This is a genomic window from Paenibacillus sp. 10L310 (assembly GCF_056395745.1).
Genome location: NZ_JBFTKC010000030.1, coordinates 1 through 52,360 on the forward strand (window position 1 = coordinate 1; position 52,360 = coordinate 52,360).

General features: G+C 46.3%; 43 protein-coding genes, 9 tRNA genes, 1 rRNA gene and 1 other RNA gene. 3 read left to right on the top strand and 51 right to left on the bottom strand.

Features of this window, described 5'->3' with window-relative positions:
* From ssrA to AC1DE7_RS30205, 10 genes are all read right to left on the bottom strand, one after another.
* Positions 1-335, bottom strand: a transfer-messenger RNA (tmRNA) gene (gene ssrA / locus AC1DE7_RS30160); the annotation flags it as partial.
* Between the two features lie 584 nt (positions 336-919).
* Positions 920-1,402, bottom strand: coding sequence for an SsrA-binding protein SmpB (smpB, locus tag AC1DE7_RS30165; protein ID WP_036674736.1), 483 nt, complete (start codon positions 1,400-1,402; stop codon positions 920-922).
* A 260-nt stretch (positions 1,403-1,662) separates the two neighbouring features.
* The gene (gene rnr / locus AC1DE7_RS30170) at positions 1,663-4,458 is read right to left on the bottom strand and encodes a ribonuclease R (protein WP_477535790.1); all 2,796 of its coding nucleotides are present in this window, start codon (positions 4,456-4,458) and stop codon (positions 1,663-1,665) included.
* Positions 4,459-5,018: 560 nt separating this feature from the next.
* Positions 5,019-5,252: a preprotein translocase subunit SecG gene (secG, locus tag AC1DE7_RS30175; RefSeq protein WP_036616231.1), complete on the bottom strand. Its 234-nt coding sequence runs from the start codon at positions 5,250-5,252 to the stop codon at positions 5,019-5,021.
* Between the two features lie 211 nt (positions 5,253-5,463).
* Positions 5,464-6,750, bottom strand: coding sequence for a phosphopyruvate hydratase (gene eno / locus AC1DE7_RS30180; RefSeq protein ID WP_036616228.1), 1,287 nt, complete (start codon positions 6,748-6,750; stop codon positions 5,464-5,466).
* 239 nt (positions 6,751-6,989) lie between these two features.
* Complete coding sequence (gene gpmI, locus AC1DE7_RS30185; protein WP_100526438.1) at positions 6,990-8,534, bottom strand: 2,3-bisphosphoglycerate-independent phosphoglycerate mutase; 1,545 nt, start codon at positions 8,532-8,534, stop codon at positions 6,990-6,992.
* Between the two features lies 1 nt (position 8,535).
* Positions 8,536-9,288 carry a triose-phosphate isomerase gene (tpiA, locus tag AC1DE7_RS30190; protein WP_036616221.1) on the bottom strand — a complete coding sequence of 251 codons (753 nt, stop codon included), beginning with the start codon at positions 9,286-9,288 and terminating at the stop codon, positions 8,536-8,538.
* Between the two features lie 36 nt (positions 9,289-9,324).
* Positions 9,325-10,506, bottom strand: coding sequence for a phosphoglycerate kinase (locus tag AC1DE7_RS30195; RefSeq protein WP_036674741.1), 1,182 nt, complete (start codon positions 10,504-10,506; stop codon positions 9,325-9,327).
* A 151-nt stretch (positions 10,507-10,657) separates the two neighbouring features.
* A complete protein-coding gene (gene gap, locus AC1DE7_RS30200) occupies positions 10,658-11,665 on the bottom strand; it encodes a type I glyceraldehyde-3-phosphate dehydrogenase (protein WP_017691243.1) in 1,008 nt (335 codons plus the stop codon).
* 106 nt (positions 11,666-11,771) lie between these two features.
* On the bottom strand, positions 11,772-12,797 hold the full coding sequence (locus AC1DE7_RS30205) for a sugar-binding transcriptional regulator (RefSeq protein WP_036616216.1): 1,026 nt from the start codon (positions 12,795-12,797) through the stop codon (positions 11,772-11,774).
* Between the two features lie 426 nt (positions 12,798-13,223).
* Here AC1DE7_RS30205 and AC1DE7_RS30210 point away from each other — a divergent pair.
* A tRNA-Arg gene (locus AC1DE7_RS30210) sits at positions 13,224-13,298 on the top strand.
* 176 nt (positions 13,299-13,474) lie between these two features.
* Complete coding sequence (gene clpP / locus AC1DE7_RS30215; protein ID WP_017691245.1) at positions 13,475-14,071, top strand: ATP-dependent Clp endopeptidase proteolytic subunit ClpP; 597 nt, start codon at positions 13,475-13,477, stop codon at positions 14,069-14,071.
* A 167-nt stretch (positions 14,072-14,238) separates the two neighbouring features.
* Here the strand turns inward: clpP and AC1DE7_RS30220 are convergent, their stop codons facing one another.
* The 10 genes from AC1DE7_RS30220 to AC1DE7_RS30265 all read right to left on the bottom strand — a co-directional run bounded on the left by AC1DE7_RS30220 (position 14,239) and on the right by AC1DE7_RS30265 (position 25,510).
* Positions 14,239-15,336: a stalk domain-containing protein gene (locus AC1DE7_RS30220; protein WP_477535791.1), complete on the bottom strand. Its 1,098-nt coding sequence runs from the start codon at positions 15,334-15,336 to the stop codon at positions 14,239-14,241.
* Positions 15,337-15,723: 387 nt separating this feature from the next.
* A complete protein-coding gene (locus AC1DE7_RS30225) occupies positions 15,724-16,476 on the bottom strand; it encodes an SIMPL domain-containing protein (protein ID WP_340027924.1) in 753 nt (250 codons plus the stop codon).
* A 156-nt stretch (positions 16,477-16,632) separates the two neighbouring features.
* Complete coding sequence (locus AC1DE7_RS30230; protein ID WP_017691248.1) at positions 16,633-16,902, bottom strand: HPr family phosphocarrier protein; 270 nt, start codon at positions 16,900-16,902, stop codon at positions 16,633-16,635.
* A gap of 255 nt (positions 16,903-17,157) precedes the next feature.
* Positions 17,158-18,096: a DNA-binding protein WhiA gene (gene whiA, locus AC1DE7_RS30235; RefSeq protein WP_036616210.1), complete on the bottom strand. Its 939-nt coding sequence runs from the start codon at positions 18,094-18,096 to the stop codon at positions 17,158-17,160.
* A gap of 6 nt (positions 18,097-18,102) precedes the next feature.
* Positions 18,103-19,089, bottom strand: coding sequence for a gluconeogenesis factor YvcK family protein (locus AC1DE7_RS30240; protein WP_017691250.1), 987 nt, complete (start codon positions 19,087-19,089; stop codon positions 18,103-18,105).
* Between the two features lie 13 nt (positions 19,090-19,102).
* Complete coding sequence (rapZ, locus tag AC1DE7_RS30245) at positions 19,103-20,002, bottom strand: RNase adapter RapZ (protein ID WP_017691251.1); 900 nt, start codon at positions 20,000-20,002, stop codon at positions 19,103-19,105.
* 51 nt (positions 20,003-20,053) lie between these two features.
* The gene (locus tag AC1DE7_RS30250) at positions 20,054-21,004 is read right to left on the bottom strand and encodes an ROK family glucokinase (protein WP_017691252.1); all 951 of its coding nucleotides are present in this window, start codon (positions 21,002-21,004) and stop codon (positions 20,054-20,056) included.
* A gap of 447 nt (positions 21,005-21,451) precedes the next feature.
* Positions 21,452-22,483 carry an AI-2E family transporter gene (locus tag AC1DE7_RS30255; RefSeq protein ID WP_036616412.1) on the bottom strand — a complete coding sequence of 344 codons (1,032 nt, stop codon included), beginning with the start codon at positions 22,481-22,483 and terminating at the stop codon, positions 21,452-21,454.
* Positions 22,484-22,645: 162 nt separating this feature from the next.
* On the bottom strand, positions 22,646-23,605 hold the full coding sequence (trxB, locus tag AC1DE7_RS30260) for a thioredoxin-disulfide reductase (RefSeq protein ID WP_036674745.1): 960 nt from the start codon (positions 23,603-23,605) through the stop codon (positions 22,646-22,648).
* A gap of 171 nt (positions 23,606-23,776) precedes the next feature.
* Complete coding sequence (locus AC1DE7_RS30265; RefSeq protein WP_477535792.1) at positions 23,777-25,510, bottom strand: tetratricopeptide repeat protein; 1,734 nt, start codon at positions 25,508-25,510, stop codon at positions 23,777-23,779.
* Between the two features lie 434 nt (positions 25,511-25,944).
* On the opposite strand from AC1DE7_RS30265, the gene AC1DE7_RS30270 reads away from it, so the two are divergent.
* Complete coding sequence (locus tag AC1DE7_RS30270) at positions 25,945-26,397, top strand: hypothetical protein (RefSeq protein ID WP_127546322.1); 453 nt, start codon at positions 25,945-25,947, stop codon at positions 26,395-26,397.
* A gap of 142 nt (positions 26,398-26,539) precedes the next feature.
* Here the strand turns inward: AC1DE7_RS30270 and AC1DE7_RS30275 are convergent, their stop codons facing one another.
* From AC1DE7_RS30275 to AC1DE7_RS30425, 31 genes are all read right to left on the bottom strand, one after another.
* Complete coding sequence (locus AC1DE7_RS30275; protein WP_477535793.1) at positions 26,540-28,291, bottom strand: hypothetical protein; 1,752 nt, start codon at positions 28,289-28,291, stop codon at positions 26,540-26,542.
* A gap of 255 nt (positions 28,292-28,546) precedes the next feature.
* Entirely contained in the window at positions 28,547-29,497 is a 951-nt protein-coding gene (locus AC1DE7_RS30280; protein WP_477535797.1) for a sugar phosphate isomerase/epimerase family protein, read from the bottom strand.
* Between the two features lie 59 nt (positions 29,498-29,556).
* Entirely contained in the window at positions 29,557-30,429 is an 873-nt protein-coding gene (locus tag AC1DE7_RS30285) for a carbohydrate ABC transporter permease (RefSeq protein WP_074092962.1), read from the bottom strand.
* Positions 30,430-30,504: 75 nt separating this feature from the next.
* Entirely contained in the window at positions 30,505-31,401 is an 897-nt protein-coding gene (locus AC1DE7_RS30290; protein WP_074092961.1) for an ABC transporter permease, read from the bottom strand.
* Positions 31,402-31,503: 102 nt separating this feature from the next.
* Positions 31,504-33,090, bottom strand: coding sequence for an extracellular solute-binding protein (locus tag AC1DE7_RS30295; RefSeq protein ID WP_074092960.1), 1,587 nt, complete (start codon positions 33,088-33,090; stop codon positions 31,504-31,506).
* A gap of 425 nt (positions 33,091-33,515) precedes the next feature.
* Positions 33,516-35,774 (bottom strand): AraC family transcriptional regulator, encoded by a 2,259-nt coding sequence (locus tag AC1DE7_RS30300; protein WP_282319735.1) that lies wholly within the window; start codon positions 35,772-35,774, stop codon positions 33,516-33,518.
* Positions 35,775-36,028: 254 nt separating this feature from the next.
* A complete protein-coding gene (locus AC1DE7_RS30305) occupies positions 36,029-36,976 on the bottom strand; it encodes a ribose-phosphate diphosphokinase (protein ID WP_036616184.1) in 948 nt (315 codons plus the stop codon).
* An 80-nt stretch (positions 36,977-37,056) separates the two neighbouring features.
* Complete coding sequence (gene hisJ / locus AC1DE7_RS30310; RefSeq protein ID WP_282319736.1) at positions 37,057-37,881, bottom strand: histidinol-phosphatase HisJ; 825 nt, start codon at positions 37,879-37,881, stop codon at positions 37,057-37,059.
* Between the two features lie 12 nt (positions 37,882-37,893).
* Positions 37,894-38,628 (bottom strand): bifunctional phosphoribosyl-AMP cyclohydrolase/phosphoribosyl-ATP diphosphatase HisIE, encoded by a 735-nt coding sequence (gene hisIE / locus AC1DE7_RS30315; protein ID WP_127546306.1) that lies wholly within the window; start codon positions 38,626-38,628, stop codon positions 37,894-37,896.
* On the bottom strand, positions 38,621-39,382 hold the full coding sequence (gene hisF, locus AC1DE7_RS30320) for an imidazole glycerol phosphate synthase subunit HisF (protein ID WP_338589869.1): 762 nt from the start codon (positions 39,380-39,382) through the stop codon (positions 38,621-38,623). The genes hisIE and hisF overlap by 8 nt, the downstream gene beginning before the upstream one ends.
* Positions 39,383-39,412: 30 nt before the next feature.
* Positions 39,413-40,147, bottom strand: coding sequence for a 1-(5-phosphoribosyl)-5-[(5-phosphoribosylamino)methylideneamino]imidazole-4-carboxamide isomerase (gene hisA, locus AC1DE7_RS30325; RefSeq protein ID WP_047841450.1), 735 nt, complete (start codon positions 40,145-40,147; stop codon positions 39,413-39,415).
* 62 nt (positions 40,148-40,209) lie between these two features.
* Positions 40,210-40,836, bottom strand: coding sequence for an imidazole glycerol phosphate synthase subunit HisH (hisH, locus tag AC1DE7_RS30330; protein ID WP_282319738.1), 627 nt, complete (start codon positions 40,834-40,836; stop codon positions 40,210-40,212).
* Between the two features lie 3 nt (positions 40,837-40,839).
* Positions 40,840-41,469: an imidazoleglycerol-phosphate dehydratase HisB gene (gene hisB, locus AC1DE7_RS30335; RefSeq protein WP_477535794.1), complete on the bottom strand. Its 630-nt coding sequence runs from the start codon at positions 41,467-41,469 to the stop codon at positions 40,840-40,842.
* The gene (gene hisD, locus AC1DE7_RS30340) at positions 41,462-42,766 is read right to left on the bottom strand and encodes a histidinol dehydrogenase (RefSeq protein ID WP_477535795.1); all 1,305 of its coding nucleotides are present in this window, start codon (positions 42,764-42,766) and stop codon (positions 41,462-41,464) included. Before hisD ends, hisB begins: the two co-directional genes overlap by 8 nt.
* Before the next feature lie 133 nt (positions 42,767-42,899).
* Positions 42,900-43,559 carry an ATP phosphoribosyltransferase gene (hisG, locus tag AC1DE7_RS30345; RefSeq protein ID WP_315371828.1) on the bottom strand — a complete coding sequence of 220 codons (660 nt, stop codon included), beginning with the start codon at positions 43,557-43,559 and terminating at the stop codon, positions 42,900-42,902.
* 1 nt (position 43,560) lies between these two features.
* Positions 43,561-44,760, bottom strand: a complete 1,200-nt coding sequence (locus tag AC1DE7_RS30350; RefSeq protein ID WP_405158262.1) for an ATP phosphoribosyltransferase regulatory subunit — start codon at positions 44,758-44,760, stop codon at positions 43,561-43,563.
* A 403-nt stretch (positions 44,761-45,163) separates the two neighbouring features.
* Positions 45,164-45,706, bottom strand: coding sequence for an acyltransferase (locus AC1DE7_RS30355; protein WP_127546293.1), 543 nt, complete (start codon positions 45,704-45,706; stop codon positions 45,164-45,166).
* Positions 45,703-46,359, bottom strand: coding sequence for a pyrophosphatase PpaX (gene ppaX / locus AC1DE7_RS30360; protein WP_127546290.1), 657 nt, complete (start codon positions 46,357-46,359; stop codon positions 45,703-45,705). The genes AC1DE7_RS30355 and ppaX overlap by 4 nt, the downstream gene beginning before the upstream one ends.
* A gap of 6 nt (positions 46,360-46,365) precedes the next feature.
* Positions 46,366-47,391 (bottom strand): prolipoprotein diacylglyceryl transferase, encoded by a 1,026-nt coding sequence (gene lgt, locus AC1DE7_RS30365; RefSeq protein WP_405158261.1) that lies wholly within the window; start codon positions 47,389-47,391, stop codon positions 46,366-46,368.
* Between the two features lie 121 nt (positions 47,392-47,512).
* Positions 47,513-48,451 carry an HPr(Ser) kinase/phosphatase gene (gene hprK, locus AC1DE7_RS30370; protein WP_017691278.1) on the bottom strand — a complete coding sequence of 313 codons (939 nt, stop codon included), beginning with the start codon at positions 48,449-48,451 and terminating at the stop codon, positions 47,513-47,515.
* A 418-nt stretch (positions 48,452-48,869) separates the two neighbouring features.
* Positions 48,870-49,997 carry an ABC transporter ATP-binding protein gene (locus tag AC1DE7_RS30375; RefSeq protein ID WP_017691279.1) on the bottom strand — a complete coding sequence of 376 codons (1,128 nt, stop codon included), beginning with the start codon at positions 49,995-49,997 and terminating at the stop codon, positions 48,870-48,872.
* Positions 49,998-50,100: 103 nt separating this feature from the next.
* Positions 50,101-51,294 (bottom strand): PucR family transcriptional regulator, encoded by a 1,194-nt coding sequence (locus tag AC1DE7_RS30380; RefSeq protein ID WP_477535796.1) that lies wholly within the window; start codon positions 51,292-51,294, stop codon positions 50,101-50,103.
* Between the two features lie 144 nt (positions 51,295-51,438).
* A tRNA-Lys gene (locus AC1DE7_RS30385) sits at positions 51,439-51,511 on the bottom strand.
* A gap of 7 nt (positions 51,512-51,518) precedes the next feature.
* Positions 51,519-51,604, bottom strand: a tRNA-Tyr gene (locus AC1DE7_RS30390).
* Positions 51,605-51,616: 12 nt separating this feature from the next.
* Positions 51,617-51,689, bottom strand: a tRNA-Phe gene (locus AC1DE7_RS30395).
* A gap of 21 nt (positions 51,690-51,710) precedes the next feature.
* Positions 51,711-51,788, bottom strand: a tRNA-Asp gene (locus AC1DE7_RS30400).
* Between the two features lie 9 nt (positions 51,789-51,797).
* Positions 51,798-51,873: transfer RNA gene (locus AC1DE7_RS30405), tRNA-Thr, on the bottom strand.
* A gap of 5 nt (positions 51,874-51,878) precedes the next feature.
* Positions 51,879-51,954 (bottom strand) — tRNA-Val (locus AC1DE7_RS30410).
* A gap of 9 nt (positions 51,955-51,963) precedes the next feature.
* Positions 51,964-52,040, bottom strand: a tRNA-Met gene (locus tag AC1DE7_RS30415).
* 43 nt (positions 52,041-52,083) lie between these two features.
* Positions 52,084-52,175, bottom strand: a tRNA-Ser gene (locus AC1DE7_RS30420).
* 81 nt (positions 52,176-52,256) lie between these two features.
* Positions 52,257-52,360: ribosomal RNA gene (locus AC1DE7_RS30425) — 23S ribosomal RNA — on the bottom strand; the annotation flags it as partial.

The window sequence follows — 52,360 nt, forward strand, 5'->3', positions numbered from 1 at the left end:
CCGAAGATAACGGCACATAAGCTTCTACGGGTGTAGTCACAGTTTTGATGTCACCCGAGTATCGCCCCGTAACCGGCTATACGTTGGGTCAGCCTGATTGTCTTCTTCAGCACACCCCAGGCGGAGATGTGACAGCGTATCCCACTACTAGTTAGCCCCTATCCCTGTCACATGGGCGATGCAGGGTAGAAGCACGCACACAGTTTCTTAGGCTGCGAAAGCGTAGTTTGTTTGTTGTTTGCCGTTTAATAGGCTTTAGCGTTGATAAAGCGGACGCGTCCCCACTACCCGCTACCCATGCTCGAACTATCCCCGTCGAATCCATAAACGCCCCCTCAATGAAGAAGGGCTCCAGGATTAATCCGTGAATACGGAGCAAAGGTGCTACACATCTTTTTCCTCCAAGGTAAAAAGATGCTTCTTTCAAACTCGGCATTCCTGTCTGCTACATGAGTAATCATAACACAGGACACATCACCGAAATAGTGCAGATTGCTGGAAGACATTCCAGCAGGCTGAGCATGTGTACAAGGTTATCCAATGCAACAGGCTCAATCGTCTACATATTATACCGCGTCACCAATCGGAAGTAAAGTTTACCCAGATTGGATCACGAACAACGGCACCTAAGTATCTTACCCACGTTTCAGGCAAACTACGCAAAGGCTAAAAATTTAGATTCATCAACGCGCCAAGCGCCAAGCTCCATGCTCCTACCAATTTCCCTTCAACACATATCAAAGGAAATCACCAAATAGTACACTTGAGCTATTCGCATCACATCCCCTCTCCACTAAAAATAAAAAAGCCCCAAGCTTGCCCATTGCAGGACAAACCTTGAGACTCCTTAACTCATACATCAAAGCTTCATCACAAAAACTAACTTATACACCTAAAGTAAAGCCGCCCAGCGCTCCACTTAACGCGCAACCTTCTGCTTCTCGCGCAGTACCCGTTGGATATCACGTTGTGCATCGCGCTTCGCGGCAGTTTCACGTTTATCATACTGCTTCTTACCTTTACCCAGTCCGAGCAAAAGCTTTGCATAACCATTGCGGATATAGATTTTCAGCGGAACAATGCTGTACCCATCCTGTTTCGACAGCCCGAGCAGCTTGTGAATCTGCACTTTATGCATCAACAACTTGCGCGTACGTGTTGGATCAAGCGGATTATTTCGGTTCCCTTGTTCAAAAGGACTAATATGCATATTGTGAATATGAATCTCACCGTTTCGAATGGTGGCAAATGCATCACCAATATTCGCACGGCCGTTACGAAGAGATTTGATCTCCGTTCCGGTAAGCACCATGCCCGCTTCATACGTATCTTCAATGAAGTAGTCATGGGAAGCCTTTTTATTCTGTGCGAGCACTTTACTCTGTCCATCATTCTTGCCCATGTCCTCACTCCTTCTCCGTAAAATAAGCCGGTACCATGCTCTATAGCAGCGCACCCAATGTTGCACCAAGGTACCACGTGCCAGACCCTAATTGTAGCAAGTACGGCTGTTAAAATCAAGAAAGAGGCGACCTCTGCCGCCCCTCCTCATTACACCACTTTCAGACAGTGCGAAACAACACACCGGCTGAAGTGACTATTTTCTCCAACGCTTAACCTGGAGGAACGACTTGTAATCCATTTCTCCAAGTTACGTTAGCTTTATTTTTTCTTTTTCCGTACAAAAGCTGCCGTGCCGTTACCAGCTGCACCTTTGCTCTTCTTCCGCTTGCGTCGTGGTGCTCCGCCTTCCTGAGCGCCACCAGGAGTTGCATTCTCTCCAATAAATACGCCGCTTGGCGAAGTGTTTTTGCGTCCACTTCCGCCTTTGCCACCTTTATTGCCGCCCTTGCCGGATTTAAAGCTTCCTTCACCGCGACCGCTGCCGCTGTTCAGGCCACTTCCTTGTCCATCGGTTGAACTACTATCCGATCCACCCGATGTAGAGCTATATCCGCCTTTACCTGAGCCAAAACCAAAGCTCACCGCACCTTTGCCCCGGCCAGTTGATCCTCCAACATCACCAGCACGACGCTCACCTTTTGGTTTGCCGCCGCCTTTACCTGCGTAGCCACCAGATGAGCCTGCGCCCGCGCCTGCACTCGCTGCTCCACCGCGACCGCCACGTCCACCTTTGCTGCTTTCTTCCGTTGATCTGCCACCACGGCTGGCTCCAGCAGCGGATGAGCCTCCTTTTCCGCCACGTGAACCGCTGAAACCACCCGGTCCACCCTTGGCTCCGCCGCGACCGCCACCACTTGCTGGGCGTCCACCTTTACCGCCACGTCCGCCACCGAAGCCGCCAGGACGTTCACCGCGAGGTTTCATATCTACCATTTCAAAATCAATCGTATACTCTTCCATGCTTACACGTGCCACACGGATCTTCACTTCATCACCGATGCGGAAGACTTTCGAGGTACGTTCACCAATCAGAGCCATATGCTGATCGTCAAAATGGTAATAGTCGTCCGTGAGTGCGCTCAGGCGAATCAAGCCTTCAACCGTGTTTTCCAACTCAATGAACATACCAAAGCTGGTCACACTGCTGATCATGCCTTCGAACTCTTCGCCTACTTTGTCGAGCATGTACTCGGCTTTTTTCATTTTTTCCGTATCCCGCTCAGCTTCTACCGCCACACGTTCACGTTCAGAAGACTGCTGCGCAATATCGGACATACGTGCTCCCAAATACTCCTGACGGTTCTCCGGCAATGCACCCTTATTTTCAATGACTTCGCGAATCACCCGGTGAATGACAAGATCGGGATAACGACGAATTGGAGACGTAAAGTGACTATAGAATTCTGCCGCGAGGCCAAAGTGACCTGACATTTCAGAATCATACTTCGCCTGTTTCATGGAACGGAGCATCATCGTACTAATCACGGTTTGTTCTTTCGTTTCTTTGATATCCTCAAGCAACGATTGAAGCGCCCGTGGATGAATTGCATTGCCACGTCCTTTGACCTGGTGTCCAAAATTCGCCGCAAAGGCGAGGAAATTTTGCAGTTTTTCCTGATCCGGGTCTTCGTGCACACGATAAATGAAAGGAACCTTCAACCAGTGGAAATGCTCTGCCACTGTTTCGTTCGCTGCCAACATGAATTCCTCAATGATTTGCTCTGCGATCGAACGCTCCCGTTTCACGATATCTATCGGTTTGCATTCTGCGTCCACAATGATTTTGGATTCTTCAAAATCAAAGTCAACCGCACCACGGCGCATACGCATAGCACGCAGCTTCAAAGCGATCTCTTTCATCAGATGGAAATCATCTACCAGATCCTTATAACGCTCGAGCAATTCCGGCTCTTCACCTTCAAGGATTTTACGGACGTTGGAATACGTCATCCGCTCTTTGGTTTTGATTACACTTGTGAAAATGTCATGTTTTACAACCTTCATCTGGTCGTTAAACTCCATCTCACAAGACAGTGTCAAGCGGTCTACCTGCGGGTTCAAACTACAGATGCCGTTGGACAGACGCTGTGGCAGCATCGGAATAACCCGGTCCACCAGATACACACTGCATCCACGGTTGTAGGCTTCCTGATCAAGCTTGGAATTCTCCTGCACATAATAGCCAACGTCGGCAATATGAACACCCAGACGGTAGTTCCCGTTAGGCAGTTTCTCTACATTTACAGCATCATCCAGATCCTTGGCATCTTCGCCATCAATCGTGACAATGTTAAGTCCGCGCAGATCACGGCGACCCTGTTGTACGATCTCTTCATCCGTGATGGAGTCGGGTGCTTTTTCCGCCTCTTCTACCACTTCATCAGGGAAAGCTTCAGGCAACTGATGCTTGCGAATGACGGACAAAATATCAATACCCGGCTCATCCTTATGACCGAGAATCTCGATCACTTCACCTTCGGCCGCCGCACGGCCCTCCGGATAGCTGACGATCTTGGCTACGACCTTCTGTCCATCAACCGCCCCAGCAAAGTTGGTACGTGGGATGAAAATATCGCGATTAATCCGTTTATCATCCGGAATGACAAATCCGTACACCTCATGGCTCTGGAACACACCAACGACTTGTGTCACAGCACGAGTAACAATACGGACGATCTCACCCTCCAAACGACCACCTGAAGGTCCTTGAGATGTGACTTTAACCAATACCGTATCACCATTCATCGCACTTTTCATATCATTGGCGTGAATGTACACATCCGGGTGCTCCCGATCCTCAGGGATAAGGAAAGCGAAACCTTTGGCGTGAGCCTGTAAACGTCCACGTACCAAATCCATGCGCTCTGGCATGCCATAGCGATTGTTACGGGTCAGCAAAACTTTACCGGATTCCTCCAGCGTATTAAGCATAATCAAAAAGGCTTTGAAATCAGCTGCATCTTCAATAGCGAAGTGCTGTTCCAACTCCTGATAAGTCATAGGTTTATAAGCGGTTTCCCGCATGAAGTCGAGCAATTGTTGTTCTGTTATCATTAATATATTCACCTCGGGAAACATAAAAGTGTAAGCAAGTCTCATCTCTTTATGTATCGGAATTCTTACCTTTTTCATGCAATACAATATCATTGCTGTGAAGAGTGTAGTAGTACAACCATACTATCTCATACCCTAGTATACACGAATTCAATCCGGCCCATCCGTACCTCGCAAAAAAACCACAGTTGCCGGGCGCTCCTCTAAAATCACGCTTTCACGTATCTCTACAGCATTTTATGCGATACACGTGCTGTGCGCATCTGGAAAAGGACTACATCCGAAAATTTTCTGTACACATGACATTCATTATAGGGAGTGAGTTCGCGTAACGAATAAGCGAGGGACATACCATACATGATAGGGGTGTGTTGCATGTTAAGGAAGGAAAACCAAACAGAAGTGAGAAGAAGACCGAAAATCATGGAGTCTATAGATTAAATTGTTGGAAAAGTTTGGACGCGTAAGAATTTATTAAAAAACCCCCGTTTCTTCACGAAACGAAGGTTCATCAATTAAGCCATTAGCTTAAGCTATTCATTGAACAGCAGTTCCGAATCTTACTTGGAAACCACCGTAACAACAATAGACAAAATCATAAATCCTGCACCCAGTACCACCGTTGCACGTTGCAGGAAGAGATCCAATCCGCGCGCTTTCGTTTTACCGAAAAGATGTTCCGCACCACCGGAGATGGCACCCGCCAAACCAGCGCTTTTCCCGTGCTGCAGCAATACTACAGTGATTAGACCGATCGAGAAAACAACGAGCAGCAATTTCAAAGCAATATCCATTCTTTCCACCTCCTACCCATGTGGGCATACATCTCACCATAAAAACAGTTACTTTAATTGTAACATAGCTATGGTTGTACTACAAGTAGTACAGTTTATACAATGCCCTAAATTTCACCATCTGCGTGATCCTTACGTTATACCATTACTTCTTTGCAATAAAAAAGACAAGCCGGTTACCCGGCTTGCCTGTAAAAGCTGGATATCCAGCTTATTTTTTAAGGTTGTAGAATCCTTTAAGACCATTGTATTGAGCCAGTTCACCCAGTTGATCCTCAATGCGGAGCAATTGGTTGTACTTCGCGATACGGTCTGTACGGGAAGGAGCACCCGTTTTGATTTGACCAGCGTTAGTTGCAACAGCGATATCAGCGATTGTGCTGTCTTCGGACTCACCGGAACGGTGGGAGATTACAGCTGTGTATCCTGCGCGTTTAGCCATTTCGATTGCATCAAATGTTTCAGTCAATGTACCGATTTGGTTAACTTTGATCAGGATGGAGTTACCGATACCTTCGTTGATACCTCTGCCCAGACGCTCAGTGTTTGTTACGAACAGGTCATCCCCAACGAGTTGTACTTTGTCTCCCAATTTCTCAGTGAGCAATTTCCAACCATCCCAGTCATCTTCGGACATACCGTCTTCGATTGTGATGATTGGGTATTTCTCAACCCATGAAGCCAGAAGGTCAACATACTCAGCGGAAGTGTAAGATTTACCTTCGCCAGCAAGTGTGTACTTACCATCTTTGTAGAACTCAGTGGAAGCAACGTCCATACCCAAGAATACGTCAACGCCTGGTTTGTAACCAGCTTTTTCAATTGCTTCGATGATTGTAGTGATTGCTTCTTCGTTCGAACCAAGGTTCGGTGCGAAACCACCTTCGTCACCTACAGCTGTGTTCAAGCCTTTGGAGCTCAATACGGATTTCAAGTTGTGGAAGATCTCTGCACCTACGCGAAGAGCTTCTTTGAAGCTTGGTGCTCCAACTGGAAGAACCATGAACTCTTGAACGTCGATGTTGTTGTCAGCATGCTCACCACCGTTGATGATGTTCATCATTGGTACTGGCAATGCTTTAGCGTTGAATCCGCCCAGGTAAACATACAATGGCAGGTCCAGAGCGTCAGCAGCTGCGCGAGCTACTGCCATGGATACAGCTAGGATTGCGTTAGCGCCCAGTTTACCTTTGTTTGGCGTACCATCCAAAGTGATCATCAATTTGTCGATACCCAGTTGATCCAATGCATCCATACCGATAACTTCTGGAGCGATTGTTTCGTTTACGTTTTTAACAGCTTGCAGAACGCCTTTACCGAGGTAACGGGATTTGTCACCATCGCGAAGCTCAACTGCTTCGTGGGCACCAGTGGATGCACCAGATGGAACGATTGCGCGTCCGATTGCGCCGGACTCCAGGTATACTTCAACTTCTACTGTAGGGTTACCGCGGGAGTCGAGGACTTCGCGAGCGTACACGTCAGAAATAATAGTCATTTGTGATAATCTCCTTTATAGTTGGGATTTAATTTTTGGACCAACTTGTGTTTGCCCTTATTTCACTATGTCAGCAGAATCGTCTTCCGATCGCTGTTATCCCCTGATTTCTTTGAACTTACTTTCATAAGTTGAAATCATGTGATAAAGGCGAGCGCTTCGCTTCTTCAGACTATTTCTGCTGCCTTCGTTCAATGTGCAAACGCCAAACCGTCCAATTATATATGTTGTTGCGTAACTTATTTACGGGTAGAGATAACGGATGTACCTGTCATCTCAGCCGGTTTAGGCAATTGCATCAGGTCAAGGATCGTTGGCGCGATATCTGCCAGGATTCCGCCTTCACGCAAAGTTACATTGGCATCCGTAACGATGAATGGAACCGGGTTCGTTGTATGAGCTGTGAACGGACGTCCTTTCTCATCGAACACCATATCCGCGTTACCATGATCCGCCGTGATCAGTACAACGCCGCCTTTGGCAAGTACTGCATCCACAACACGGCCCATGCACTCATCTGTTACTTCAACCGCTTTGATGGTAGGCTCCAGCATGCCGGAGTGTCCAACCATGTCAGGGTTAGCAAAGTTCAGAATGATGGCATCATGTTTGTCTGCTTCGATCTCGCGAACACATGCATCAGCTACTTCATACGCACTCATCTCTGGTTGCAGGTCATACGTTGCAACTTTTGGTGAGTTGATCAGTACACGAGTTTCGCCCGGAAGCTCCACATCACGACCACCGCTGAAGAAGAAGGTAACGTGCGGGTATTTCTCAGTTTCTGCAATACGCAGTTGTTTTTTATTGTTCTGTACAAGGACTTCACCCAGGGTGTTGTCGAGGTTCTTCGGCGAATAAGCCACATAACCTTCAACCGTCTCGCTGAACAAAGTCAAGCATACAAAGTGCAAGCCCACAGGGAACTTCGGACCACGATCAAAACCGCGGAAATCCTGGTTCGTGAATACTTGCGACAACTGGATCGCACGGTCAGGACGGAAGTTGAGGAAGATAACGGAATCGCCGCTCTCAACCAAACCTACCGGCTCACCATCCGCTTTAACGATAACCGTTGGTTCAACGAATTCATCAAATACGGATTTCTCATACGATTCTTCAACCGCTTTGAGTGGGTCAGTGTATTTTGGTCCATCTCCATAAACGATGGCACGGTATGATTTCTCAACCCGTTCCCAACGTTTGTCACGGTCCATCGCGTAATAGCGACCTTGAACCGTAGCGATTTTACCTACACCGACTTCTTCAATCTTAGCGATCAGTTTCTGCATGAAGTCTTTACCACTGTCTGGCATAACATCACGGCCATCCATGAAAGCATGAATATATACATCATTCATTCCTTCTTTTTTGGCCAGATCTAGCATAGCAAACAGGTGGTCGATGTGACTATGTACGCCGCCATCAGACAACAAGCCGTAGAGATGAAGTTTTTTGCCGCTTTGTTTCGCTTCACGAACGGCTTTGACAAGTGTTTCATTGTCGTAGAACTCGCCGTCACGAATGGATTTGGAGATACGGGTCAAATCCTGGTATACGATCCGGCCGGCACCAATGTTCAGGTGACCTACCTCGGAATTTCCCATTTGCCCTTCTGGCAAACCTACAGCTTCACCGCAAGCAGTGAGCGTTGTATGTGGGAATTGGCTCATGAAACGGTCATAGTTCGGTTTCTTGGCTTGCGCTACCGCATTGCCTTCCACCGTGTTACGCAGACCAAAGCCATCCATGATGATCAGTGCTACAGGTTTTGGAGCTGTCATCTTACTTCGCCCCCTCAACAAGCGCGATGAACGAAGCCGGCTGCAAGCTGGCACCGCCAACAAGTGCGCCGTCGATGTCGCTTTGTCCGAGGTATTCTGTTACGTTCTCTGGTTTAACACTGCCGCCGTATTGAATACGAACTGCATTCGCAACCGTCTCGTTGTACAGATCCTTCACCAGCGTACGAATGTAAGCAATAACTTCATTCGCATCTTGGGAAGTGGAGGATTTGCCTGTACCAATCGCCCAGATTGGCTCATAAGCGATAACAACTTGGGCCGCTTGCTCTGCAGACAGACCTGCAAAAGCAGCTACTGTTTGCACTTTGCATACGTCTTTTGTTTGGTTCGCTTCACGCTCTTCAAGCGTCTCACCAAGGCAGAAGATTGGAGTCAAACCGTGACGGAATGCTGCATGCAACTTTTTATTGACAGTCTCATCGGTTTCCGCAAAATATTGACGGCGCTCCGAGTGACCAATAATGACATAATCCACACCCAGGTCTTTCAGCATCACGCCGCTGATTTCACCTGTGAATGCACCGTTATCTTCAAAATGAAGATTTTGTGCACCAATTTTGATGTTTGTGCCTTTAACGGCTTCTACCAGGGATGGCAGATTTGTAAACGGTGCGCAGATTACAGTCTCTACGCCTTCAACTTCCGCTTTTCCTTTAACTTCCTGAATGAAGTCATTGGATTCGGAAACCGTTTTGAACATTTTCCAGTTACCTGCGATAATCGGTGTTCTCATGGGTTTCAACTCCTTCATGCTATAGGCTACTAAAACTTACTTGTCGTTCAATGCCACTACGCCTGGAAGTACTTTACCTTCCATGAACTCGAGCGATGCACCGCCACCTGTAGAGATGTGGTTCATCTTGTCAGCCAATTTGAACTTCTCAGCTGCTGCTGCGGAGTCACCGCCACCAATTACAGTGTAAGCTTCTGTCTCAGCGCAAGCTTCCGCTACTGCACGAGTACCGTGGGAGAATGGCTCGATTTCAAATACGCCCATTGGTCCGTTCCACACAACCAATTTGGAGTTTTTGATTACATCAGCATAGATCTCACGTGTTTTAGGACCGATGTCGATACCTTCCCAATCTGCTGGGATACCATCGATGTCAACGATTTGTGTGTTTGCTTTCGCACTGAAATCGTCAGATACTACGATATCTACCGGCAGGTAGAAGTTTTTGCCCAATTTTTTCGCTTTTTCGATAAAACCGAGAGCAACATCAAGTTTGGAATCATCCAGCAAGGATTGTCCAATTTCATGTCCTTGTGCTTTGAAGAACGTGTAAGTCAGACCGCCACCGATGATTACGTTGTCTGCAATGTTCAGCAGGTTGTCGATTACATCGATTTTGTCCTTAACTTTGGATCCACCAATGATAGCTGTGAAAGGACGCTCAGGGTTGGAAATTGCTTTACCCAACACTTCAAGTTCTTTCTCCATCAACAAACCGGACACTGCTGGAAGCAAGTGAGCGATTCCTTCAGTCGAAGCGTGTGCTCTGTGAGCCGCGCCAAACGCATCGTTAACGAAAACATCAGCCAGTTCAGCAAATTGTTTTGCCAGTTCCGGATCGTTTTTCTCTTCGCCTGCGTGGAAACGAACGTTTTCAAGCAACAATACGTCGCCGTTGTTCAGTTCAGCGATTTGAGCTTTAACAGCGTCACCAACGGAATCGTCAGCTTTAACAACTGTTTTACCAAGCAATTCAGACAAACGCTCAGCTGCTGGAGTCAAACGCAAGGATTCAACCACTTCGCCGTTAGGACGACCCATGTGGCTTGCCAAAATGACTTTAGCGCCTTTTTCAATCAAGAAGTTGATTGTAGGAAGCGTTGCACGAATACGTTTGTCATCTGTAATTTTACCATCTTCGAGCGGCACATTGAAATCTACACGGACAAAAGCCCGTTTTCCTGTCAATTCGATATCGCGTACACTTTTTTTGTTCATCTGTATTTCCTCCGCACCCATGTATTTGGTGGACCAATCAAGAGCTAAAATCCCTCGTCAATCCTGGTGTTTTTGAGAAATTTGCAAAATGTAGATATATAAAGAGCGGAAACAATATAGCATCTGTTTCCGCTCTATGTTATTACAGATATTACTTAATCATTTTTGCAAAGTGCTCCAAAGTGCGAACCAATTGTGCAGTGTAGGACATTTCATTGTCATACCAAGCTACAGTTTTAACCAATTGTTGGTCGCCAACAGTCAGAACTTTAGTTTGAGTTGCATCAAACAGGGAACCGAAAGTGATTCCTTGGATATCGGAAGATACGATTTCGTCTTCTGTGTATCCGAAAGTTTCTGGATCGGAAGCTTCTTGCATAGCTGCGTTAACTTCTTCAGCAGTTACTTTTTTGTTCAGAACAGTTACGAGCTCAGTCAGGGAACCAGTAGCTACTGGTACACGTTGAGCTGCACCATCAAGGATGCCTTGCAGTTCTGGGATTACCAGACCGATTGCTTTAGCAGCACCAGTTGTGTTAGGGATGATGTTTTCAGCTGCTGCGCGAGCACGACGGAAGTCACCTTTAGGGTGTGGAGCATCCAACGTGTTTTGGTCGCCAGTGTAAGCGTGAATTGTAGTCATCAAACCTTGAACGATTCCGAATTTGTCTTGCAGTGTTTTTGCCATAGGTGCCAGGCAGTTTGTTGTGCAAGATGCGCCGGAGATTACAGTTTCAGTACCGTCGAGGATTTCATGGTTTACGTTGTAAACGATGGTTTTCATGTCGCCAGTAGCTGGTGCGGAGATAACAACTTTCTTAGCTCCACCTTTCAAGTGTTTCTCAGCTGCTTCTTTAGTTGTGAAGAAACCAGTACATTCCAGAACGATATCTACGCCCAGGTCGCCCCAAGGAAGTTCTTCCGGGTTACGGTTAGCCAATACTTTAACTTCTTTGCCGTTCACTTTGAAGAAGCCATCGTGTACTTCAACATCGCCATCGAAGCGACCTTGAGTTGTATCATATTTGAGCAAATGAGCGAGCATTTTAGCGTCAGTCAAGTCGTTGATTGCTACTACCTCGATGCCTGCTACATTTTGAATACGGCGGAATGCCAAGCGTCCAATACGTCCAAAACCGTTAATACCTACTTTAATCATGAGTAAGTTCCTCCCAAGTTTTGATTAATTTTTTATGAAACTTATATATTCAAGACAGACGGTGAAGTCCGTCAAGACAACAATAGTTGTGATGCAAAGTAAAACCTTATTCCATTTCAGCAACGATGACTTCGGCAGCAGCCTCATCAATAATCAGAATATCTTCCTGACCAAATCGTAACACGGAATGTATAGCAGCAGCTTTGCTTTTGCCACCTGCAATTCCAATCACAACATCGGTTCGTTCAATATCCTGAAGTCGCATACCCAGTGTAAGCATGGTATGTACCACCTTACCCTGATCATTAAAGTAATAACCGAAAGATTCAGATACGGCCCCTTGCTCCTGAAGTTCATCTATAATCTCCGTCGCAAGTTTGCGTCTTTTGGCCATCTCTACGGCATCACCAATTCCATGAATAACAATCCGTGATTGCCTGATCAGCTGCAGAATCTCCTGAACACTAGGGTCCTGGATTAATGATTCATAGGCATGATCACTGAGCAAATCCGGTACATGCAGGAGTTTGTATTGCGCCCCTACCCGTTTTGCCATTGTGGATGCGATCGTATTAGCCTGAATTTCAAGGCTTTCTCCAAGTCCACCGCGTGCTGGTACGAACCAGACACCTTTGAGCGATGTTGGCGGATTTAGTTGTTCTGCGACTTCGGCCGTTGTTGAACCGCCAGTAACGGCGACAACGTCGTTGTCACTCATGATATTGCCGAGAGCCTTCGCTCCGGCTCTGCCCAGTTCCCTTTTGGCAAATGGAGAAACGTCCGAATCGCCAGGAACCACAACTACCTTTTGCAGACCGTATGCTTGCTTGATGCGCTCTTCCAGCTCGGATAATCCGAACAGCTCTTTGGCTACGGGCTCTAACTGCTGCAGCAAATCATACCCTGCCTCGCTGATCTTCATTCCTGCACTGTCAATTTCAATAAGTCCCTGAGCCTTTAACAGATCGGTCTCAGCCCTCAGAACCCGCTCGGTCATCTGCATGGAATTAGCTAACGTTCTCCGTCCGATCACATCCGATAACATGATCTGTTGCAGAATCGTATACCTCTTTTTCAAGATATCCATGAGATCAGGCAGAAGCTGCTTTTGTACTTCTAAAATCGTTCGCATGCTTTCCACTCCCGCAAGTTCTCGTTCTAAGCTCTCTTTCGTGGCCCTAAAACGTCCCGGGTTAACTTTTTAAGTCCCACGTCTATTCTACCTAAAACTGACGTGACATGCAAGTGTTTCAACGTGTTATTTCGACACGCATGCAGCGTTTGTACGCGCCTATTTTCACAATCCTAGACTTCCATGATCTAGGACTAGCTCACGCATACCATATATAGAAGAAACACATGAATTCAATCTACATATCGCTCACAATCACATTTCATACAGCATGTCCAAAACCTCTAATAGCATTTACTTAAATGCACTCTTTATCCACTCTTCTTCATCATGATCATTTTTAGGTTAATCCAAACCAATACCACAACGAACTGCTTGCAATTAAATATTTCATGAGCTATAATCATTATTGCTGTCACATAATGTGCGCCCGTGGTCCAATGGATATGACGTAGGCCTCCGAAGCCTGAGATCCAAGTTCGATTCTTGGCGGGCGCGCCATTTTTATTTAACAGCTCATAACCCATTTAACCAATGAAACCGGAAAGGTTTCTTTTTTTTGCAAGTTAGTTTGACTTTCTTTGACTTTTTGTTTGGAATTGTTTATTATGTGGGTAATACGGTAACAGTTTAAGTATAAACACCAATAACATTTACATTCCAAGGAGGTTTTTCACGTGAGTTTTATTCCAATGGTCGTTGAACAGAGCAACCGGGGTGAGCGCGCCTACGACATCTACTCCAGATTGCTGAAGGATCGTATTATTTTCCTTGGTAGCGATGTTAATGACGTAGTGGCTAATGCCATTATGGCACAGATGTTGTTCCTGGCTGCGGAAGATCCGGAGAAAGACATTCACTTATACATCAACAGCCCAGGCGGATCGATTACAGCCGGTATGGCGATTTACGATACAATGCAATTCATCAAACCGGATGTATCTACCATCTGTGTAGGTATGGCGGCTTCCATGGGTGCATTCTTGCTGAATGCCGGTGCAAAAGGTAAACGTTTTGCATTACCAAACAGTGAAATTATGATTCACCAACCACTTGGTGGTGCACAAGGTCAGGCTTCTGACATCGAAATCCGTGCTCGCCGCATCCTGAAAATGCGTGATACGTTGAACCGCATCATCTCTGAGCGTTCAGGTCAACCGCTGGAGCGGATTGAGAAAGATACAGATCGTGACTACTTCATGAGTGCTGCTGAAGCCGCCGATTACGGTATCATTGATAAAGTTATCGAAAACGTAGGATCACAAGGCATCTAAGTGTGACGTAGACCACGGTCTATGCGTTAACATAGTCAGCACCTAACGTAATCAGCAACATATAATTGTGTTGTCTATACGAGAAGAAGCCCTCATCATAATTATGATGAAGGCTTCTTTTTTCATTTTATAAGGAAGAAAACTTGAGAGTGCATAATAATGATTCTTTATTTGGTTCCATTTACATTACTGAAAGGTTCCGTGCCTTTAGGGAGAAGCTCTTTATACGTAAATGGCATTTCAGGGAATCCCTCTGCATACGCCGTATACTCATACAACTGGAAGAACACAACTACACCCGTTGGTGTCACATAGAAATCTTGATCTTTATTTAACCCTTTGTAACCGTCGAGGTACCCGCCGCGGGCTTTCAGTTGTTCACCCACTTTTTTACTCAACGTCTCGCGCATGGTTTTGTTATTTTGCAGCACATCATCTAACGTAAGCTCCTTACCTGTGTCCAGTGCAAAGGTGTGGCCCGTACGGTATGTCATACCATGAGCGCCAGCATAATCTTCGTATCGTTGTGTAATGAGTCCCAGCACGCCTTTTTCGTTGTACGTCACTATATAGGAGCTCTCAAATGCATATGGACGGTTGGCTGTTGCACCGCCGAATTCAGATGTCTGTTTCTTGAAGTCAGCTACATAAGCATCCACTTCGTCTTTCAGCACTTTGTTGATCGCCGCTTCAGCTTCTTTGCTGGCAAGTCCACTCACCTGCGGATATTGAACATCTACTTCAGCATTTTTTACAGTGACATTAACTGTTGCTGCTTTAATTTTAACGTTATTTTGTTTCACCTTGCTGAGTGTCAACGTTTTGGTTTTGGCATCCCAATTCCCCTGTACACCCAGATAATCTCTCATTGCTGAGAATGGAATATACAATCGACCCTGAATCAATTTCGCTTCCACCTGAGGGTAATAACCGTTAATATAAACGTTTGGCTGTCCATCCATCAGGCTAACGGTCATCGCATTGTTGGCTGCTGTTACCGTATATGACTTGGTTTTCGCATCATATTTCAGCGTTCCACCTGCCACATCTTTAACTGCCGTAAGAGATACCCAAGTTGAACCACCTTGAAGAAGTCCTTTTTGAGTCAGTGTTTTTCCACCCGACTTCAGGGTCACCTCAGCTGTGGTTGTCACTTTCGAGGATACCGATGCCGCCTGAACCGAACTGTCCTGCCACACCGAACCGCTACCTACAATAATTCCTGTTGCAAGCAACGCACTTGTCCATTTTTTCCATGATGTCATATATAAAACTCCTCTCTGAATTCACAATTAGGGATCATTGCGTATGTAATCCTGACCTGATCGCATATCTCATACGCTCACCTCTCTATTATAATTAACCCGATTTCGGAAAGGTTTACAGCTCGAGTTACAATGTTGATGAATATCAGTAGGAAAATATATGGGGATATGACCTTTTTGTCACGAACAACTATACAAAAAAGATACCAATATACAGCATTTCATGTTGCTTCAAAAAGGTACCCTTCTATATAACTTCATCAAAGTTTGCTTTTCCAACAAAAAAAGACTCTGTCCACAGGACAAAGTCTTTGTCATTATTTCGTTGTACCCTTCAAATGACACTTAAAAAGGTTCTTGAGTTTACAATCCTTAGTTCGATCTTGTTTATTTCATTTCATACGTGATATTCAGAATTGTACTTACTTTAACCTGGCCTGTTTCAATCTCAGTACCACCTGCTGTATCTTGTGCTTTGGACATCAACGCCTCGCTTGCATAGAATACAGGCACATCGGCATCACCTTGGCTCACGGAAAGAACAGCACCCAGTTGACGTTTAACTGCTTTTGCAATGGCGCCCGCTTTCACATCTGCATTGGCAACAGCTTTTTCAATCACTTGGGATTCATAACTTTCCGGATTTTCTACAGTAAAGCGTACGTTTTCAATATTGTTGGCACCCGCACCCGAAGCAGCATCGAGCAACTCGCCAATCTTGTCCATTTGACGATATGTGACTGTCAGCGTATGATGCGCTGTATATCCTTTAATTTGTTGTCCGTCTTTTTCGCTATACGTATAGTTGGGTTGTACAGAGAACTGACTCGTTTGAATGTCGTCTGCACTGATCTTCCACGTATTCTTAAGCAAGTTGGATACTTTTTGAACTTTGGCAGCATTCGCTTTTTGAGCAGATGCAGCTGTCTCTGCAGTACTGTTCACACCAATAGACAGATACGCGATATCAGGCTTCACCTGAATCTCACCTTTACCCACAACATTAATCACATTCTGTTGTACTCCCTGAACCTCTGCAGCGTAAGCATAGTTACCTGGTGCAACCCATGCTGTTCCTCCAACAAGCAATGTACTTGCCACCAGCACCGCACCAAACGGTTTCATCCATTGTTTACCCATCACGATAGCCTCCTTATGTGTTAACATCTCAAACTTTAAACGATTTGATACCTTAACAGACGGGACAAATTCCATAATGTTGCACTTGACGATAGCAAATACGTCAATAACGCAAAAAAGCCCCTTTCGGGACTTCTTCATTGGATTGATCATATCTTATTGGTTTTCGAGCTCTTCCTTGCTTACCAGACTAACTAAAGCGTTTACAGCCTGTTCGGCATCCGCGCCCTCTGCACTAATCTGAATTTCCGTACCTGTGCTAATTGCAAGGCTCATGATCCCCATGATACTTTTTGCATTAACTTTTTTGTCGTCCTTCTCGACGAACACTTCAGACGAGTACTTATTCGCTTCTTGAACGAACAGTGCAGCAGGTCTGGCATGGAGACCCGTTTTCAAACGGACAACTACCGGGTGCTTTGTCATGGAAACTTACCCCCTATTATGAAATCTGGACATTAAATACACAATTATATTTAAACAACATTATACCATTAACCCGTGCAGGACACTAGAAGAAAAAACTCAGGGTGCTTTGGAGGACATTATCTTGCCCTAATTTCATCTTTTGCACAGCGCATCCAATGACCTAAGTGAGTCTCCCAGATCCTTAACGGTTGACTTTCCCGACCTTTCTGTTCAGCAGAAACAGCGGACCTTGTTACTTTACCCTACTCCGTCTTAACCATAACGTTCTGTGCGTACTTTCTCAGCCAGCTCATCAATTTTACGAAGCCGATGGTTCACTCCCGACTTGCTGACTGTACCTTTAAGGAGCTCGCCAACTTCCTTCAAGTTGATATCCGGATGAGCGAGTCGAACCTCCGCCACTTCGCGAAGTTTCTCAGGCAAAGATTCCAGACCAACTTCCTTTTGTAACAACCGGATATTATCGATTTGTCTTACCGCCGCTCCAATCGTTTTGTTCAGGTTGGCGGTCTCACAATTGACAATCCGGTTAACGGAGTTACGCATGTCTCGCATAATTCGTACATCTTCAAACTTGAACAAGGCCTGATGAGCACCAATGATGCTGAGCAGCTCAATGATTTTCTCGCCTTCCTTAATGTATAGGATGAATCCTTTTTTCCGTTCTATACACCGGGCATTCAGATGAAATTCATTGGCCAGGTCAACCAGTGCCTGACAGTGCTCTTCATACATAGACGCAATCTCCAGATGGTACGAGGAACCTTCCGGATTATTAACCGATCCACCGGCCAGAAATGCACCGCGAAGATAGGCCCGTTTACAACAGTTTTGCTGAAACAATTCCGTACTGATCCCTGGGGTAAAGAGAAAGCCCTCAGATACAATATGAAGACTATTGAGAATCTCCTGTACCATGGTTGGAATACGAACAATATATACATTGTTCTTTTTCAGCCGCATTTTTTTGCGGACCAGTAATTCCGTATGCACTTGAAAATGCTTTTTAAGCAGAGAGTATGCCCGTCTTGCAATCGCGGCATTCTCCGTCGAAATATCCAAGATCACTTTTTTATTCGATAACTGCACTGCACCAAGCATACGGATGAGGGCTGAAAGTTCCGCCTTTTCGCAGCACGGTTCGCTCTCGATCATGGTTAATTCTTTTTTGGTCTGTGCTGCAAACGACATGGGACTTCACCTCTTCCGTAACATCCAATTTTGTACCAGTTGGTAGATGTGATGACTTAACTTGTCAGCATCATGACGCAGATAGGTTTTGAACAGAACAAGGGTATCTGCAACCACCTGATAGCCGGCACTTTCGAGTACATTCATATCCAGTACAACCGGTTTTGCTCCTTTTTCCGCATACTTATTTTGCACTTGCAGCGGAATATCACCATTATTTACGATAACATAGTCGAAGAGCTGATGACCTATATGCTCGTGTACCGCCTTAAGGTGGTCACTTACCGTATAGTTATCTGTTTCTCCCGGCTGTGTCATCACATTACAGATAAACATCTTCACCGCATCAGCCTCTACCACAGCTTCTGCAAGCTTAGGTACGAGTAAATTGGGAAGGATGCTTGTATAGAGGCTGCCTGGCCCGATTAGAATAGCATCAGCTTGACGAATGGCCTCTACTGCCTCTGGCAACGGCTCCACGTGATCCGGTTCAAGGAAAACACGTTTGATGCGTCCACCCGCCTCAGGGATTTTGGACTCACCTGTAATAATTGTCCCATCTTCCATCTCGGCATGCAACACAACGGCCTGGCCTGCGGCTGGCAATACCTCACCTCGAACGGCAAACACGCGGCTAAGCTCCCGCACTGCGGTCACAAAGTCGCCCGAAATATCCGTCATTGCAGCCAAAATCAAATTTCCCAAGCTGTGGCCTGCAAGCCCCGCGCCTGTATTGAAACGGTACTTCAACATATCTGAAAGCAATGGTTCTACATCAGCCAGTGCCGTAAGCACGTTGCGAATGTCGCCCGGAGGCGGCATCTGTAGCTCATTGCGCAGGATGCCTGAACTTCCACCGTCATCTGCAACTGTGACGATGGCCGTGATATCCAGCGGCTTCTCTTTCAAACCGCGCAGCATCACGGATAATCCGGTTCCGCCGCCCATTACAACTATTCTCGGACGTTCTCTTCGTGGTCCGGCCTCTTTCATCCCTTCACCCTCTTCAATGACGGTCCCGGTCAGCGTCGCGATGGCTCACGGTAACAGCTTCTGTCTCGCTGCTTCCCAACATCTTGCCCAAATATTCCGATATTGCTACCGAACGATGCTTGCCTCCGGTACAGCCGATTCCAATAATAACCTGGCTTTTGCCTTCCTTCCGGTATTGCGGAATCAGGAAATGCAGCATATCCAGCAGCTTGGTCAGAAACGCCTGTGTCTCTGGCCATTTCATAACATATTCATACACATCACTATTCTGTCCCGTATTCGGTCGCAAATGATCAATATAATGCGGATTCGGTAAAAAACGTACATCAAACACCAGATCAGCATCAATCGGAATCCCATACTTGAATCCAAACGACGTAATATTCACCGACAGCATTTGGCTTTCCAGATGAGAAAAACGGGATATGATGCGTTCTTTCAGTTGAGCAGGCTTCATTGTACTTGTATTCAGTACCTGAGTCGCAGAGTTTTTGAGTTCCTCCAACATCTTGCGTTCCAGTCGGATGCCGTCCAGCGGCATGCCCTCAGGAGCCAGAGGATGTCTGCGCCTGCTTTCTTTGTAACGCTGAACAAGTACAGAATCTGTAGCATCCAGGAATAAAATCTCGCAATGAATGGTAAAATGATCTTTAATATAGTTCAAAGACTCGGACAGAGCCGTAAAGAATTCACGCCCGCGCAGATCGATAACCAATGCAACCTTACCAATCTTGCCGTTTGACTGTTCAATTAGTTCCGCAAATTTTGGAATCAATACCGGCGGCAGATTATCCACACAGAAGAAACCCAGATCCTCCAGGCTTTGTACTGCAATGGTTTTACCTGCTCCGGACATGCCCGTAATGATAATGAGCGTGGCGCCTGTGCCTGGTGATCCTTCACCTTCAAGCATAAATGTCCCCTCCTTATCATATTGCTGTCTTCATATATTGTTACGAGGATACTAGGAACGCAAGAGAAGACCTGCTGCACCCACAATACCTGCATTATTACCAAGTGTAGCTTCCAGAATCTGAACCCCATCTTGCAACGGTTCTGGCGTCAGCTTAGCAAACACAGTACGGATTTCATCAAACAAGAAATTGCCCGCTTTGGATACGCCACCACCGATGATGAACATCTCCGGGTTAATGACAGCTGCTACAGTAGCCATGGACTTGCCCAGGTAAAAGGCCGCACGATTCACAATGCGCTGTGCCACTTCATCGCCTGCCTTGGCAGCATCAAATACTTCTTTGGCTGCAATCTTGTCGACGAGTGCCAGTGACGTATGATCCCCGCGCTCTACGGCATCCTTTGCCATACGGATAATACCCGTTGCAGACGATACTGTTTCTACACATCCCATTTTACCACAACCGCATTTGATGGCTTCCAGATCAGGTACAACACTGATATGACCCAGTTCTCCCGCCATACCGGAGAAACCCTGATAAATGTTACCATTCAGGATCAAGCCTCCGCCAACACCCGTACCGAGTGTATAACATACGCAGTTGTCTACGCCTTTGCCGGCACCTGCCCAGACTTCACCCAGTGCAGCCACGTTTGCATCGTTATCTATTTTGATTGGCTTGCCCAGACGTTCTTCCAGAATCGAACGAATGGCCACATTCCGAAATCCGATGTTAGGGGCATGAACGATAATTCCCTCGCGTACATTCGTGAAACCGGCCACTCCAGCACCTACACCCTCAAGCTGTTCCCAACTGTAAGGTGATTCGGCTACGATATGTCGGACATACTTCTCGATGTTGGCGATGACCGTGTCTACGCCCTTATCCACTTCAGTCGGTCCTTCATACGTATGCATTAGCTGACCTTGTTCATCGCATATACCGACCTTGATTGCTGTTCCGCCGAGATCGACCCCAACGTAGATTTTCTCAGACATGCTGCAAGCCACCTTTATCTATCTAAAATAGTTTAAGTCCTACGTACCAACTATAATTGAAGGATACGCCTGGGTCAAGACGATAAGACCTCTAGTACCTCCTGCTCCGCCGGGGTTGTGAACCACATCACGCACCGTTTTTGAATACGTATACATCCTCATTACCTTCATTTATAAACGCACGCTTTATTCCTTCCTCCCCATAACAGAGGAAGCCTCAACTCATGATATTGCATCTTCACTCGTTCCATTCATAAAAGATCAACATCGTCCCCTCATATAGGTGACTCATCTTATGCACCCCGCCACCTGTCATTCTTACGCAGAAAGCTATCTAATGACGGTATTGCGAACAAAAAAAGAGCCTTCCATCCACAGGAAGGCTCCCTTACTTTTATGAAAATCTGAAATTGTAGAAATTGGGCTGACTCAGTTGATTTTTCTACGTTATAACTTCGTTTCCACACGTACCGGCTCTTCCGTCTTCTCCATCTTGTTCACATCCAGAATATCGAGCAGGAAGACAAAGATCGGAATACCAATGATCAGTCCCCAGATCCCCAGAAAGTGTTGCGACAGAATTAGTACGATAAAGGTGTAGAACATTGGCAATTTGGTCTTGTGTGCCATCAGTTTTGGATTCAGGAAGTACGTCTCCAAAGCATGAATAACAATAATCATGATGATCACAATAATGCTTAATTTCAGTCCACCCATCTGATATCCGATCAGACAGAGCGGTACAAGTGAGATGATAACCCCCGCAACGGGAACCAGACTAAGCATGAACACCAGAATGGTCAGAGCGAACAGATACGGGAAACCCAGAATCCATAAGCCCAGTATCGTCAGTACCGTATTAAACACCGCAATAAGAAGCTGTGCCTCAATGACTTTACCAAAAGAAGATACGAACTTGTCTCCCAGATAAGCAACTTCATTGTAGAACCATCCAATTTTACTTGTTTTGAACTTGGACGTGAACTTGGATATCTCCTGCTTCTGCAACAAGAAGAACAGACTCAGAATGATGACGAGCAGAATAAATTCCAGCCATTTGCTCAAAGCGAAAATATATTTCAATGCATCATTGGTGTAATTTTTAATATCGAAGGATTGAAGATAACCCGCAATTTTGGACGCAAAATTATCACCGTCTGCACTATCCAGAAATTTCATAATCTCGTTTGTCAACTGAACGACCTGATCCACGATCCGTGGTGAATATCTGGAAATGCCGAGCACAATGACTGCGATCACAATCATATAGAGTAGGATGACTACAACTTTATAATTGATTGGAAACAACCGATTTAAACCACCTGTAATGAAATGCTGTAACCTGTTCATGACATACGTCACCAGGAACAACAGCAGAATCATGTGCAGCATACTCCCCATACTGAACAAAATTAAACAGAACAAGAGCAGGATCAAAAATCGTCTCACTGTCGCATTCTGTAACCAATCTTTTATCATTTCCCCCAAAATCTTCACCTCACAGCTAATATGCCCTATATGTATACGATCTCATGCCCACTGTAGTTTCAAAAAAAGAGAAGCCTTCCGGCTTCTCTCATTTCATGAGACTTCCCGTTGTCTCTTATTCCCAGCATATGCCTAACCTCACGCATGTAATGCTTATTTATCCAACGTTTCGCTCCAATCATGGACAATGCTTCCTTCAAGGAACTTCTCACAATCCATCGCAGCCATACATCCTGATCCTGCAGCCGTAATAGCTTGACGATACTTCGTATCTTGAACATCACCACAGGCAAATACACCTGGAATATTGGTCTCCGTTGTTCCCGGTTTAACGACAACATAGCCATGTTCGTCCAGTGCAATCGCATTACCCAGGAATCCGGTATTCGGTGTGTGACCAATGGCAACGAATACGCCATCTGCTTCAAGCAACTCTTCCTGCCCCGTCTCGTTGTTGCGCACTTTCAGCCCTTTGACACCCAAAGCTTCTGGTACGACCTCGAGTGGAGTACGGTTCAACGCCCACTTCACCTTTTCATTGCTGCGAGCCCGATCCTGCATAATCTTGGATGCACGTAATTCATCCCGGCGGTGAACCAATGTCACGTCTGTTGCAAAACGAGTCAGGAAACTCGCTTCCTCCATCGCGGAGTCTCCACCGCCCACGACCACGATTTTTTTGCCTCGGAAGAAGAAGCCGTCACATGTCGCGCATGTACTTACACCACGTCCCACATTTTCCTGCTCGCCCGGAATACCGAGATAACGAGCGGAAGCACCTGTGGAGATAATGATCGATTCAGCTTCCAGTTCACCGATTCCTCCAACTTTGACCTTGAAGGGCGGTTTGCTGAAATCAACCTCTTCCACCCAACCGTTTTTGAATTCCGCTCCAAAACGTTCAGCTTGCTTACGCATGTTGTCCATCAGTTCCGGACCCATGATACCTTGCGGGAAACCGGGGAAATTCTCAACTTCCGTTGTCGTCGTCAATTGACCACCCGGCTGAAGACCTTCGATAACCAGTGGTTTCAGATTAGCACGAGCCAGATATATCGCTGCTGTCAGACCCGCAGGTCCCGTTCCGATCACAATCGTTCTGTATTTAGACATATAGATACAGCCTCCTTAATTAAGGTGAGAATGTGTTGTACTAGCGATGAACTTGCCAAGATGATATCCTACAGGCGTTTACAAAGCCCATTCGTTAAGTTTACCCGTTTTCCCGGTTGTTGTATCCTTCACCTGTTGATGTCTTTCTGAAAACGAGTTGAAGCGAACTTTCTATACTAGTGGTGGCTTGCTGTTACAAACCGAATGAATCTGTTTAGCATACTTGCTAACCGTTGATGCCGATATCCCATACCGCTCAGCAATGCTTTGATAGGTAACGGGCCGACTGTGATTCTTCGCTGCCAAATATTCAAGTCCTGCAGCCCAACCCTCAATCTGCTTCGTACCCGGAACTTCCGGATGTACCCGGGATACATAATCCGTCCAGAGCCGTTCCATCTCTTGCTGCAACTCAGCCTTTGCTTCAGACATCTGTAACGCACGATCAACAACCGCCTGCCAATGGGAGGTTGAACTAGTGTCCGATTGTTCTGATGTGGATTGAACCTTCCCAATAGACTTCAAGGCTACAGGAGAAAAGGGTCGAACCACCTGAGTATTCCGATCCTCATGTTCAGCCGATTTCAATCCGTTCAGTACAGTTTGTGCTACCTCAAGCAGATCCTGTTCTTCTCCAGGCTCTTCAATAAAGGATTGCAGAGCCTGTTGCACCTCATAGTCACCGATCATCCCAAGCGCATGAATAACCTGTAGCTTGGTTGCCCGATCACCATGACGCAATGCCCAGAAGAAGGATGAGCGAATCAGTGGATCATTCTTCATTTCTTCAGGTATGCCACTACCGTAGTTCTCCCACTGTCTGAATTGCTCATCAAATGGCAGATGATAGTGATAGCTCAGCTTCTCTGGCTCTTGCTCGCCTTGTTTTACAGCCTCAAGACCTGACAGATAATACCGGGATACTTCGGAACCCGGATCAAGCTTGGACACATGATGCCATAAACGCTCAGCAGCATCATAACGTTCTGTATTATAAGCCGCCACTGCTGCATAGTGAGCAAGTGCCGGATCAGCAGCTGTCTCTTCGTCCTTGAGCAAACGCCGGAAGTGAACATAAGCCGTATCGTGTTGGCCCAGAATTCCCATCGTTGTCGCCAGTTTGTAGACTTGTTCGTGCTGGAAGGGCACGATGACCCGCAATTTTTTGATCAGAAGCAGCACTTGATCAGCCCGGTTCTCATTTTGATGGAAAATGGCCAAATTACAGAGTGCATGCAGATTACCTGGTTCCTGTTCAAGCACTTCGGCAATGGTCTCTTTTGCTTTGGGAAACAGACCCATATAATAGTAGGCGAGTGCCAGATTGTTACGGGCAGCCAAGTAATCAGGATAATCAGAAGACATGCCTTCGAGCAATTCAGCAGCCTGTGCAAATTTTCCTTCTTCCAGCAGTTCCCGTGCCTGATCGTGCTCCACTACACCTTTGCGTGATTTGATTCGATTCAGTTTGGTCGGACGATCCAGCTCATAATACAGAAGCTCCATCATCTCTTCGGCTTCCGTCATGAACTGACCTTGAGTGTCCTCCTCCAGATAGGTAACAAGTGCTTGCTCGGCTTCCTCAAACCGATCCATATTTGCATAATTGTTCGCCATATAAAAATAACATTCCGTCATCGACGGATCTACCACTTCCAGCACGTTAGCCAGAATGGCATTGGAGGCTTCGTAATCCCCCTTCTCCGATAATATACCCGCCATATTACAATGATTTACCGGATTTTCCGGTTCGTATTCAACAGCTTTGCGAAAATATTTTAATGCCTTGTCGACATGATTACGGTCCAGCGAGCGGACAGCTCTTTCAAAGAAGAAAGAAGCATCCAAGTGAATCGGTATAATATTGGCAAGGTGTCCCTCAGCCCGCACTAGCTTGCCCTTCATCTTCCAAGGCACCTCCTCTTTGCATTTCATTCATACTCTTCAGTATACCACATCTTAAGGCCCACTTCTCAATATGTAGTTTCATGTCGTTTATGAAAAAAATGCAAAAGAAGATGATATTCCATTTTGCGGAAACCTATCACCTTGGAGCGTTGTTTATTCAAAGGAAAACCATGTTTACCTAGAGACTCCTACACTCACTTACCATAGGCTCTCTTTGCAGTATTGCATTAGTCTATTCTTGTCGGTTACGCGGCATCTAACTGGATTCGGTCCGGTTATACTAATACGAGTGTAGTCTATGGTATTATTATCCTTATTGTCCTTTTTAGTGGTTTATCTCCATTAAAAATCAAACAACGTATATTAGCTCTGACGGTCAGCCTCTTTTTCGAGTATGTAATAAAAAATAAATATTTTAAGGGGATGTTATATTGAGAATCTCAAAGATAAAACCACTTATATTCATCTTAATATGCTTGTTTGCTTTGAATGGATGTTCAAAAGATATAGAAAACATAGAAAATAAGTTCACATTAGAGGATGTACTGAGCGCGCTCGAGTCTCAAGAACTGGATTTAGTGTCCTTTGGTATCACCGGGTATCCTTTGAAATTAAATGATGTTGTACCTGAGGTGTACTCCGTTGAAGTGCCTGTGGAAGAAGAACCATATAGCCCTGAATTTATACATTTTTATATTTTCAATTCAGAAAAGGGTCGCATCAACGGGACAAAAGAATTCAATAAACACATGGAAAGCGCCCAATTTACAACATTCCCTTTTCTATATGAGAAAGGAAATGTTTTTATCGTTTACTGGAGCAAAACCAAAGATGATCCTCTGTTCACTAAACCAATCGAAACTGCGTTAGAGCAACTGAAATGATCATAGTTCATACATTACTGGAGCTGGACAGTGGGAATATCATTTTAGAACGTTAATTGCAGTCATTCGTCGTTCGTAAAAAAAGAAGACCGAGCATTTGGGCTCGGTCTTCTAACTATTATGGCTTAAATATTTAATAAATCTAGATCTTCGACGCTATCGAAGGAGAAAGTGAAATTTGAATGGTTTTATCAAACGGCGTCATGAAATTGACCAGCACAACCTTACACTTGTCCGGCAGTTTTGCCTCACGTACCGTTGCCGCCAGATGCCCCAGCTCGCCTCCGGTGATCTCCAGCCAGTCTTCTCCGCAGGTATAGCGTAATGTACCGCTTTTCCACAAATAGTGACCCTCACTCGTTTCAATCGCGTCCTCACAGGTCAGTTCACCTTCGCTTCCGAATACAAAGGATAACTGCATCATAATGTCCTCCGGTTCCTGTCCAGATAGATGCATGTTCCATCCGTTTTCCGTTGGCTGTAATTCTGCTCCTACACGGAATGTCTGCTCATGAGTAAGCTGACGACTCTGATGAGGTAACAAATACCATGGACTTATATCTGATGCAGCCGATTCTGGCAGCAGGTTCGCAGGGATTGGGCCGTAATAACCTTTTTTCTGCTCACCAGTTAGTCGATAGCCTTCGGACAGCCTCGTCATTTGCTGCATAGGTACATACCCTGGATTAAAGTAAGAGGCCAGTTGCACAGCCAGCAGGCGCACCTTGCCATGACGAAGCGCGAAGAAAGAAGGAACTTCTGTCATCACAGTCACACTTGTAGCACCATCCCGAATTCGGGCTACCGGAGCACCAAAATCCGTATGCATCCGACTGTGCGAAATACGACCGTGATGCCCTACTGCGTCCATCTTCTCCAGATATTCTCCCCGTACAAAATGTTCATTCAGCATGACCTCATACTGTTCCGGTAATGCATCACGTGTGTCATTGGTCTGTTGAAGCTCCGGCTCAAGCATTAATCGAATGAGCGTATTCACCGAACATACTCCCGGATCTGTCAATGTATCTCCAGCCCAGGCTGCCATACCGGCTAAGAGTGGATCACCGTCCAGCCGAGCCAAAATGGCATAAGGCAGATAATAAGGTGACAGATCATGAACACTGCCCAGATCCTGTCGCCCTGAATAATCCGTAACAATTTCACCCGTTGGATGGACCAGATACACCATCATGCGGAGATTAAGCCTCACTGGTTCCAGCAGTTCAGGACGATTGAGCAGGCGCGCAGCATGAATTAACATGATGTCGCTAACTGCGCTGTATATCCCATTGCTCCGTTCTGTCCACTCCCCATCAGGTGTAATATCCATGCCTTCATCCATCCACTGCTCTGCGCGCTGCACAGCTTCCTCCAGATCAAATATTTCATGCAGGAAACCAAGCGCCGCGCATAGCACCCAGCGATGATTGGGCGTATGACAACCTCCCGTAAGCATGGTTGGGATTGTCCGTTCCAGAAACAGCCTCATATTGTTCAATACAGGTTGAAGCGGCTCCCATTCTTGTTGCTGAAGAAGCTGATACAACTGTGAATACCCTACAACGACAAATGCAGTATCTGGAGGGGAATGGTAATTGGTCCAGCCAGGCGATATTGAACCGTCTTCATGCTGGAAGCGGAGTACAAATTCCGTAGCTAACAGCAGTCGATTTAACAACGATTCATCCCGGTAATAGATAGAGTCCGGATTGGAGAGCGCAGCTCCCCAGTAACACATATCCGTGGGCGTTCCAGTCGTATGGTTGACCCAGGCAACACCTGTGAAGGGATCAATTGTCCCTCCATAGTAACGGCTTTCCGGGTCAAGCATCTGCCGGGATATGCCTCTTTCTACCGCTCTGTCATTACTGTCCACCAGTTGTTTGTACATGTGCAGTCCCCTCCATACCAATGCATTCTCCCGATGTGCGGAGTATGTTGCTTCAGTGCCTTCAATTCAGACCGGAAGCCTACTCATACCGCCCGTAGGTGAGTTCATTTTTCTCGTCAGTATATATCATATTTCTACAAAAGTCGCTAGAAAACCTGTGCTTGTTTTACTACATATTTATGGGTCTCCGTCACTGAGAAAACAGTCGTTAAACACATGCTGTGAACATGCAAACTGTTTCCCACATCACCGCGCCTACTCTGTCACTCCAAGCTTCTTCATTAGCAAGTCATGACTCTCATGAATCTCTTCTGCCTTACAGGCAGACTTCAACTCATACACCTTCACCTGTGCCCGGCGAATCATCGGCAGATAGGCATCATAGAAGTTCATATCCTTACTGTGTACATACGGGCACCAGTGATCCGAGAGACCAAGCGTCTCATGGATATGGACCCCTACGATATCATCCATCAGGCCCCGCATTTCTCCCACACTGTCATAAAGGCCCATTCGGTCCATCATTATGGCATGACCGGTATCGTACCAGATACCAACCGGAGCCCCTTTGAGGGCCGTGATGATGGTCTTGGCTTCGGCAAGGGTAGGAATCTGTTGTGGTCGGGATCTTGTCTCGATGCCAAAACGAACATCCAGACCTTTAGCTGCCGCCCGATTGCATACCTCATCCAGACTGGCGATAATTTTCTCCACATACCCTGAACTGAGGGCTTCCCGCCGCTCCATCAATTCAGCCCATTTGCTCCGATACTTCGGTGAGTCCGGACCTTCCTCGTTATAGATCTTTCCAAGGTCTTTGCTGATATCCTCAGGAAAAGGTACCTCTCCCGGGTGTACAACAACAGCTTCTCCACCATAACGTTGGGCATATTCAGCTGACTCTACCAGCAATTCGATCGCCCGTTTACGTTTCACTTCATCTTCGAAGCCGAGCAAGATGGAATCCGTACCGTAGTCTGGATCAGGGTCATGTGGAAAGGTGTTGTGGACACTAGAAATTCCGATCTCTCCACGCTCAATCATGGGCTCAATCGTCGTAAGCATCTCCTTCGTCACATTATAATTGAGCTCCACCCGACGAAAGCCGAGATCCGCAATCTCCTGAATCATATCTTCCCCTATGGGATGTTTCCTGATGTTCCAACATGTCGAGAATGAGTATTCGCCCTTGTCTTCTCCCTGCATATTCATTTCCTTCTCCTTCCCCTGATATCAGTTCTTGTGTGTACGGGAATCACCCAACATTATCCTTTAACCGCTCCCAGCATCGCACCGCTGACGAAATACTTTTGCAACCATGGATATACCAGTAGGATAGGTACTGTTGCGAACACGACCGTTGCAGCCTTAAGACTCTCTGGAGTTAATCTGGTCCGGTTGGCACCTTCCATTAATGTAAGCTCACTAACCATGTTGTTCTGTACCATTTGATAGAGCTTTAGTTGAAGTGGATATAGCTTCGGATCCGTGATGTACATCAGGGAATCCTGAAAACCATTCCAGCGTCCAACCGCATAGAACAAACTGAGTGTAGCGATTACTGGCATGGATAATGGCAGAATAATTTTAAAGAGCGTGTGTACATGTGAGCTTCCGTCGATCTCAGCCGATTCTTCTAAGCTCTCCGGTATCCCACGGAAGAAGGAGATCAGGATAATCAAGTTAAACGGACTCACTAATCCTGGTAGAATCAAAGCCCAAACGGAATTCAGCAAATGTAGGTCACGAATCAGCAAATATTCGGGAATAATCCCTCCGCTGAAGAACATGGTGATGATGATGACGTACATAAACATTTTGCGACCTTTTAATTTTTTCTTCGTGAGCGGGTACGCTGCAGCAATGGTAAACAACATGCACAGCGCTGTCGTAGCTATCGTAAGAACCGTGGTGAAGCCTAGTGAATAGATCATGGAATGATCCGAAAATACTTGCCCATATGCATCCCAGTTAAATTCCTTTGGGAAGATGGTTACTTCACCTGATGTAATGGCCCGGTTCGAACTTAGCGATATCGCAATCGTGTGCAGAAACGGAGCAAGACAGAATATAACAAATAAGGTGATAAAGGAGACATTGACAATATCAAAAATCCGGTTCGAGGTGCGGTCACTCATCTGCGCACAACTCCTTTACTGATGGTCTATACGTTCAACAAACCAAATGTAACAAATTTTATTATTTTCCTAAAATTATAGTATTCCTTCACCGGTTGTTTTCTTCGAGATATAGTTTGAGCCGAGTACAAAGATCAATCCGACAACAGCCTGGAATAAGCCGACAACCGTTGCAAGTGTATACTGTCCAGACTGTATACCCATTCTGTATACAAAGGTACTGAGTACATCGGAATATTCACGAACAGCCGTATTACCAATAACATAAGGCCGGTCAAAACCGATGCTGACCATATTTCCGAGATTAAGGATAAGCAAGGTTACAATGGTTGGTTTAATACTTGGCAGTGTAATATGCCAGATTCTCTTCAGCCGCGTTGCACCATCAATCTCAGCTGCTTCGAACAATTCCTTGTTAACGCCGGTTAATGCAGCCAGATATAGAATGGTTCCCCACCCAGCACTTTGCCACACACCTGTGAACAGGTAAGTAACAAGCCAAGGGTTTTTCTCTGTCAAAAACGGAATTGAATTTAGGCCCATACTTTCCAGAATACCGTTTACCATACCGGATTGATTACCAAACAATTGGTATACAATTCCCCCGATGATAACCCAGGAGATAAAGTGAGGAATGTACAAAATGGTCTGTGAAATTTTCTTAAACCATTTAAACCTTACCTCATAGAGCATAATGGCCAGAATGATTGGAGCAGGGAATGAAACGATCAGATCAAGAAAATTCAGCATAAATGTGTTACGTAGCGTAGTGTAGAAGTCCGGCATTGCAAATACCTCGCGAAAAGCATCAAAACCGATCCATTCACTACCGTTAATACCTTGAAACAGGTTAAAGTCTTTAAAAGCGATCTGCACACCGTACATTGGTCCGTATCGGAAAATGATAAAATAAATAAGGGGTAGTGAAATTAGCGCATACAGTTGCCAGTATCTCTTCAAGTATGTGGTCATGTCTCTCTCTCCTCCTCACAAACGAAGAAACGCTATGCCGCCATCCAAGAGACGGCACAGGCTTCATCGAAACACTTCAATTTACACACATTTTGTTCAAACTTATTGTTCAGCAGCTTCCAATTCTTTTTTCAGCTCTGTTCCACCCAAGGACATGTAGTCAGCCATTTCTTTTTCAAATACAGCATCGAATTCTTCAGGTTTTGCCATCGCTGTTTTTACGATAATAACGTCCAATTTATCTGTCAGTGCTGTGCTATACTTCATCTCTGTCTGAATTGGCTTGCTGAAGACAATTGGTCCAACAGTATCTGTGTTTGCAACTTCAAGTGCTTTTTTCAAAATTTCCTGATTCGCTGGAGGGAATCCCATGATCCAAGCTTTTTCATTTTGTGCTTGATCACCAAGGTTTTTACCGTTCGAAATAATTGCGGTATCTCCTGCATTGAACAGACGATCTTTTGCTTCTTGAGTAGCGTCTGCTTTAGCAACCGGAATGCCGTCTACCAGATCATAGTTCTCGCCTTCCACACCATCATAAATGGCAGTGAGGTTTTTATCGGAAGCCATCCAATCCAGATATTTAATTGCTTCTGCCGCACGTTCGCTGCTCTTCGGAATCATGATGTACATACCATTCGAACCATAACGAGACTTGATATGTTTTCCATCAGCATTCGCATTGGTGTATGCATCGAGCGGAGCCAAGTTGCTGTCCGGTTTGTTTGTTTTCAACAGATCATAAGATCCATCTGGCCAGAAAATAGAGTCCACATCTTCAGAGAAGAAACCAGTATTTCCATTTGCAACGTCTTTGTTTAACTGGGTTTTATCCTTATCCAAGCTGAAATCCTTACTGATCAATCCTTCGTTGTATAGCTTGTTCAAGAACTGCATGGATTCTTTGAATCCTTCATGCAGAGGCAGTTCATAGCGTTGAGCATAAGTCTTATCACCAGCGATTGGCTTAATGAAAGAATAGATGAGTGGTTCATAGGAAGCTGGTGCAAGCGCAAAACCCATAGGAATGTTTTGACTTCCCACATTGCCAGGATCTTTTTCTTTAAAAGCTTTCACTGTGTTATACAACTCATCTGTTGTTTGAGGTGCTGGCATTCCCAGCTTATCTAACCAATCTTGACGAATGAAGGAGCTGTACCGCGCTGTAATCGCACGTTTACCCGGTATAGCAAACTGCTGTCCCTCCACTTGACCAAACTTTAATGTATCTTCGCCCAAAAACTTTTTCAGATTCGGTCCATACTGATTAATCAGATCACCTACATCTGTCAACCCGCCTTGTTGTGCATAGCGGTAAAACACGCTGGAGTCATAAACGAAGACAATATCCGGAACATCCGAAGCACTAGCCATCAGGACATTCAGCTTGGTTACTTCCTCAGAACGTTGAACAGGTACGAACTGTACGTCAATGTTGTTCGGATCACCAAAGTTCTTTTGAATCATTTGAGAGATAAAGTTATTTGAGATCGTGTACTGAGAAGGTGTTTTACCACGGTCGAAAAGCTCCACCTTTAATGTGACGCGTTTTCCATCGCCAGATGCCCCACCTTCTGCTGATTTGTTATCAGCAGATGAGCACCCCGCAAGTAGTGAGACGCCCATTACTGCTGTAAGCGCCAAACCCATCAACTTCTTTAGACTCCCTTTTCTTGTCATTCCGTTCATCCCCTTTGGCTTTGCGTGAATGTTTTTGAAGCTTGCTCTGAGTATTCCACATCTCTCGTCTTTCTTACAATAAACTAGTTTCGTAAGCGTTTACATACGGATTATGGTTTATACACTCTGATTATTATCGCAGACTGACTATTTTCCAACCCCTTGCTGCTAAAGGCTTTAGTGCTAGTCTGCCCCCTCTGACACAGAACACTCTGCTCATATTCGGATAAACCATTTTCACATACTGCTTATATTCGTAAATAGAAAAAAGTGGGAATATCCTTGTAATCTCGCACACAAGTAGTTACTTCCCTTTCAGTTTATAACTGAATAATACAAACAGGGTGAATCCCAGACTGTCCGCTCTCTCAGTGAAGAGCGACTGCCTAAAACTCACCCTGTATTTACTTAAGCCATGAACATCTATATTCTTGTCATTCTTCGAGATCAAGGTGTTCACGTTTCAAACGACGATAATCCCCTGGTGTAATACCCATCACCCGTTTAAACACACGGCCTAAAGTAATCCCGTTCGCGTATCCTACTTTCAAAGCAATGTCCTGCAAGGAATGATCCGTTTTTAACAGAAGCTGTTCGGCCTCCTTCATGCGAAGCTCTGTAACAAAATCAACAAACTTCATGTTGAATTCGGTCTTAAACAAATAACTCGCATGTTTGCCCGTAATCTGAAATCGATCACTCAGATGTTTCAATGAAAGATCTGGATTAGCAAACTGTTCTTCAATATAGGCTTTCATTTCGTTAACCATTGCTTTGTAACTCTTGGTTTCAGTGACCGCCACATAGGTTCTGAACAGATCCGTCAGATTATCAAACAGAAGGCCTTTGATATCCTCAAGTGTCTCTGCCTCTTCCATCAACTTGAGCCACTTGTTAATGTTCTCTTCTGACAGCTCTTCTTGCAGCTTCTCTGACATCATTGCGACTTCTCTACTGAGCATCTGTAACATCGCCTGGATGAGAGAGCGAATCTCGTCATCTGGCAGTTTATTTCGCTCAAATGCTGTGAAAATCTCTTCCAGTTGATCACGCCACTGAACACTCGACATGCGGAATCGTTTAACAAAGTCGGCAATCATCTGCAGGTAAGTGTACGTATCCAGCAAAGGATGCTGATGCTCTCCGCACTCGGCTTGCCCCACGTCACCATTCATCAAAAGCTTGCGTTGCATTACCGTCTCGGCTGCTGCATAGGAATCCCGAATCGATCCTATGCCTTCAGCAATAGGCCCAATACCAAAGCTAAGGGAAATACGCAGATTCTGTTCCACCCAAGATTGACATTCCTCTGCCACAATGCGAATCTGCCCTGACATATCCGAGCTGTTACTGTCACTATCTTCTTTGGACAGAAAGAGTATCGCTACTCGATCTGCGCTGATCCATTCAGCCCAGCACTGCACTCCCATATTACGTGATAGTTCCTGCAGAACGTTCATTAAAGCAAACTTCAGCGTATTTTGTTCACCTCTCGTAAACCGTTCCTGGAACCCCTTTTCATACTTGTTGATTTCTCCAACCACAACGGCAAAACGGGACGAGTCATGCACTTCATCAAAAGGAGACAGATCCTTCAATTGCTCTGAAACTTGATCCATATGTTCCCCAAGCAGTAAGGCATTAAACAGCCTGCTGCGTTGTAAAAGTGCGTTCTCTCTGCTCTTCTTATCATAGTCCATCATATGATTGATCAGATTCTCAAGAACACCATCAATCATCTTCATCTCATCGGTCCGAGTGCCTGAGTTTTCCAACGCACGGATTTGATGAGCTTCAATCCGGTTCATGATAATCTGAATAGGCTTATAGTTACGACGAGTAATATAGACTATATAAACGATGGCACAGATAACAGTCACCATTCCAATTACAATCCACACGTAGGAAACTACGGATACCCAGCCAAACAAGTTGCCCGCCTTAATTCCACTGGACAGGGTCCAGCCCAATCTGTCTAGCGGTAAATGGTTTAGCTCCTTTCCATTCACTGCGCCTTCATAATCGGAATGGGCATTATACACAATCTTGCCCTCACGATCCGTAATCGTCAGAAAGGAAAGTTGCCCATTAACCATACTATCCACACTTTGCTCAATACTGCTCATCTTGATATTAATGACCAGTGTACCCTCGGAGCCAAAAGGTAAAGGCATGCCCTTATTCACTGTCAGTACCCGTACAGGTTGCTGAAAGTCCACCTCGATTTCCCGGACTGGTTGCCAGCCCGACCCGATTGGCCCGTTAACAATCCGATCAATCCACACCTTATCCGAGAAGCTGTCCGACTCTCTGGAGCCACTTACTGTCAAAACTCTGTCGTTTCTCTTGTCGTAGATATAGATGGATTGAATCCATGAAGAAGAACTGGACAGTTCGCGCAAATTCTGTGCAATTGAATAGACCGTGTCCGAGCTGGTCTGGACGGTGTTATTAAAATAAAGCTTGTAAGCTTGTGTGTTCTGTACTGTTTCGGTCACAGATAGCTCAATATCCCGGATCGTACGATCCAGTGTAGACTCCAAGTAACTGGAGGAGATCCGATCTGCCTTTCTGGTCTCTTCCCTAGAGACGTCATTTATGAAAACAAATGCGATAAAAATAAGGATCGTCATGGTAAAAAAGAAAATAGGGAAATACGAAAACAACAGTCGATAATACCAAGTACGCGACAATAGACCCCACTCCTCACTCCACGATGCCAATGTTCTCAGCCGTGGTTCTACTGTTCAGCATCCATCTCACCTTAGGGGCTGAATACTATATGATAACGCTATCATAACTGATTTTATGTTATTATAGCACAAGCCTCTGAGCAACAAAGCAAGAATTGAATTCAAAGAGCAAAAACAAAAAAACCGTGCTGAGCAGACAACAACTCAGACACGGAACAGTTCATCTGGCAACACAACGTTATATCCTCGATGCTCTATATGCCAGAATCTTTAAACAATGTGGCCATGGAGCCACCATCCACAATAATGCGTACGGCGCGGGCCAGCATTGGCGCAACAGGTAACACTTTGAAGCATTCAGGGTGGTCATCTGGCAGTGCGATCGAGTCCGTAACGACCACCTCTTCAATTGACGGGTGATTCAATTTACTTACTGCCCCATCCGAGAACAATCCGTGTGTTGCACATACATATACATTTTTGGAGCCACGTTCCTTCAACCCTTCCACAACATTCAGAATGGTTGTTCCAGTGTCGATCAGATCCTCAATAATAATAGGTGTCCGTCCTTCTACATCACCAATGACATGGGTAATCACCGATTCATTATGGCTTGGACGTTTCTTGATCATAATGGCAAATGGAGAATCCAGACGGTTCGCCAGCTTCTCTGCCATCGATGCTCGTCCCGCATCCGGGGAGACGACAACAGGGTTCTCGATTCCTTTGCTTAACAGATAATCACTAATCAGATCCAGTGATGTCATATGGTCAACCGGAATGTTGAAGAATCCCTGAATGGCCGCTGCGTGCAGGTCGATCGTTACCACTCGATTGGCGCCAGCCGTAGTTAATACATCTGCTACCATCTTGGCCGAGATCGGTTCCCGAGGTGCGGATTTGCGCTCTTGACGAGCATAGCCGTAATACGGAACAATGATGTTCACAGTGCGCGCTGAAGCCCTCTTTGCAGCATCAATCATCACAAGCAACTCGACAAACAGCTCATTGATCGGATGAGACAACGACTGTACCAGAAACACATCACAATTACGGATCGTTTCTTCATAATGAACGTATATTTCTCCGCTCTTGAACCTGGACAGCTTGATCTTGCCCAGTTGTACACCCAGCTTGTCACATACCTGTTCTGCCAGCTTAGGGTTCGATGAACCGGAAAAAATACGTAACGAATGCTGCATAATGCCCTCCCGAGGGTTGAAGTCCCTATATAATCCCTTATCTAAAAGGTTATTTCCTACCCTCATTATACTCTAATGGCTTATACATTTAAAGGAATGAACGAGCGATGACGGCCTTCAAAAACAGCGACTTCCGTACAGCCCAACTCATGTAAAAGTGCTTCAGCTTCAGGCAAATAATCGCCCAGCTTCATTGGGTCATGTGCATCAGAGCCCATGGTTAATGGAATACTCAAGCGAATGGCTTCCGTCAACATTCTGCGACTAGGGAACATCTCGGCACAAGGCTTCGATAACCCGGAAGCATTCAGTTCCATGGCGCAGCCACTTTTGGCAATAGCCTGCAACGCTGCGTTCTCCAGTGAGATACGTTCTTCTGTTTGCTCTGTTGAAGGAACAAAACCGAAGCGTTTAATGACATCCGTATGGCCCATAATATCGTACATGCCCGTGGCGGCTGCCTTGCTTACGGCATCGTAGTACTGACGATATACTTCAAGGATGTCTTTGCCCTCCCAGTGATGGGTCTGGCGGAAATCCGTAATGTCCCATTCCCCAAGAAAATGCACAGAGCCAATCACATAATCCCATGGATAACGCTCAATGATCGCACGGATCTCTGTTTCCCAGCCTTCGATATAGTCACCTTCCAGACCAACACGTACGTCAATCTGCCCACGGTAACGTTCTTTCAGGGAGAAACACTCCCCTACGTAACGCGGCAGTTCATCCATAGGCATCGCCATTTCCGGATAATATTGAGCCGGATCGACATGCAACAAGGGCATGTGATCGGACAATCCAATCTGGGATAGTCCGATCTCCACACCACGCTGCACGTACTCTTCCAGTTTGCCCACGGCATGTCCACACCGCTCATGGTGTGTATGATAGTCTATACGCACGAAACTCGCCTCCTAATCGCGGCGAGGCCGTTCATGACGGCGGCTCAGCTCTGACATAATGTCGTCCAGTGGTAGCTTGCGCTCTTGTAACAGGACCAGCAGGTGATACATCAGGTCACTGACTTCCAGACGAAGCTCGTCATTATCTTTATTTTTGGCGGCGATGATCGTCTCGGACGCTTCTTCACCGATTTTTTTCAGTATTTTGTCTACACCTTTATCAAACAGATACGTTGTATATGCACCCTCAGGACGCTCACGTTCACGCTCTGCAATAACGGATTCCAGTTCAGCCAATACCTCAAAGCGACTTTCGGAACCGGAACTTGCAGAAGCAGATGCCGCACCCGCTTCATCCGAAGCCTTGTCTGCCGATTTCTCTGGCAAACCAATGATTTCATTATGGAAACAAGTTACCGCCCCTGTATGGCAAGCCGGACCGTTCGGTTTCACCTCAACCAACAAGGTATCGCCGTCACAATCATATTTTAGGGAAGTAATCGTCTGCACGTTGCCAGATGTTGCCCCTTTATGCCACAACTCCTGACGCGAGCGTGACCAGAACCAGGTCTCACCGGATTCCAGCGACAACTTCAGGGATTCGCGATTCATATAAGCCATCATTAAAACTTCACGAGTATCTACATCCTGCACAATGGCAGGAACCAAACCGTCACTCCAACGAATGTGTTCCACAACCTGTTCCAAGGACAACTGTTCCTTGATTTCATCGCTCACTTTAGTCACGGATCTCCACCCCTTGTTCTCTCAAATGTTGTTTTAACGCCGGTACGGCGATTTCTTTGTAATGGAAAATCGTTGCGGCCAGCCCTGCGTCCGCTTTGCCTGTGGTAAATACATCATAGAAATGAGATTCTTTGCCCGCACCGCCCGATGCGATGACTGGAATACGCACAGATTCGGATACTGCTGCCGTCAGCTTCAGATCAAAGCCGTCTTTTGTTCCGTCCGCGTCCATACTTGTGAGCAGAATCTCTCCCGCGCCCAAGCTCTCAGCCTGTTTAACCCATTCCAACGCCTTGATCCCGGAGGGTTTCCGTCCACCATGGGTATAGACTTCCCACTCGCCCCAAGCTTCGTTAAACTTGGCATCAATCGCTACCACGATGCACTGCGAGCCAAAGCGACGTGCACCATCTGCGATCAACTGCGGATTAAGTACCGCGGCTGTATTCACTGCAATTTTATCCGCACCTGCACGGAGAATCCGCTTCATGTCCTCCACCTTGGAGATGCCACCACCTACCGTAAAGGGAATAGCGATCTCGCCCGCCGTCTGCCGTACGACTTCTTCCATCGTTTCGCGACCTTCTACCGAAGCGGAGATATCGAGAAACACCAATTCGTCCGCGCCCTCGCGGTCATATAGTGCCGCCAGCTCTACCGGATCACCCGCATCGCGGAGATTAACGAAGTTGACGCCTTTGACGACCCGGCCGTCCTTCACGTCCAGACAGGGGATGATTCTTTTTGCCAGCATGCTACCTCTTCCTCTCTATCCGAATATCCCTTACTTATTGACCGCACGTACTGCTTCAGACAGATCGATGCTTCCCGTATACAGTGCTTTACCCACAATTGCTCCACCAACACCATCATCCGCGTGGCGACTCAGACGAAGCAAATCATCCATTACACTTACACCGCCAGAAGCAATAACCGTCCGTCCGCTTGCCTTGGCTAGAGACACAATCGCTTCCACATTAGGACCCTGCATCATGCCATCTCGGGAAATATCCGTAAAGATAAACGTTTCTGCCCCATACGCCGCCAATTCCTTCGCGAGTACCTCTGCCTGTACTTCCGATGTTTCAAGCCATCCGCGGGTTGCTACGTAACCATTACGAGCGTCAATACCAATTGCCACTTTGTCGCCGTAACGTCCCAATACTTCCTCTGTAAAAGCACGATCCTCAATTGCTGCTGTTCCAATGATTAGTCGGCTAACACCCAGACCCAGCAAACGCTCTACATCAGCTACCGTACGAAGTCCGCCACCCACCTGAACAGGTACATTCACAGCCGAGGCAATCCGCCCGATCAGCTCATCGTTAACAGGATGACCCGCTTTGGCACCATCCAGATCGACCAGATGAACGTATGTACCGCCTTGCTTCTCCCAGGATAGAGCTACTTGAACCGGGTCATCGTTATACACGGTCTCCTGATTATAATCTCCCTGCACCAGTCTTACACATTTGCCGTCCCGGATATCAATCGCCGGATATAGGATAAAAGATGACATACAAGGCCTCCTGAATATGAATTAGATTTGTACGCTTTCTATAGTTAAGAAGAGATGATGCTTTACCTTTGTATAGGTGCTCCTGTCAGAGCCAAAAAGTTGCCGAGCAACTTCATACCAAGCTCTCCACTTTTCTCCGGGTGGAATTGCATACCGAAGTTGGATCCTCTGCCTACAATGGCTGTCACCGGATGTCCGTAATCCGTTACCGCCAGCAGATCCTCCCTGTTTTCAGTAAGCGCATGATAGGAATGGACAAAATAGACGTGACCTGCCTCAAGCCCCGCAAATAGCGGGTTTTCCGCGTGCAGGAATTCCAAACGGTTCCATCCCATATGAGGAACCTTCAGTTCTCCTGGGGCGAAACGCACCACTTTACCTGGCAAAATATCCAGTCCCTCATGTTCGCCATGCTCTTCACTTGAGCTGAACAACAACTGCATCCCCAGACAGATCCCGAGCAGTGGCTTGGACCCGGCAGCGGCTTCTTTCACCACCGTATCCAGTCCACTCTCCCGCAGATGAACCATCGCATCACCAAAAGCACCTACGCCTGGCAGAATAACACCATCTGCACCAAGAATCTCTTCCCGGTCACCTGTGACCAGCGCTTCGTAGCCAAGACGTTCGACCGCTTTGCCGACGCTGTGCAGGTTACCCATACCGTAATCGACAATTGCAATCGCCATCGTCTACAGCACTCCCTTCGTGGAAGGCACACCCGTTACACGTGGATCAATCATCGTTGCTTCATCCAGTGCACGTCCCAATGCTTTAAAGATCGCTTCAATCATGTGGTGGGTGTTCTGACCATAGTGCACAATGACATGTAACGTAATCCGAGCTTCCAGCGCCAATTTCCATAGGAATTCATGTACCAGCTCCGTGGAGAAACTGCCTACCTGTTGGGAAGGGTATTCTGCACGGTATTCAAAGTGCGGTCGGTTGCTCACATCAATAATGACCTGAGCGAGTGCCTCGTCCATTGGTACAAAAACACTGGCGTAACGCTTAATTCCACGTTTGTCACCCAACGCTTCTCGCAACGTCTGTCCGAGACAGATTCCGATGTCTTCAACCGTGTGATGATCGTCGATATCAATATCTCCGCGGGCCTGCACGTTCAGGTCGAATTGTCCGTGCTTTGTGAACAGATCCAGCATATGATTCAGGAAAGGTACATCCGTTTCAATCGTGGATTGTCCTGTTCCATCTACGGCAAAAGCCAATTGGATATTGGTCTCGTTTGTTTTGCGGTCAACCTCTGCTTGGCGCACTGCACCTTTGTTTTTAAGTTCCACACCATTATTTTGCTTATCCATTGTCCGATTCCGCCTTTCCTTCCTGTTCTAACCGTACAGCAATTGCACGGGCATGCCCTTCAAGACCCTCATGGCGGGCCAACTCTATAATAGCCGCTCCGTTCTGCAGTAGCGCTTCTTTACTATAATAGATCAGACTCGATTTCTTGATAAAATCATCCACGTCCACTGGCGAACTGAATCGCGCAGTGCCATTGGTCGGAATAATATGATTCGGTCCGGCAAAATAATCCCCTACCGGCTCAGAGCTGTACGGGCCGAGGAAGATCGCGCCGGCATTTTCGATCCGGCCAACGTAAGCCATAGGCTCCTGCACCATGATCTCCAGATGCTCCGGTGCAAGTCGGTTCACCACGTCGATTCCCTCATCGATGGAATCAACCACAATAATCGCGCCATACTGCTCCACGGAAGCAGTAGCGATATCCCGCCGCGGCAGCACTTCAAGCTGCCGCTGCACTTCGCCCTGCACGGCTTCCGCCAGCGTGGCCGAATTCGTGACGAGAATGGCCGATGCCATCTCGTCATGTTCCGCCTGCGACAACAGGTCGGCGGCGACATACACCGGATTCGCCATATCATCGGCGAGCACCACAATCTCACTCGGCCCAGCGATACTGTCGATATCGACCGCACCGTACACCTCGCGCTTCGCGAGCGCCACGTAAATATTGCCCGGTCCACAGATCTTGTCGACCGGTGCAATACTCTCCGTGCCGTAAGCCAGGGCGGCGATAGCTTGAGCGCCGCCAACCCGGTACATCTCGCTCACGCCTGCTTCCGCAGCAGCAACGAGGATGTACGGGTTAATACCTTCGCCACCGTTCGTTGACGGCGGCGTCACAAGAACAATCTCCGGCACGCCTGCCACCTGTGCCGGAATCACATTCATCAGCACAGACGATGGATACGCTGCTTTGCCGCCAGGTACATAGACGCCGACCCGCTTCAGCGGTCGGATGACCTGGCCCAGCAGGCTGCCGTCCGGCTGCCAATCCATCCACGAGTTGCGTTTCTGTTTCTCATGAAACGCACGAATGTTGGCGGCGGCTTGCCGAATCGCCGTCACAAAGGATGGCTCCACGGCTGCATAAGCCGCCTGTAGCTCTTCCTGCGGCACGCGCAATTCCGCGGCCGTCAGCTTTGTGCGGTCCAGCTGCTCCGTGTAACGCAGCAGTGCCGCATCACCCTCACGGCGAATGTCGCTGACAATACGCCGTACCGTTTCATTTTGCTCCGGCGTGCCATACTCCACTTCCCGCTTCAGATCAAACTCCCGTGCAGGTACAATTTTCATACGTACAACCTCCTCATCCTGTGTAATACCTGCCTTCATGTGGCCAATTTGCTTCTTTATTTTGTCTCTTACTCTTAATTTTGCTTCTGCTTCTGCTTTGTATGTTTCTCATCTATGTTTCCAACGCATTAATTTATCCCCGAAAGCTTCCCGCCGATATCTCATTCGATGTCGGTATGACCTGCTGAAGTGCATCACACAAAGCCTGGATTCGTGCATTTTTCATCCGATAACTTACCCGATTGGCGATAAGACGGCTGGTGATGTCCAGAATGCTTGTCATCTCCACCAATCCGTTCTCGCGCAGTGTCTGACCTGTCTCCACCAGATCGACAATCCGGTCTGCCAGACCAATCAGGGGCGCTAGCTCAATGGAACCATTCAGCTTGATCACCTCGACCTGCTGCCCCTGCTCCCGGAAATACTGTGAAGCAATCCTTGGATACTTCGTTGCAACACGTTGCTGGATGCCTGGCTTCCAGTCTGGAAGTCCGATCACAGACATACGGCACTGAGCGATTCCCAGATTCAACAGTTCGTACACATCCCGATCTTCCTCCAGTAGCACGTCTTTACCAACAATTCCGATATCAGCAACACCGTACTCCACATATGTTGGAACATCTACTGGCTTAGCCATAATGAATTCCATTCCCGCTTCCGGTACTTCGATGACCAATCTGCGTGTATCGTCCACGTCTTCTGGAATATCCAGCCCCGCTTCACGAAACAATTTGGAGGCTTTTTTATAGATTCGGCCCTTCGGCATGGCCACCTTCAGAATATCCGACATCTCAGCGTCCTCCTTCTTCAGATCCGTAAGTAATAACCTGCTCCGCTTGAACGGTTCTTGCTTCAACCGATACGGCACTTGCCCCAGCCCCATCTTCAGGAAGAAGGAGTGTCACTACATTTTGTCCCATACTGCGTAATCTTGCCGCTTCTGTTAGTGCCTCGGCCCGACGTTTCGGGGTATATTGGATAAGTACCGGTTTTTTCTCTTCAATCGTAATGCCATGAACACCATCAATAATACGGTTCGTTTTCAGGGCAAATCCTGTAGCTGGCAACGAGCGCCCAAACTGTTGTAACAGATTATCATACCGTCCGCCGCTACATACCGGTGAACCCAGTTCTGCCGCATACCCTTCAAAGGTCATGCCTGTATAATAGGAGAAATCACCGATCATCGTCAGATCAATCAGCACATGCTCGGATACACCGTACGCTTCCAACACTTCGAATACGGCACACAGATGTGCAATCGACTGTGCTGCTTCAGCACTTGAACTTAGCTCTACCGCATGTGTGCATACTTCCTTGCCACCACGCAGACGAAGGATCGCTTCAAGCTGTTCTTTCAACTTCGGCTCCAGATTCAATGCTTCAATCGACTGGCGATAGCCGACATAATCACGTCCGAGCAGCCCTTCCTTCAATTGCTCCTGCTCAGCGGTCTGGCCTGGAATCACTTCCTCCAGTAATCCGTTCAGGAATCCCATATGACCCATCGCTATTTTAAAAGAAGACACTCCCGCTGCCTGCAAAGAGGCAATCGCAAGCGCAACAACTTCTGCATCCGCCTCAGGTGAGTCGTCTCCAACCAGCTCCACGCCCGTCTGGAAAAATTCAGCTTCACGTCCAGCTTCCTCTTCAATAGAACGGAATACGTTCGCATGATAGGACAGACGCAGCGGCAACTGCTCATCTTTGAGCATGGATGAAACGACGCGTGCAATTGGAGCTGTTAAATCCGATCTCAGCACCAGCGTGGTTCCACGGCTGTTCAATAATTTAAACAATTTGCGATCTGATGTAGAGCTTGCCACACCTACCGTGTCGTAATATTCAATCGTTGGTGTGATGATCTGACGGTAACCCCAGCGTTCCATACATTCCAGTACATTGCGTTCAATCGTCCGCAGCTTGGATACTACATGTGGTGTATAATCGCGGAATCCGGTCGGTTTTTCAAAACCTTTTGGTTTGGACATTGGTAATATTCACCCCGAGTCAGTAATTTAAGAGTTGCACTCGTTCTATTTCAACAGGATTTATGTAGTGTAAATCCCCATTCTATCTTATAAACCTGAATCACAGTATTATCGCATAAGCCTTCAACTATTGGTTTAGTTCAATCCTTATCATGCTTCATTTCTCCAAGAATACTTTCACATGGTAAAGTGCTAACAAACTAAAGGATATGGGATATGATAACATGAAATCCGCACTACCGTCAACAATACCAAAGCTTGATTGCCCTTGGATCGACATATCGTTTTATATACACACCGTAACGCTCGCCAATCGGTATTTATATACGAAAAAAGCTGCCGTCAGCAGCTTTTTACTTCGAATCATCTTCATTGATTCATCTTCATTCATTACTTTATTGACTCAATGCACACTACCCTGAGAAGAACCATCCGTGTTAAAGACAGTTTCTTCCGTAGAAGCTGCCGCACGGGATAAATCACGCAGTGGATTACCTCCAACAAAAGCTCCTGGTGCAACATCCTTATGTACGACTGCTCCAGCAGCCACAACGGCTCCATCCCCTATGGTTACCCCGGGCAGAATCGTTGTGTTAGCACCAATCAATACATTTTCCCCGATAATCACCTCACCGAGCCTGTACTCCTTAATGAGATACTCATGAGCGAGAATCGTTGTGTTGTAACCGATGACCGAGTTTTCGCCGACCGTTATTTTCTCCGGAAAAAACACATCCACCATCACCATCAGGCCAAAGGCCGTGTGTTTTCCCACCTTCATACCGAGCATTCGGCGGTAAATCCAATTCTTCACCGATAGGATCGGACAATAACGTGACAACTGGATCCAGATAAAATTACGAACGCCCTTCCACGGACTCACTGTCTTGTAGATATGCCAAAGTGCATTCTGGTCCTCTACCGGATAGCGGGTTACTTTTCTCATGAACGTCCCGTTTCAATACGGATGAGTTTCAACAAGTCTCTCATGTCATGCAACATATGATCGGGTCCATATCCGTTCAGGATTGTTTCCCCTTTAAGGGACCATGCAACCCCCGCCGAGAGTGCGCCCGCATTCTGTGCCGATTGGATATCCACTGGACTGTCACCCACCATTAACGTTTTGGCAGGATCTGCACTCAGTTCCGTCATCGCTTTCAGTACCGGTTCAGCGTGCGGCTTCGGATTCGTTACGTCAGTTACTGTTACAATCGTCTTCATATACTTCAATAGGTCAAAACGTTCTAGCACCTTTAATGTAGATGGACGAATTTTGGTTGTGACCACACCCATAACAATGCCAGCCTGATGCAGCGCCTCTACTACCTCAATAACATGTGGAAAAGGTCTAACCATCGCTTCATGATGGATATCATTATAAGCACGGTAACCTTTCACGTACTCGGAGACTTCCTCCTGGCCAGAGAAGGTACGCATTTGCTGCTCCAGTGTGCCACCCATATGTGGAATGATCTGTTCCCGAGTCCATGGAGCTGAATGCTTCCATCCCCCCATGACATGCTGGAATGAGCTGATAATCAACTCATTGGTATCAATAATTGTTCCATCCAGATCAAACAATACCGTGTCAATCATGTTGCATTACTCCTTTTTATCATCAACTTGCTTGGATTCATCTTTGGCTGGAGGTGTTACCTTATTCTCTTTGCCAGCAACTGTTCCCGTATGCTCCATATCATCTGAGGTAACTTTGGACGATACAATCGGATCACTGTAACGAACATCTGCTTTACCTGTCACTCTTCTCACCACAATGAATACAACAGCAACAATAATGATGCCAATCGCGAGCAGTTGCGAGATTCTTACGTTACCGTAAGCAGGATCAAGATATCCTTGTTCGAAGCCCATTGCAGTCATTGGAGACCACAACCCGTTCACTAGTGAAGCAACCCACTGCGGAGCCTGGAAGCCCAGACTGTCCGTACGCAAAGCTTCAATAAAGAAGCGACCGATAGAGTACCAGATGAAATAAGACATGAACAGTTCACCTGAACGCAGAAACTTCTGACGACGCAGAACCAAGAGCAAGACCAGACCAACGAGACTCCACATCGATTCATACAAAAATGCAGGATGGTGGAATACGCCATCTACGTTCATTTGATTCACAATAAAGTCCGGCAGATGAAGCTTGTCTCTCAAAAATGACTCTTCCACAGGACCGCCGTAGGCTTCCTGATTCACAAAGTTCCCCCAGCGTCCGATCAACTGTCCAACGAGCAGTCCAGGCGCACAGATATCGGCCATACGCCAGAAGTTATACCCTTTACGACGGAAGAAAATAACTGCACAGATGATTGCACCAATAAGGGCACCATAGATGGCGATACCGCCATTCCATATTTTAAAAACATCCCAGAAATTATCTTTATAATCTTCCCATTTAAATGCGACGTAGTAGATGCGGGCACCAATGATGGCAGAAGGCACACCCAGCAGGACCATGTCCATAAACACTTCCTGTGGAATATTGTATCGTTTGCCCTCCCGGATCACGAGCAGGAGTCCTATAAGTGCCGCAGCACCAAGAATAAGCCCGTACCAGTGAACCTTTAACGCTCCAATAGAGAACGCAATCGGGTTCAACAGTAATAATGTATCCATTCATTCACACTCCTATTTATTCAATCAATCGCACGCATGACGAATGGTTGGCATACACTGCGCCTTAAGAGAAGCAGTACATGTCAACCATTTATCTTCATTTCCTTGTATAAAATGTTTCTTAATCCATGTCTTCCATATCTTCCGAGATGGTTGCTGTCAGCTTGTTCGTGAATTGCAGTGCAGCATTCAGACCCATCTGTTTCAGGCGATAGTTCATACCTGCCACTTCAATAATAACCGCCAAGTTCCGTCCCGGACGAACAGGAATCGTAACGAGAGGTACATCCGTATCAATGATACGTGTAGTCTCTTCATCCAGACCCAGACGATCATATTGTTTATCCTGCTGCCATGCTTCCAGACGTACAACCAAAGTAATCCGTTTGTTATTCCGAACCGCACCAGCCCCGAATAATGTCATGACGTTGATAATACCGACACCTCGAATCTCGAGCAAGTGGCGGATCAATTCAGGTGCAGTACCGTGCAGCTGAAAATCTGACGTTTGGCGGATCTCTACCGCATCATCGGCAATCAGTCGGTGTCCACGTTTCACCAGTTCAAGCGCTGTTTCACTCTTACCAATACCGCTGCTACCTGTGATCAGCATACCTACGCCATAGACATCACAAAGTACACCGTGAATGGTTGCTGTTGGTGCCAATTTCTTTTCCAGAAATCCTGTGATCCGGCTGGATAGGATCGTAGTAGCCATATTGCTGCGAAGTACAGCCAGATTCTGCTCTTCACTGATATCAATCAGCTCTTGCGGAACTTCCAGTCCACGCGTGACAACGATACAAGGCGTCTCTTCCGTACAAAGACGTTGCATACGATCGCGCCGCTCTTGCTCAGGTAACATTGCAAAGAAAGCTAACTCCGTTCTTCCAAGCAGCTGTACCCGTTCTTGTGGATGGTATTCAAAATAACCGGCCATTTCCAGACCAGGACGGTTCAGGTCATCTACCGTAATGACTCTTTTCAATCCGTGAGATCCAGAAACAACCTCCAACTGAAATTGCTGCACCAGTTCAGATACTTTCACTTTTTTCGCCATTTGTCTCTTCCTTTCAGCATTAGCTGTCCCTCTATGTACATCAGATCGTGTATCAGTTATTTCCATTATTAGCGCATTCACAACATGGGGTACAGAATGCATACCCTTCCAACAGTCGATTCTCTCAAATAAATGAAGACAGACCTTCAAATAATCTTAAATGAATTCCGGGATGAATGCAATCGCAGCCTCCGACAACCATTAGTAAGAAAAGTCTTCTGATCGAAGCACCTTCTAGGATACTACATTCGTAGTTTAAGGGGTGTTTTTCTTACGATTATTAATCCTTCAACTCTGCCGAAACTTATAAATTCATTAATCTTAAAAAAGCCCCTTCCAGCAATAACGGAAGGGGCTCTCATTACAATGTATAATTGCGTTAACTGTCAGGTTCCATCGTCACCGAGGAATCCCAGTATTATTTGTCTTGAAGAAGTACGTTCACTTCAGTCTCTTTGTCAAAGATATGAACTTTGTTCATGTCGATGGCCATTTTAACTGTGGAACCATCACGAGTGTTAGAACGTCCGTCTACACGTGCGATCGTTGTATCATTACCAACACCGCTCAAGTAGAGGAGCATTTCGTGACCCAGGTTCTCTGTAACATCGACGTGTGTAGAGAATACAGAGTTCGGGGATGCTTCCAGGAATACTGGCTCTTCGTGAATGTCTTCTGGACGAACACCCAGAATCACTTCTTTACCAATGTATCCTCTAGATTTCAACACTTGTGCTTTACCTTGCGGGATTTCAACATCCACACCAGGAGCTATGAAATGCATGCTAGTACCTTGCTCAGCGAGTTTACCCGAGATAAAGTTCATTGTCGGGGAACCGATGAAACCAGCTACGAACAGGTTAGCCGGCAGGTTATACAACTCTTCCGGAGAAGCTGCTTGTTGGATGATACCATCCTTCATAACAACGATCCGATCACCCATCGTCATAGCTTCGATCTGGTCATGCGTTACGTAGATAACAGTTGTTTCCAAACGTTTCGCAAGTTTAGTGATCTCAGCACGCATTTGACCACGCAGTTTGGCATCCAAGTTGGAGAGAGGCTCATCCATCAAGAACACTTGTGGATCACGGACAATCGCACGTCCCAAAGCGACACGTTGACGTTGACCACCGGACAATGCCTTAGGTTTACGCTCAAGCAAATGTTCAATATCCAGGATTTTAGCTGCTTCACGTACACGTTTGTCGATCTCATCTTTTTTAACCTTACGCAATTTCAAACCAAACGCCATGTTTTGATATACGCTCATATGCGGATACAAGGCATAGGATTGGAATACCATCGCGATATCGCGGTCTTTAGGTGCAACATCATTAACGACACGGTCACCGATATAGAGTTTACCTTCAGAAATTTCCTCAAGGCCTGCGATCATACGAAGTGTTGTTGACTTACCACAACCGGACGGACCTACCAGTACCAGAAATTCTTTATCTTTAATGTCCAGGTTAATGTCAACTACAGTTGCTTTATCAGAACCCGGGTATTTTTTGAAAATATGCTCTAAACGTACTCCAGCCATGATTGTTGCCTCCTCAGAGATCATTTTGTAATCGAATACAATTTGTATTTTTATAATACCCTATCTACGTGAGGTTTGACTATTCGCAAACTGCACAAAAATATCAATGCTTTTTCGTCACTTTGTACATTAGTAGTAAAAACTGCACTAGAACGGCACTTTCGAAGTGCCTCACATCATAGCCAATCTCCTGTTTGATCTTGTCCAGACGGTATACCAACGTATTACGATGAATGAAAAGTCGTTTCGCTGTCTCGCTGACATTACAGTCCAGGCTAAAAAAAGTCTCCAGCGTAGCAAGTGTCTCACTGTCATTGAAGATAACCGTGTCTTTGCCAGTTTCCTTTATAAAACGTATACGTTGATCATCTGGAATGCTCGCTACCAACCTCTCCAGGTGAAGATCCCATGGGAGATGAATATGCTGCGTAACATGGAATGCTCTCCCTAAGTGAACACTCTCTCTAAGAAGAGTTGTGACCGATACAAGTTGTTGCGCAGGAATGCATGGCAGAGATGCAGACAGATGGAACACCCCAGCCCACTCACTGGCAACCAATTCATGTAACCCCAGACAAAAAGCGTTCAGTGAATCCTTTTTGGCTTCCGTTGTATCTTCTTCGGCTTCTTCAGTAACAATTTCTTTATCACCCATGAAAATCCACTCTTGCTCCCCCAAAGGAATCAAGACAATTTCCTCGCCAAAGTAACTCTCAAGCAACTTGTTGAGTTCCTTGGATCGTAAACGATGTGCATCCGGTGTATCCCCTTGCAGCAAGAACAGAATCTTCTCAGCATTTAATCCTGCGGGCACCACAAAGCGATCAGGAACCGCTTCAGATTCCTGCTTGGTTGGTTCTTCGATCTGCTCTTTAAGCCAGAGACCCAATTCAGTCAAATACTGCTCCCTATCATTCTCATATACAACAGGTTGTACCTCATCGGGTAGAGCCGTGTTAGTGCGGATCAAAAGCTCAATCAATTGTCGTGTTTCTACGGTAATTGATTTTGCAGGGCATCCCCAACACACGACAGTCTCTTCTTGCTCATTCATCCGAACCTTAAAAAATATACGCTTTCCCGTATTCAAACTGATTACATCGGATGAAATTGGAGATGCAGATTGATCAGATAACTCCTGACACTCACCTTCATCACCAAAGGTCTCTGAATTTTCATGATTACCAACTAGATTGGCAACAGATTGCATCCATTCTTCTATTGTAATTTCATATTCGTCCAAATTTGTGTCTATAATGACTTCAATTTGCTGTTTTAGATCAGGTATGAGCTTCATATAATGAACGTCACCACTCTGCATGTTTTCTATTAGTTTATCATATCTTGCCCAGCATTAATAAATATCCATTTTGAGCTAAAATTACATAACAAAAAAAGAGCAACTAATCAAATTAATGATTAATCACTCTTTTCTTAAAGATGAGTCATGAAGGGCTCGAACCTTCGACACCCTGATTAAAAGTCAGGTGCTCTACCAACTGAGCTAATGACTCATAAAACTGGTGGAGGATGATGGATTCGAACCACCGAACCCGTACGGGAGCAGATTTACAGTCTGATGCGTTTGGCCACTTCGCTAATCCTCCAAGGATTAAAGGTGGCTCGGGACGGAATCGAACCGCCGACACGAGGATTTTCAGTCCTCTGCTCTACCGACTGAGCTACCGAGCCATATTTAATTTTTAGGATTAATGGCGGAACCGACGGGATTCGAACCCGCGATCTCCTGCGTGACAGGCAGGCATGTTAGGCCAACTACACCACGGTTCCAGGCATTAATGGTGCCGGCGAGAGGACTTGAACCCCCAACCTACTGATTACAAGTCAGTTGCTCTACCAGTTGAGCTACACCGGCGTATATGGTGGAGGCTGAGGGGATCGAACCCCCGACCCTCTGCTTGTAAGGCAGATGCTCTCCCAGCTGAGCTAAGCCTCCTGGGTAATATGGTAGCGGCGGAGGGGATCGAACCCCCGACCTTACGGGTATGAACCGTACGCTCTAGCCAGCTGAGCTACACCGCCATATTAATTGTGTATCGATTGCTTGTCCATCTTTAGGTAAAGATGGCGGAGAGAGAGGGATTCGAACCCTCGCACCGCTTACGCAGTCTAACCCCTTAGCAGAGGGTCCCCTTATAGCCACTTGGGTATCTCTCCAAATAACAATCTTCAACATCATTCAAGGATTGCTCCCTGAAAACTAGATTCGAAACGAAACATGCGAATTACAACTTGCTATTGGATAAGCCCTCGACCGATTAGTACTGGTCAGCTCCATGCATTGCTGCACTTCCACCCCCAGCCTATCTACCTCGTCGTCTTCAAGGGGTCTTACATACTGG

Excerpts from the sequence above, each read along its gene's own strand:
- hisF (WP_338589869.1), bottom strand. The coding sequence starts at position 39,382 with ATGCTGGCAAAAAGAATCATCCCCTGTCTGGACGTGAAGGACGGCCGG.
- AC1DE7_RS30265 (WP_477535792.1), bottom strand. The coding sequence starts at position 25,510 with ATGAAGGGCAAGCTAGTGCGGGCTGAGGGACACCTTGCCAATATTATA.
- hisD (WP_477535795.1), bottom strand. The coding sequence starts at position 42,766 with ATGAAAATTGTACCTGCACGGGAGTTTGATCTGAAGCGGGAAGTGGAG.
- lgt (WP_405158261.1), bottom strand. The coding sequence starts at position 47,391 with ATGGATACATTATTACTGTTGAACCCGATTGCGTTCTCTATTGGAGCG.
- rnr (WP_477535790.1), bottom strand. The coding sequence starts at position 4,458 with ATGATAACAGAACAACAATTGCTCGACTTCATGCGGGAAACCGCTTAT.
- AC1DE7_RS30380 (WP_477535796.1), bottom strand. The coding sequence starts at position 51,294 with ATGAAGCTCATACCTGATCTAAAACAGCAAATTGAAGTCATTATAGAC.
- smpB (WP_036674736.1), bottom strand. The coding sequence starts at position 1,402 with ATGGGCAAGAATGATGGACAGAGTAAAGTGCTCGCACAGAATAAAAAG.
- AC1DE7_RS30205 (WP_036616216.1), bottom strand. The coding sequence starts at position 12,797 with ATGCGAACGATTTTAGAAGTACAAAAGCAGCTTCTGCCTGATCTCATG.
- gap (WP_017691243.1), bottom strand. The coding sequence starts at position 11,665 with ATGATTAAAGTAGGTATTAACGGTTTTGGACGTATTGGACGCTTGGCA.
- ppaX (WP_127546290.1), bottom strand. The coding sequence starts at position 46,359 with ATGATTGACACGGTATTGTTTGATCTGGATGGAACAATTATTGATACC.
- AC1DE7_RS30285 (WP_074092962.1), bottom strand. The coding sequence starts at position 30,429 with ATGAGTGACCGCACCTCGAACCGGATTTTTGATATTGTCAATGTCTCC.
- tpiA (WP_036616221.1), bottom strand. The coding sequence starts at position 9,288 with ATGAGAACACCGATTATCGCAGGTAACTGGAAAATGTTCAAAACGGTT.
- hisH (WP_282319738.1), bottom strand. The coding sequence starts at position 40,836 with ATGGCGATTGCAATTGTCGATTACGGTATGGGTAACCTGCACAGCGTC.
- AC1DE7_RS30195 (WP_036674741.1), bottom strand. The coding sequence starts at position 10,506 with ATGAACAAAAAAAGTGTACGCGATATCGAATTGACAGGAAAACGGGCT.
- AC1DE7_RS30225 (WP_340027924.1), bottom strand. The coding sequence starts at position 16,476 with ATGGGTAAACAATGGATGAAACCGTTTGGTGCGGTGCTGGTGGCAAGT.
- AC1DE7_RS30280 (WP_477535797.1), bottom strand. The coding sequence starts at position 29,497 with ATGCAGGGAGAAGACAAGGGCGAATACTCATTCTCGACATGTTGGAAC.
- hprK (WP_017691278.1), bottom strand. The coding sequence starts at position 48,451 with ATGGCGAAAAAAGTGAAAGTATCTGAACTGGTGCAGCAATTTCAGTTG.
- secG (WP_036616231.1), bottom strand. The coding sequence starts at position 5,252 with ATGGATATTGCTTTGAAATTGCTGCTCGTTGTTTTCTCGATCGGTCTA.
- AC1DE7_RS30250 (WP_017691252.1), bottom strand. The coding sequence starts at position 21,004 with ATGTCTGAGAAAATCTACGTTGGGGTCGATCTCGGCGGAACAGCAATC.
- AC1DE7_RS30355 (WP_127546293.1), bottom strand. The coding sequence starts at position 45,706 with ATGAGAAAAGTAACCCGCTATCCGGTAGAGGACCAGAATGCACTTTGG.
- AC1DE7_RS30350 (WP_405158262.1), bottom strand. The coding sequence starts at position 44,760 with ATGTCCAAACCAAAAGGTTTTGAAAAACCGACCGGATTCCGCGATTAT.
- hisG (WP_315371828.1), bottom strand. The coding sequence starts at position 43,559 with ATGTCGGATATTCTGAAGGTGGCCATGCCGAAGGGCCGAATCTATAAA.
- AC1DE7_RS30305 (WP_036616184.1), bottom strand. The coding sequence starts at position 36,976 with ATGCAGCATTCGTTACGTATTTTTTCCGGTTCATCGAACCCTAAGCTG.
- hisB (WP_477535794.1), bottom strand. The coding sequence starts at position 41,469 with ATGGATAAGCAAAATAATGGTGTGGAACTTAAAAACAAAGGTGCAGTG.
- gpmI (WP_100526438.1), bottom strand. The coding sequence starts at position 8,534 with ATGACAGCTCCAAAACCTGTAGCACTGATCATCATGGATGGCTTTGGT.
- AC1DE7_RS30275 (WP_477535793.1), bottom strand. The coding sequence starts at position 28,291 with ATGTACAAACAACTGGTGGACAGTAATGACAGAGCGGTAGAAAGAGGC.
- AC1DE7_RS30220 (WP_477535791.1), bottom strand. The coding sequence starts at position 15,336 with ATGACATCATGGAAAAAATGGACAAGTGCGTTGCTTGCAACAGGAATT.
- AC1DE7_RS30240 (WP_017691250.1), bottom strand. The coding sequence starts at position 19,089 with ATGAAAGAGGCCGGACCACGAAGAGAACGTCCGAGAATAGTTGTAATG.
- rapZ (WP_017691251.1), bottom strand. The coding sequence starts at position 20,002 with ATGCTTGAAGGTGAAGGATCACCAGGCACAGGCGCCACGCTCATTATC.
- AC1DE7_RS30255 (WP_036616412.1), bottom strand. The coding sequence starts at position 22,483 with ATGATAAAAGATTGGTTACAGAATGCGACAGTGAGACGATTTTTGATC.
- AC1DE7_RS30295 (WP_074092960.1), bottom strand. The coding sequence starts at position 33,090 with ATGAACGGAATGACAAGAAAAGGGAGTCTAAAGAAGTTGATGGGTTTG.
- hisA (WP_047841450.1), bottom strand. The coding sequence starts at position 40,147 with ATGTCATCTTTTATCCTATATCCGGCGATTGATATCCGGGACGGCAAA.
- trxB (WP_036674745.1), bottom strand. The coding sequence starts at position 23,605 with ATGTCTAAATACAGAACGATTGTGATCGGAACGGGACCTGCGGGTCTG.
- eno (WP_036616228.1), bottom strand. The coding sequence starts at position 6,750 with ATGACTATTATTTCTGACGTGTACGCTCGCGAAGTCCTCGACTCCCGC.
- AC1DE7_RS30230 (WP_017691248.1), bottom strand. The coding sequence starts at position 16,902 with ATGACAAAGCACCCGGTAGTTGTCCGTTTGAAAACGGGTCTCCATGCC.
- AC1DE7_RS30375 (WP_017691279.1), bottom strand. The coding sequence starts at position 49,997 with ATGGCTGGAGTACGTTTAGAGCATATTTTCAAAAAATACCCGGGTTCT.
- AC1DE7_RS30290 (WP_074092961.1), bottom strand. The coding sequence starts at position 31,401 with ATGACCACATACTTGAAGAGATACTGGCAACTGTATGCGCTAATTTCA.
- whiA (WP_036616210.1), bottom strand. The coding sequence starts at position 18,096 with ATGTCGTTTGCAGCACAGACCAAAAAAGAATTAACCATGATCGAGAGC.